This window comes from Pseudomonas sp. FG-3G, assembly GCF_901007645.1.
Classification (GTDB): domain Bacteria; phylum Pseudomonadota; class Gammaproteobacteria; order Pseudomonadales; family Pseudomonadaceae; genus Aquipseudomonas; species Aquipseudomonas rhizophila.
The window spans coordinates 391955-448874 of the sequence record NZ_CAAKGZ010000045.1 but is presented as its reverse complement, the minus strand read 5'-3'; the positions used below and the strand labels follow the sequence as shown (position 1 = coordinate 448874).

52 protein-coding genes (1 of these 52 only partly in view) are annotated in these 56920 nt (G+C 59.5%); 27 read left to right on the top strand and 25 right to left on the bottom strand.

The window, feature by feature from the left end; translation table 11 throughout:
- Window positions 1-365: 365 nt before the first annotated feature.
- Window positions 366-1565, bottom strand: coding sequence for a tyrosine--tRNA ligase (gene tyrS / locus PSEUDOMOFG3G_RS27930; RefSeq protein WP_139049039.1), 1200 nt, complete (start codon window positions 1563-1565; stop codon window positions 366-368).
- 210 nt (window positions 1566-1775) lie between these two features.
- Between tyrS and PSEUDOMOFG3G_RS27925 the strand changes: the two genes are divergently transcribed.
- Together PSEUDOMOFG3G_RS27925 and PSEUDOMOFG3G_RS27920 are read left to right on the top strand one after the other, a co-directional pair.
- On the top strand, window positions 1776-3188 hold the full coding sequence (locus PSEUDOMOFG3G_RS27925; protein WP_139049038.1) for a peptidoglycan DD-metalloendopeptidase family protein: 1413 nt from the start codon (window positions 1776-1778) through the stop codon (window positions 3186-3188).
- Window positions 3189-3191: 3 nt separating this feature from the next.
- Window positions 3192-4283: an anhydro-N-acetylmuramic acid kinase gene (locus PSEUDOMOFG3G_RS27920; RefSeq protein ID WP_047228041.1), complete on the top strand. Its 1092-nt coding sequence runs from the start codon at window positions 3192-3194 to the stop codon at window positions 4281-4283.
- A 68-nt stretch (window positions 4284-4351) separates the two neighbouring features.
- Here the strand turns inward: PSEUDOMOFG3G_RS27920 and erpA are convergent, their stop codons facing one another.
- On the bottom strand, window positions 4352-4702 hold the full coding sequence (erpA, locus tag PSEUDOMOFG3G_RS27915; RefSeq protein WP_003206114.1) for an iron-sulfur cluster insertion protein ErpA: 351 nt from the start codon (window positions 4700-4702) through the stop codon (window positions 4352-4354).
- A 155-nt stretch (window positions 4703-4857) separates the two neighbouring features.
- Window positions 4858-5892: an N-acetyl-gamma-glutamyl-phosphate reductase gene (argC, locus tag PSEUDOMOFG3G_RS27910; RefSeq protein WP_047228042.1), complete on the bottom strand. Its 1035-nt coding sequence runs from the start codon at window positions 5890-5892 to the stop codon at window positions 4858-4860.
- 134 nt (window positions 5893-6026) lie between these two features.
- Here argC and hemJ point away from each other — a divergent pair, with 134 nt between their 5' ends.
- The 6 genes from hemJ (at window position 6027) to coq7 (ending at window position 10466) form a co-directional block, all read left to right on the top strand.
- Entirely contained in the window at window positions 6027-6458 is a 432-nt protein-coding gene (hemJ, locus tag PSEUDOMOFG3G_RS27905; protein ID WP_047228043.1) for a protoporphyrinogen oxidase HemJ, read from the top strand.
- A 36-nt stretch (window positions 6459-6494) separates the two neighbouring features.
- Window positions 6495-7463 carry a nitronate monooxygenase family protein gene (locus PSEUDOMOFG3G_RS27900; protein ID WP_107322991.1) on the top strand — a complete coding sequence of 323 codons (969 nt, stop codon included), beginning with the start codon at window positions 6495-6497 and terminating at the stop codon, window positions 7461-7463.
- A 52-nt stretch (window positions 7464-7515) separates the two neighbouring features.
- Window positions 7516-8472 (top strand): DUF805 domain-containing protein, encoded by a 957-nt coding sequence (locus tag PSEUDOMOFG3G_RS27895; RefSeq protein ID WP_139049037.1) that lies wholly within the window; start codon window positions 7516-7518, stop codon window positions 8470-8472.
- 62 nt (window positions 8473-8534) lie between these two features.
- Window positions 8535-9323 carry an SDR family oxidoreductase gene (locus PSEUDOMOFG3G_RS27890; protein ID WP_047228046.1) on the top strand — a complete coding sequence of 263 codons (789 nt, stop codon included), beginning with the start codon at window positions 8535-8537 and terminating at the stop codon, window positions 9321-9323.
- A gap of 82 nt (window positions 9324-9405) precedes the next feature.
- Window positions 9406-9744 carry a histidine triad nucleotide-binding protein gene (locus tag PSEUDOMOFG3G_RS27885; protein ID WP_003316306.1) on the top strand — a complete coding sequence of 113 codons (339 nt, stop codon included), beginning with the start codon at window positions 9406-9408 and terminating at the stop codon, window positions 9742-9744.
- Between the two features lie 74 nt (window positions 9745-9818).
- The gene (coq7, locus tag PSEUDOMOFG3G_RS27880; RefSeq protein ID WP_047228047.1) at window positions 9819-10466 is read left to right on the top strand and encodes a 2-polyprenyl-3-methyl-6-methoxy-1,4-benzoquinone monooxygenase; all 648 of its coding nucleotides are present in this window, start codon (window positions 9819-9821) and stop codon (window positions 10464-10466) included.
- Between the two features lie 127 nt (window positions 10467-10593).
- On the opposite strand, the gene speD is transcribed toward coq7, so the two are convergent.
- Entirely contained in the window at window positions 10594-11388 is a 795-nt protein-coding gene (speD, locus tag PSEUDOMOFG3G_RS27875; protein WP_047228048.1) for an adenosylmethionine decarboxylase, read from the bottom strand.
- Window positions 11389-11627: 239 nt separating this feature from the next.
- The gene (locus PSEUDOMOFG3G_RS27870) at window positions 11628-12050 is read right to left on the bottom strand and encodes an OsmC family protein (RefSeq protein WP_003206127.1); all 423 of its coding nucleotides are present in this window, start codon (window positions 12048-12050) and stop codon (window positions 11628-11630) included.
- Between the two features lie 234 nt (window positions 12051-12284).
- Here PSEUDOMOFG3G_RS27870 and crp point away from each other — a divergent pair, with 234 nt between their 5' ends.
- A complete protein-coding gene (gene crp / locus PSEUDOMOFG3G_RS27865; protein ID WP_047228049.1) occupies window positions 12285-12929 on the top strand; it encodes a cAMP-activated global transcriptional regulator CRP in 645 nt (214 codons plus the stop codon).
- On the opposite strand, the gene PSEUDOMOFG3G_RS27860 is transcribed toward crp, so the two are convergent.
- From PSEUDOMOFG3G_RS27860 to PSEUDOMOFG3G_RS27845, 4 genes are read right to left on the bottom strand one after another with little or no spacing between them, the layout of a single operon-like run.
- On the bottom strand, window positions 12926-13624 hold the full coding sequence (locus PSEUDOMOFG3G_RS27860; RefSeq protein WP_139049036.1) for a lipoate--protein ligase family protein: 699 nt from the start codon (window positions 13622-13624) through the stop codon (window positions 12926-12928). The genes crp and PSEUDOMOFG3G_RS27860 overlap by 4 nt on opposite strands.
- A gap of 4 nt (window positions 13625-13628) precedes the next feature.
- Entirely contained in the window at window positions 13629-14465 is an 837-nt protein-coding gene (gene trpC, locus PSEUDOMOFG3G_RS27855; RefSeq protein WP_047228051.1) for an indole-3-glycerol phosphate synthase TrpC, read from the bottom strand.
- A complete protein-coding gene (trpD, locus tag PSEUDOMOFG3G_RS27850) occupies window positions 14462-15511 on the bottom strand; it encodes an anthranilate phosphoribosyltransferase (protein WP_092400967.1) in 1050 nt (349 codons plus the stop codon). Before trpD ends, trpC begins: the two co-directional genes overlap by 4 nt.
- A gap of 9 nt (window positions 15512-15520) precedes the next feature.
- Complete coding sequence (locus PSEUDOMOFG3G_RS27845; RefSeq protein ID WP_047228053.1) at window positions 15521-16114, bottom strand: aminodeoxychorismate/anthranilate synthase component II; 594 nt, start codon at window positions 16112-16114, stop codon at window positions 15521-15523.
- A gap of 410 nt (window positions 16115-16524) precedes the next feature.
- Between PSEUDOMOFG3G_RS27845 and estP the strand changes: the two genes are divergently transcribed.
- A complete protein-coding gene (gene estP / locus PSEUDOMOFG3G_RS27840) occupies window positions 16525-18432 on the top strand; it encodes an esterase EstP (RefSeq protein WP_139049035.1) in 1908 nt (635 codons plus the stop codon).
- 107 nt (window positions 18433-18539) lie between these two features.
- Here the strand turns inward: estP and trpE are convergent, their stop codons facing one another.
- From trpE to PSEUDOMOFG3G_RS27790, 10 genes are all read right to left on the bottom strand, one after another.
- Window positions 18540-20021, bottom strand: coding sequence for an anthranilate synthase component I (trpE, locus tag PSEUDOMOFG3G_RS27835; protein WP_047228055.1), 1482 nt, complete (start codon window positions 20019-20021; stop codon window positions 18540-18542).
- A gap of 70 nt (window positions 20022-20091) precedes the next feature.
- Window positions 20092-20910 carry a phosphoglycolate phosphatase gene (locus PSEUDOMOFG3G_RS27830; protein WP_047228056.1) on the bottom strand — a complete coding sequence of 273 codons (819 nt, stop codon included), beginning with the start codon at window positions 20908-20910 and terminating at the stop codon, window positions 20092-20094.
- On the bottom strand, window positions 20907-21581 hold the full coding sequence (rpe, locus tag PSEUDOMOFG3G_RS27825; protein ID WP_047228057.1) for a ribulose-phosphate 3-epimerase: 675 nt from the start codon (window positions 21579-21581) through the stop codon (window positions 20907-20909). Before rpe ends, PSEUDOMOFG3G_RS27830 begins: the two co-directional genes overlap by 4 nt.
- 78 nt (window positions 21582-21659) lie before the next feature.
- Window positions 21660-22808 (bottom strand): iron-containing alcohol dehydrogenase, encoded by a 1149-nt coding sequence (locus PSEUDOMOFG3G_RS27820; RefSeq protein WP_139049034.1) that lies wholly within the window; start codon window positions 22806-22808, stop codon window positions 21660-21662.
- 202 nt (window positions 22809-23010) lie between these two features.
- On the bottom strand, window positions 23011-23835 hold the full coding sequence (locus PSEUDOMOFG3G_RS27815) for an ABC transporter permease (RefSeq protein ID WP_047228059.1): 825 nt from the start codon (window positions 23833-23835) through the stop codon (window positions 23011-23013).
- 12 nt (window positions 23836-23847) lie between these two features.
- Window positions 23848-25095 carry an ABC transporter permease gene (locus tag PSEUDOMOFG3G_RS27810; protein WP_047228060.1) on the bottom strand — a complete coding sequence of 416 codons (1248 nt, stop codon included), beginning with the start codon at window positions 25093-25095 and terminating at the stop codon, window positions 23848-23850.
- Between the two features lie 194 nt (window positions 25096-25289).
- On the bottom strand, window positions 25290-26333 hold the full coding sequence (locus PSEUDOMOFG3G_RS27805) for an ABC transporter substrate-binding protein (RefSeq protein WP_047228061.1): 1044 nt from the start codon (window positions 26331-26333) through the stop codon (window positions 25290-25292).
- A 49-nt stretch (window positions 26334-26382) separates the two neighbouring features.
- A complete protein-coding gene (locus PSEUDOMOFG3G_RS27800) occupies window positions 26383-27507 on the bottom strand; it encodes an ABC transporter ATP-binding protein (RefSeq protein WP_139049033.1) in 1125 nt (374 codons plus the stop codon).
- A 345-nt stretch (window positions 27508-27852) separates the two neighbouring features.
- On the bottom strand, window positions 27853-28482 hold the full coding sequence (locus PSEUDOMOFG3G_RS27795; protein WP_076383435.1) for a response regulator transcription factor: 630 nt from the start codon (window positions 28480-28482) through the stop codon (window positions 27853-27855).
- A 132-nt stretch (window positions 28483-28614) separates the two neighbouring features.
- Complete coding sequence (locus tag PSEUDOMOFG3G_RS27790; RefSeq protein WP_139049032.1) at window positions 28615-31011, bottom strand: PAS domain S-box protein; 2397 nt, start codon at window positions 31009-31011, stop codon at window positions 28615-28617.
- A gap of 74 nt (window positions 31012-31085) precedes the next feature.
- Between PSEUDOMOFG3G_RS27790 and PSEUDOMOFG3G_RS27785 the strand changes: the two genes are divergently transcribed.
- On the top strand, window positions 31086-32081 hold the full coding sequence (locus PSEUDOMOFG3G_RS27785) for an alpha/beta hydrolase family protein (RefSeq protein WP_139049031.1): 996 nt from the start codon (window positions 31086-31088) through the stop codon (window positions 32079-32081).
- Between the two features lie 43 nt (window positions 32082-32124).
- On the opposite strand, the gene PSEUDOMOFG3G_RS27780 is transcribed toward PSEUDOMOFG3G_RS27785, so the two are convergent.
- Genes PSEUDOMOFG3G_RS27780 through PSEUDOMOFG3G_RS27770 form a run of 3 tightly spaced genes read right to left on the bottom strand, consistent with a single transcriptional unit; the run spans window position 32125 to window position 34587 of the window.
- Window positions 32125-32892, bottom strand: a complete 768-nt coding sequence (locus PSEUDOMOFG3G_RS27780; protein WP_047228066.1) for a TerB family tellurite resistance protein — start codon at window positions 32890-32892, stop codon at window positions 32125-32127.
- Window position 32893: 1 nt separating this feature from the next.
- Window positions 32894-33565: an N-acetylmuramate alpha-1-phosphate uridylyltransferase MurU gene (gene murU, locus PSEUDOMOFG3G_RS27775; RefSeq protein WP_047228067.1), complete on the bottom strand. Its 672-nt coding sequence runs from the start codon at window positions 33563-33565 to the stop codon at window positions 32894-32896.
- Window positions 33562-34587 (bottom strand): aminoglycoside phosphotransferase family protein, encoded by a 1026-nt coding sequence (locus PSEUDOMOFG3G_RS27770; protein WP_139049030.1) that lies wholly within the window; start codon window positions 34585-34587, stop codon window positions 33562-33564. The genes murU and PSEUDOMOFG3G_RS27770 overlap by 4 nt, the downstream gene beginning before the upstream one ends.
- Before the next feature lie 130 nt (window positions 34588-34717).
- Between PSEUDOMOFG3G_RS27770 and PSEUDOMOFG3G_RS27765 the strand changes: the two genes are divergently transcribed.
- From PSEUDOMOFG3G_RS27765 to PSEUDOMOFG3G_RS27715, 11 genes are all read left to right on the top strand, one after another.
- Window positions 34718-37486, top strand: coding sequence for an LPS-assembly protein LptD (locus PSEUDOMOFG3G_RS27765; protein ID WP_139049029.1), 2769 nt, complete (start codon window positions 34718-34720; stop codon window positions 37484-37486).
- Entirely contained in the window at window positions 37467-38783 is a 1317-nt protein-coding gene (gene surA, locus PSEUDOMOFG3G_RS27760; protein WP_139049028.1) for a peptidylprolyl isomerase SurA, read from the top strand. The genes PSEUDOMOFG3G_RS27765 and surA overlap by 20 nt, the downstream gene beginning before the upstream one ends.
- Entirely contained in the window at window positions 38780-39769 is a 990-nt protein-coding gene (gene pdxA / locus PSEUDOMOFG3G_RS27755) for a 4-hydroxythreonine-4-phosphate dehydrogenase PdxA (protein ID WP_139049027.1), read from the top strand. The genes surA and pdxA overlap by 4 nt, the downstream gene beginning before the upstream one ends.
- Window positions 39766-40584, top strand: a complete 819-nt coding sequence (gene rsmA, locus PSEUDOMOFG3G_RS27750) for a 16S rRNA (adenine(1518)-N(6)/adenine(1519)-N(6))-dimethyltransferase RsmA (RefSeq protein ID WP_139049026.1) — start codon at window positions 39766-39768, stop codon at window positions 40582-40584. Before pdxA ends, rsmA begins: the two co-directional genes overlap by 4 nt.
- A 108-nt stretch (window positions 40585-40692) precedes the next feature.
- The gene (gene apaG / locus PSEUDOMOFG3G_RS27745) at window positions 40693-41073 is read left to right on the top strand and encodes a Co2+/Mg2+ efflux protein ApaG (protein ID WP_047228072.1); all 381 of its coding nucleotides are present in this window, start codon (window positions 40693-40695) and stop codon (window positions 41071-41073) included.
- Complete coding sequence (locus PSEUDOMOFG3G_RS27740; RefSeq protein ID WP_047228073.1) at window positions 41073-41951, top strand: symmetrical bis(5'-nucleosyl)-tetraphosphatase; 879 nt, start codon at window positions 41073-41075, stop codon at window positions 41949-41951. Before apaG ends, PSEUDOMOFG3G_RS27740 begins: the two co-directional genes overlap by 1 nt.
- Before the next feature lie 33 nt (window positions 41952-41984).
- Window positions 41985-42314 (top strand): thiosulfate sulfurtransferase GlpE, encoded by a 330-nt coding sequence (gene glpE, locus PSEUDOMOFG3G_RS27735; RefSeq protein ID WP_047228074.1) that lies wholly within the window; start codon window positions 41985-41987, stop codon window positions 42312-42314.
- A 299-nt stretch (window positions 42315-42613) separates the two neighbouring features.
- On the top strand, window positions 42614-44536 hold the full coding sequence (locus PSEUDOMOFG3G_RS27730; RefSeq protein WP_047228075.1) for a PrkA family serine protein kinase: 1923 nt from the start codon (window positions 42614-42616) through the stop codon (window positions 44534-44536).
- A 113-nt stretch (window positions 44537-44649) separates the two neighbouring features.
- Window positions 44650-45921 carry a YeaH/YhbH family protein gene (locus tag PSEUDOMOFG3G_RS27725; RefSeq protein ID WP_047228076.1) on the top strand — a complete coding sequence of 424 codons (1272 nt, stop codon included), beginning with the start codon at window positions 44650-44652 and terminating at the stop codon, window positions 45919-45921.
- Window positions 45918-47483: a SpoVR family protein gene (locus PSEUDOMOFG3G_RS27720; protein ID WP_047228077.1), complete on the top strand. Its 1566-nt coding sequence runs from the start codon at window positions 45918-45920 to the stop codon at window positions 47481-47483. The genes PSEUDOMOFG3G_RS27725 and PSEUDOMOFG3G_RS27720 overlap by 4 nt, the downstream gene beginning before the upstream one ends.
- Before the next feature lie 63 nt (window positions 47484-47546).
- The gene (locus PSEUDOMOFG3G_RS27715; protein ID WP_047228078.1) at window positions 47547-48773 is read left to right on the top strand and encodes a multifunctional CCA addition/repair protein; all 1227 of its coding nucleotides are present in this window, start codon (window positions 47547-47549) and stop codon (window positions 48771-48773) included.
- A 107-nt stretch (window positions 48774-48880) separates the two neighbouring features.
- Here the strand turns inward: PSEUDOMOFG3G_RS27715 and folK are convergent, their stop codons facing one another.
- Window positions 48881-49408: a 2-amino-4-hydroxy-6-hydroxymethyldihydropteridine diphosphokinase gene (folK, locus tag PSEUDOMOFG3G_RS27710; RefSeq protein WP_139049025.1), complete on the bottom strand. Its 528-nt coding sequence runs from the start codon at window positions 49406-49408 to the stop codon at window positions 48881-48883.
- Window positions 49399-49752: a dihydroneopterin aldolase gene (gene folB, locus PSEUDOMOFG3G_RS27705; protein ID WP_018607238.1), complete on the bottom strand. Its 354-nt coding sequence runs from the start codon at window positions 49750-49752 to the stop codon at window positions 49399-49401. The genes folK and folB overlap by 10 nt, the downstream gene beginning before the upstream one ends.
- 74 nt (window positions 49753-49826) lie before the next feature.
- On the opposite strand from folB, the gene plsY reads away from it, so the two are divergent.
- Complete coding sequence (gene plsY, locus PSEUDOMOFG3G_RS27700; protein WP_139049024.1) at window positions 49827-50396, top strand: glycerol-3-phosphate 1-O-acyltransferase PlsY; 570 nt, start codon at window positions 49827-49829, stop codon at window positions 50394-50396.
- 10 nt (window positions 50397-50406) lie between these two features.
- Here plsY and tsaD read toward each other — a convergent pair whose 3' ends face one another.
- The gene (tsaD, locus tag PSEUDOMOFG3G_RS27695; RefSeq protein ID WP_047228081.1) at window positions 50407-51432 is read right to left on the bottom strand and encodes a tRNA (adenosine(37)-N6)-threonylcarbamoyltransferase complex transferase subunit TsaD; all 1026 of its coding nucleotides are present in this window, start codon (window positions 51430-51432) and stop codon (window positions 50407-50409) included.
- 199 nt (window positions 51433-51631) lie between these two features.
- Between tsaD and rpsU the strand changes: the two genes are divergently transcribed.
- From rpsU to PSEUDOMOFG3G_RS27675, 4 genes are all read left to right on the top strand, one after another.
- A complete protein-coding gene (gene rpsU / locus PSEUDOMOFG3G_RS27690) occupies window positions 51632-51847 on the top strand; it encodes a 30S ribosomal protein S21 (RefSeq protein WP_002551877.1) in 216 nt (71 codons plus the stop codon).
- A gap of 476 nt (window positions 51848-52323) precedes the next feature.
- Entirely contained in the window at window positions 52324-54282 is a 1959-nt protein-coding gene (gene dnaG, locus PSEUDOMOFG3G_RS27685; protein WP_047228082.1) for a DNA primase, read from the top strand.
- Between the two features lie 67 nt (window positions 54283-54349).
- Window positions 54350-56197 (top strand): RNA polymerase sigma factor RpoD, encoded by a 1848-nt coding sequence (rpoD, locus tag PSEUDOMOFG3G_RS27680; protein WP_047228083.1) that lies wholly within the window; start codon window positions 54350-54352, stop codon window positions 56195-56197.
- Window positions 56198-56323: 126 nt separating this feature from the next.
- A protein-coding gene (locus PSEUDOMOFG3G_RS27675) for a bifunctional diguanylate cyclase/phosphodiesterase (RefSeq protein ID WP_047228084.1) crosses the window boundary here: on the top strand, window positions 56324-56920 show its beginning. 3147 nt of this gene lie beyond the right edge of the window; the window shows 597 of its 3744 coding nt (coding positions 1-597); it begins with the start codon at window positions 56324-56326; its stop codon lies off the right edge, out of view.

Below are 56920 nucleotides of genomic sequence, written 5' to 3'. Positions count from 1 at the left end.
CAGGCGCGCATTCTACAGCGCCCGGTGTATCTGTCAAGCGGTTATTTTAAGAAGTTTTTAAAGTTTCCTCTGCAACTTCAACCACTTGCGCTTCCGATCTCTCGTTAGCGGGAGGCGAATTCTACAGCGTTACTCGCTGCTGTCAACACCTCTTTTTGACCGCTTTCGATCGAGAAGATCGAATCGTTAACGGAGCCAGAAAAACCGCCCCACCAACTGCTTCCCAAGCTTCGATGACCTGAAGCCCTGCGTTGCCGAAAATCGTTTAACTCGTTGAAAATCAAGGAGTTTTCCGTTTCGACTGCGCCGGAAGTGGGGCGAATTATAGACGTCCAGAATTTTCCGTCAAGCACTAATTTTGGCTTTTATTCCGGCTTCAGCACGATACGCGCAAAAGCCTTCTTGCCAGCCTGACAGACATGGGTAGCGCCCAGCTTATATATGTAGGCGCGATCCACCACTTCACCATCGATGCGCACGCCGCCCGAACCAAGAAGATCTCGCGCTGCCGCAGCATTCTTGACCAAGCCTGCTTTATTAAGGACAGCCGCAATCGGCATATCCTCGGCCGCAGTCAATTCGATCTCAGGCAGATCATCCGGCAATTCGCCATCCTTCATGCGATTGCCCGCCGCACGATGAGCATTAGCCGCCGCCTCCTCACCATGGAAACGGGCGACAATCTCCTCAGCCAGCTTGATCTTGATGTCCCGCGGATTTGCCCCAGCCTCAACATCCGCACGGAATGCGTTGATCTCATCCATGGAACGGAAGCTGAGCAATTCGAAGTAACGCCACATAAGCACGTCAGGAATGGAAACCAGCTTGCCGTACATAACACCCGGCGCTTCCTGGATACCCACATAGTTACCCAACGACTTGGACATCTTCTTCACACCATCCAACCCCTCCAGCAAAGGCATGGTCAGAATGCACTGGGCTTCCTGACCATAACCACGCTGAAGCTCGCGCCCCATCAGCAGGTTGAACTTTTGATCCGTACCGCCGAGCTCGACGTCAGCACGCAACGCCACCGAGTCATAGCCCTGAACAAGCGGATAGAGGAATTCATGAATGGCGATCGGCTGACTGGTTTTATAGCGCTTGTCAAAATCATCGCGCTCGAGCATACGAGCCACGGTGTATTGGGAGGTCAGGCGAATGAAATCCGCCGGCCCCATCTGATCCATCCAGGTGGAGTTGAAAGCGACTTCGGTCTTGACCGGATCAAGAATCTTGAAGACCTGAGTCTTGTAGGTCTCGGCATTATCAAGAACCTGCTCGCGCGTCAGCGGTGGGCGCGTTGCGCTCTTACCACTCGGATCGCCGATCATCCCAGTGAAGTCACCTATCAGGAAGATGACCTGATGCCCCAGGTCCTGGAACTGACGCAGCTTATTAATAAGCACGGTATGACCCAGGTGCAGATCGGGTGCCGTCGGGTCGAAACCAGCCTTGATACGCAGCGGCTGCCCACGCTTGAGCTTTTCAATCAGCTCGGACTCGACCAACAACTCTTCTGCACCACGCTTGATCAGCGCTAGCTGCTCTTCAACCGACTTCATAACAGACCCGCAAGGCTCAGATTCAAAGGGACCCAACCATACAAGATCGCGCACCAAATACAAGGTTTGCCGGGTGCGCGGACACCAATCCACGGGCAGAGTGTCCGCGGGCTTGCTTCGCAGGTGATTTGGTTATATTTTATACAGTTATTTCATCTTCATCATGTCATTCATCTTTTCCAATTCATCTCTTCAAAAGTCAAATTACCTATGACCACAGAACCATCCAAAGCGCCGCCGCTTTACCCCAAGACCCACCTGCTCGCTGCAAGTGGTATTGCCGCCCTTCTTAGCCTGGCGCTCCTGGTGTTTCCCTCCAGCGATGTTGAAGCCAAAAAGACGACGCTAAGTCTCGAACTGGAAAGTCCTGCTGAACAACTGACACAAGATCAAGACGCTGCCGAAGCCGTCCAAGCCACAAACGAGGCCGCAGCCTCCCCCTTCGCGCAGATCGAAAACAACGCTGAAGACACGCCCGCGTCCGCCCAAGCGGAGCCTGCGATCGAAGAAAAGAAAGACCCGGGCCACCATGAGGTCATAGTTGCCAAAGGCGACACGCTCTCCACTCTCTTCGAAAAGGTTGGGCTGCCGTCGACCCTGGTCCACGAGATCCTGGCCAGCGACAAGAAGGCCAAACAGTTCGCTCGGCTCCAGAGGGGTCAGAAACTCGAGTTCGAACTCAGCCCAGACGGACAACTGACCAGCCTGCATACCAAACTAAGTGACCTGGAAAGCATCACCCTGAGCAAAAACGACAAGGGTTATGCGTTCAACCGCGTCATCACCAAACCAACCGTGCGCTCAGCCTATGCTCATGGCGTCATTAACAGCTCATTGTCGCAATCGGCCGCACGCGCCGGCCTTTCCCATAGCCTGACAATGGATATGGCCAGCGTGTTTGGCTACGACATCGACTTCGCTCAGGATATTCGTCAGGGCGACGAGTTCGACGTCATTTACGAACAGAAAATGGTCAACGGAAAAAGCGTCGGCAACGGCCCTATTCTTTCCGCCCGCTTCACCAATCGCGGCAAGACCTACACGGCGGTGCGCTACACCAACAAACAAGGCAACAGCAGCTATTACACTGCCGACGGCAACAGCATGCGCAAGGCATTTATCCGTACGCCGGTTGATTTCGCCCGCATCAGCTCAAGATTCTCCGTAGGCCGCAAACATCCCATCCTGAACAAGATCCGCGCCCATAAAGGCGTCGACTACGCAGCTCCCCGCGGCACCCCAATCAAGGCCGCCGGAGACGGCAAAGTGCTGTTGGCCGGACGCCGGGGTGGCTATGGCAACACCGTGATCATCCAGCACGGCAACACTTACCGTACGCTGTATGGCCATATGCAGGGCTTCGCCAAAGGCGTGAAAACCGGCGGCAGCGTCAAGCAAGGCCAGGTGATTGGCTATATTGGCACTACCGGTCTGTCCACCGGGCCGCATTTGCATTATGAATTCCAGGTCAACGGCGTCCACGTTGATCCGCTGGGCCAGAAGCTCCCCATGGCCGATCCGATTGCCAAGTCCGAGCGTTCACGCTTCCTGGCTCAGAGCCAACCCTTGATGGCTCGCATGGACCAGGAAAAAGCCACCATTCTCGCCTCAAGCAAGCGCTAAACCATGGCGCACTATATCGGCGTGATGTCTGGCACCAGCCTGGATGGACTGGATATCGCGCTGATCGAACTGACTCCGGCGATCAAGTTGATCGCCACGCACTACATCCCCATGCCCGCCTCCCTGCGCACCGAAATGCTCGAGTTATGCAGCAGCGGGCCCGATGAGATCGCTCGCTCAGCCATTGCCCAACAAAACTGGGTAAGGCTGGCTGCGCAGGGCGTCCACACCCTGCTCGACGCACAGAAGCTCAAACCTGAAGGTATCCGGGCAATCGGTAGTCATGGTCAGACCATTCGACACGAGCCGGCCCGTGGCTTTACCGTGCAGATCGGCAACCCCGCATTGTTGAGCGAATTGACCGGTATTGCCGTCGTCAGCGATTTTCGCAGTCGCGATGTTGCTGCTGGCGGACAAGGCGCCCCGCTGGTTCCTGCGTTTCACGAAGCACTGTTTGAAGAACGGGCCGGCAATCGTGCCGTGCTGAATATCGGCGGCTTCAGCAATCTCAGCCTGATAGAACCCGAAAAGCCGGTAGCCGGTTTCGATTGCGGCCCTGGCAACGTATTGCTGGACGCCTGGATACATCAGCAACGGGGCGAGCACTTTGATCGCGATGGTCTGTGGGCTGCCAGCGGAAAAGTCGAACCGGCTCTGCTAAAGGCTCTGCTTGGCGACCCTTTCTTTGTCACTCAAGGCCCTAAAAGCACAGGGCGCGAAGTGTTCAACCTGTCCTGGCTGACCCAGCACCTGTCGCACCTACCGGTCTTCGCCCCTGAAGACGTGCAGGCAACGCTACTCGAACTGACGGCCCTGACCATCGTCCACTCACTGCAGAATGCCCAGACCAACACTCAAGAGCTGCTGGTTTGCGGCGGCGGCGCGCACAACCGCACACTCATGAAACGGCTGGCCGACTTACTGCCAAACACCCAAGTCAGCAGCACGGCCACTTACGGTGTAGACCCGGATTGGGTCGAAGCCATGGCCTTTGCCTGGCTGGCCCATTGCTGCCTTGAAGGCATTTCAGCGAATCGCCCAAGTGTCACCGGCGCACGAGGTTTGCGCATACTCGGCGCAATCTATCCCGCCTGAATCCATTTTTCGCCGCACAGCAAAACGCCGCAGAGCCGTAAGGCGCTGCGGCGTTCTTATTTAAAGCCTCAGATCGAAAACGAAGAACCGCATCCACAGGTTGTGGTGGCGTTAGGGTTCTTGATGACGAAGCGCGACCCTTCCAGCCCTTCCTGATAATCCACCTCAGCACCCGCCAGGTACTGGAAGCTCATCGGATCGACCACGAGGCTGACACCTTCGCGTTCGACGATGGTGTCGTCATCAGCCACTTCCTCATCGAAAGTGAAGCCGTATTGAAAACCCGAACAACCGCCGCCCGTCACAAAAACGCGCAGCTTTAAACGATCATTCCCCTCCTCATCGACCAGGCTCTTCACCTTGTGCGCGGCACCGTGGGTGAATTGCAAAGCCGTGGGGGTGAAGGTTTCGACGCTCATGCTGAATATCTCCCGGCGCTTACGCCGCCATAATGCGTGATGACGCGCATTATCCGCTTCTCCTAGAAAATCGGTCAACTATTTGAGAGGCAGGCGCAAACTACACGTTATGAGCTGCAAGCCTGGCGCTTCAAGCTTGCAGCCTCAGATTGGAGTTAAGGCAACATCCCAGCGTGGGACAGACCCAGACGCTCATCCAGCCCGAACAGGATGTTCAAGTTCTGCACAGCCTGGCCGGACGCGCCTTTGACCAGGTTATCGATGACCGACAACACCACTACCAGATCGCCATCCTGTGGGCGATGCACCGCGATCCGGCAAACGTTCGCGCCGCGTACGCTACGAGTTTCAGGGTGGCTGCCAGCCGGCATCACATCGACGAACGGTTCGTTGGCGTAACGCTTCTCGAACAACGCTTGCAGGTCTACGGAACGGTCGACGACGGTTGCGTACAGCGTGGAGTGAATGCCCCGAATCATCGGCGTCAGGTGCGGCACAAAAGTCAGGCCGACATCCTTGCCTGCCGCGCGACGCAGCCCCTGGCGGATTTCCGGCAGATGACGGTGGCCTTTGACGGCATACGCCTTCATGCTTTCCGACGTCTCGGAGTACAACGAGCCGACACTGGCACCACGGCCGGCACCGCTGACACCCGACTTGCAGTCGGCGATCAGACGCGACGCATCAGCAAGCCCCGCCTCGAGCAGCGGCAGGAAACCCAGTTGCGTTGCCGTTGGATAGCAGCCCGGGACAGCGATCAACCGTGCCTGCCTGATTTTCTCGCGATTGACTTCCGGCAGGCCGTAGACCGCCTCGTCCAGCAGATCTGGCGCACCGTGTGGCTGACCGTACCATTTGGCCCACTCTTCAGCGTCCTGCAGACGGAAATCTGCCGACAGGTCGATGACCTTGGTCCCGGCGGCCAGCAGTTCGCCTGCCAGGGCATGGGCAACACCGTGAGGCGTGGCGAAGAACACCACATCACAGGCCCCGAGGGTCTTGATGTCCGGAACGCTGAACGCCAGGCCGTCGTAATGGCCCCGCAGGTTCGGATACATGTCGGCGACGGCCAGTCCAGCCTCGGATCGGGAGGTAATGACCACCACCTCAGCCTGCGGATGCTGTGCCAACAGACGCAGCAGTTCGACACCGGTGTAACCCGTGCCGCCGACGATACCGACCTTGACCATATACCTGCCCTCAACGAACCCACTGGAAAGCTGTCGATGATAGGGGCCGCGCGGCCCGGCGACAACCGCCAAGGTGACGTGTGGCCGCTCTAGCCTCTACTATCGAGCTACCGTGAATCTGGGAATACAAAAAAATGCTCTATCTATGGCTCAAAGCACTTCATATCATCAGCATGGTCTGCTGGTTCGCCGGCCTGTTCTACCTGCCTCGCCTGTTCGTCTATCACGCCCAAAGCGAAGACAGCGTCAGCAAAGAACGCTTCATCGTCATGGAGCGCAAGCTGTATCGCGGCATCATGGGGCCGGCGATGATCGCCACCCTCGTATTCGGCATCTGGCTGCTGAGTCTCAACGCCAGTGCCTACTTCACTCAAGGCGGCTGGATGCACGCCAAGCTGACCCTGGTGGTATTGCTGATCGGCTATCACCATATGTGCGGCGCGCAATTGAAGCGCTTCGCCCGTGGCGAAAACACCCGCAGCCATGTCTTTTATCGCTGGTTCAATGAAGTGCCGGTTCTGATATTGCTGGCTATCGTAATTCTGGTCGTGGTTCGGCCGTTCTAACTTTCAATCAGCACCACCTTATCCGGGGTACTTCCGATGTCGCTGCCCGCTCTGCTTGAACAACGTTTGCGCCTGCCCGTCGTGGCAGCGCCGATGTTTCTGATTTCCAATCCACAGCTGGTACTGGCCTGCTGCCGCAACGGAATCGTCGGCAGCTTTCCGGCGCTGAACCAGCGCGAAAGCAGTGGTTTCAAGGCTTGGCTGGAAGAAATCGAAGCGGGCCTGGCAACAATGGAAAACCCGGCACCCTATGCCGTGAACCTGATCGTCCATCATAGCAACCCACGGCTTCAGGCCGACCTGGCCATCTGCATCGAACATCAGGTGCCGATTGTCATCACTAGCCTGGGCGCCGTGAAAGAACTGGTGGATGCGGTTCACAGCTATGGTGGGCTGGTATTCCACGATGTCACCACGCGCCGTCATGCCGAGAAAGCTGCCCAAGCCGGTGTCGACGGTTTGATAGCGGTCGCCGCCGGCGCAGGTGGCCACGCCGGGACCTGGAGCCCTTTCTCACTGGTCGCCGAAATCCGCCAGTTCTTCGACAAAACCCTGCTGCTTGCGGGATGTCTGAACCACGGCCATCAGATTCTGGCCGCCCAACTGCTTGGCGCGGATTTGGCCTACTTCGGCACACGCTTTATCGGCACGACCGAAAGCCATGCGCCTGACGCTTATAAAGAGATGTTGCTCACATCCAGAGCCGCAGACATCGTGCATACTCCTGCGGTGTCTGGAGTGCCGGCCAGCTTCATGCGCCAAAGCCTGGAAAACGCCGGTTTCGACCTGGCCGCCCTGCAGGGCAAGGGCGAGGTGGATTTCGGTTCCAAACTCAAGCCACTGAACGACGAAGCCAAGGCCTGGAAAACCGTATGGTCCGCAGGCCAGGGCGTGGGTGAAATCCATGACCTGCCCAGCGTCGATCAGCTAGTGGCACGCCTGGATGAAGAATACCGGCAGGCGCTGGCCCGCGCGACACAACTCGGCGGCCAGTGGCCCCGCTGAAATCAACCGGATCAAAACCATTGCTTAACCTTATGAGACAAGGATGCCTGGCATGAGCGAAACCCGTTTCAATATCGTATTTGATGGAGCCCTGCTGCCGGGTGTCGAAACCACCACAGCCAAGCTCAACCTGGCTGAACTGTTCAAAAGCGATGTCAGTGCCATTGAGCGGTTGTTCAGCGGGCGCAAGGTGGCGCTTAAAAGCAACCTGTCCCAGGCCGAAGCGCAGAAGTACCTGGAGGCTCTCAACAAGAGCGGGATCGATGCGCGAATCGAAGCCGAACCTTCCCTCGAACTGAACCTGGACGAGGTACAGCATTCGCCGCCGTCGAACGGACGCCACCCGGACTCAATCATCGACTCGGTATCGCCCTACGCGCCACCCCGAGCCGAGGTGGGTGAAGCAATGGCCGAGTACAGCACGCTCAAGCCCTTCAGCTTCGATGGGCGCATCGGACGGCTGCGCTTCCTGGGCTGGACCATGGCCTTGACGCTGGTCATGCTGTTTGTGGTGGGCACAGCCTTTTCATTGGGCGTGACCTGGTTCCTCGCCTCCAGCTCCACAGCGGCAATGATCGTCGGCGGCCTGCTGGGACTGATCATCGCACTGGGCTTTGCTTATGTAAGCATCCAGTTCAGCGTCCAGCGCCTGCACGACCTGGGTTGGTCCGGGTGGTTGTGGCTGCTCAACCTGGTGCCGTTCGTGGGCAGTGTCTTCCCCTTCGTACTCATGGCCTTGCCCGGCAACACCGGCGCCAATCGCTATGGCCCCCCGCCGCCGCCCAACAGCACTGCGGTCAAGGTACTTTCGTCACTGTGGATTGTCATGATCGTGGTGGCTTTCCTTGCCGCAATGGCCGGTGCATTCAGCGGCATCACAGAGGAATACGACAGCAGTTCCTTGAGCAGCTATGAGAGCAGCGAGCTCATTGATGAAGACACTGCAGAACCAGCCGTCGAAGCAGCCGAGCCTGCTGCGCCTTCTGTAGACTATGAAGAGGAACAATAAGCGCGCTTCGTGCCGGTGACAGCTCAGTACACTGGTGACGGGCCGTTGCGATGGAGAACTGCATGACCCGTTACGCTCTGATCACTGGCGCCTCCAGTGGCATTGGCCTGGCAATGGCCGAAGCACTCGCCCGCCGCGGTCGCGACCTGATATTGGTGGCTCGACAGCGTGATCGGCTGGAAAGTATTGCAATCGAACTGACTCAGCGTTTTGGCGTGGAGGTGTTGTTCCGGGCCTGTGACCTGGGAGAACCGCTGAGGCTTTCAGGCTTTCTGCTCGAGCTGGAAGAAGGCGAGCGACAGATCGACCTGCTGGTCAATTGTGCCGGTATCGGCACCAGCGGGCCGTTCCTGGGCCAGGACTGGATGACCGAGCAGGACCTGATCGAAGTCAATATCCTCGCCTTGACGCGGCTCTGTCACTCGGTGGGCAACAGCATGGCGCTGCAGGGCGGTGGCCAGATCCTGAACGTTGCATCGATCGCCGCGTTCCAGCCTGGCCCCTGGATGAGCACCTATCACGCCAGCAAGGCTTACGTGCTGCATTTCTCCGAAGCCCTGCGGGTCGAGCTGAAAAAAAGCGCAATAAAGGTATCGGTGCTTTGCCCTGGCCCGACACGAACCGGCTTTTTCGCCCGGGCGCAGCTCAATGAACAGAAATTCAACGACAGTCAAACCCTGATGAGCCCGGAGGAAGTCGCGCTGTATGCCGTGCGCGCACTGGAAAAAAACCGGGCGATCATCATTCCTGGGCGCCGCAATCGCTGGCTGGCAGCGTTGCCGCGGCTGGGCCCGCGATGGCTGGTTCGCACGATTGCCGGCATGACCAACAAGGCCTGCTGCCCCCGCTGAATGCCTTTTCCCGTGAAAAACCGGGCTCGCCAATCGCGCCTTAAGTACACTCAAGCTCGACTAACCCAATGGAGAAACAGCTGTGGATACTCTGTTTACCAAGATCATCAACCGGGAGATTCCGGCCAAGATCATTTACGAAGATGATCAAGTTCTGGCGTTCCACGACATCGCCCCTCAAGCACCTGTGCATTTCCTGGTCATCCCAAAGAAACCGATCCGCACGCTCAATGATCTGACCGAAGAAGACAAAGGCTTGGCCGGGCATATCCTGTTCACTGCCCAGCGCCTGGCGCTTGAACTGGGCTGCGAAGAAGGTTTTCGTGTGGTGATGAACTGCAATGAACTTGGGGGACAGACCGTCTATCACATTCATATGCATGTGCTTGGGCAGCGCCAGATGAACTGGCCGCCGGGTTGATACCCTGACCCAACGCAAATCCTGAGCGGCCGATTGAGTTAAACTGGCCGCCGAGATTTTTCCCGGAGGTAAGCATGACTACCCAACGTCACTACTCACCGATTGACCGTCTACTGCTGCAAGCTGATACCGCGATGCGTACGCTGCTGCCCTTCAGTGGTCAGCCCTACCGTCCATCGCCGGCTATCGTGCAGCCAGACGTGCAAATGAGTGACGAGCAAACCCGCCATGTCGCTGGGCTGATGCGCATCAACCACACCGGTGAAGTCTGCGCCCAGGCGCTGTATCAGGGCCAGGCGCTGACGGCGAAGCTGCCCCAGGTACGTGAGGCGATGGAGCATGCCGCCGAGGAAGAAATCGACCATCTGGTCTGGTGCGAACAACGCATTCACCAACTGGGCAGCCATACCAGCGTCCTGAACCCGTTGTTTTATGGGATGTCATTTGGAATCGGCGCAGTGGCCGGGCTGATCAGCGACAAAGTCAGCCTCGGCTTTGTGGCGGCCACTGAACATCAGGTGTGCAAACACCTGAATGAGCACTTGGAGCAATTGCCGGCCGAGGACGAAAAGTCCCGGGCGATTCTCAAGCAGATGCGCGAGGATGAAGAGCAGCACGCCGAAAGTGCGCTTGAGGCCGGAGGGTTTCGTTTTCCAGCGCCGGTGAAGTTCGGCATGAGCCTGCTGGCCAAGGTCATGACCAAGAGCACCTATCGAATCTGATCGTGCAAGGGTGGCGAAGGGGTTATGCCCACGCCACAGCGTTGCAGGTCTGTGCGTTCATCCACGTTCTACAGAAACTAAAAAAGGCGACTCCCATGGGGAGCCGCCTTTTTTGTAGCTGAAACCTTCAGCGTGGCATGTTGCGCGCGTAGAAAATTTCCAGCATCTCGTGTTTCACACGGTCTTCCACCTGATCCCGCTGTTCAGCAGAAAGGTTGCTGGTAGCGTCCCCGAACAGGTAGTTATCAAGCTCGAAGTTCTTGAGCAGCATTTTGGTGTGGAACAGGTTTTCCTGATACACGTTCACGTCGGTCATCTGATACGCGTCGCGAGTGTCTTCGGAGAGATAGTTCTGAATCGAGTTGATCTCGTGATCAATAAAGTGCTTGTGGCCTTCAACGTCGCGGGTAAAGCCACGCACGCGATAATCCACCGTCACGATGTCCGAGTCGAACTGGTGAATCAGGAAATTGAGTGCCTTGAGCGGTGAAATGACGCCACAGGTCGACACGTCAATGTCCACACGGAACGTCGCAATGCCATCCACCGGGTGGATTTCCGGGTAGGTATGTACCGTAATGTGGCTCTTGTCGAGGTGGGCCAGGATGATTTCCGGCAATGGGCCCGGGGACTCTTCGATCTGGCTGTCGGTCGGTGTCACCGGTTCTTCCGAGATCAGAATGGTCACGCTGGCGCCTTGGGGTTCATAGTCCTGACTGGCGATGTTCAGGATGTTGGCACCAATGATATCGACAACTTCCGTGAGGATCTGCGTGAGGCGCTTGGCGTTGTACTCTTTATTGATGTACTCGACGTAGGCCTGCTGGTCCTGCGGGGTTTCCGCATAGCAGATGTCATAGATGTTGAAGCTCAAGGTCTTTGTCAGGTTATTGAACCCATGGAGCTTGAGTTTGCTTTTCACCGTTTGAAAACTCTCTATGTATTGCGGCCTGGCCGCGTGATCAAGCATGCCCGTCAGATGCGAACGACGCACCTGCGTAGGACGGTTAACACCTCTTCGCGATGGCGATTTTGGTTGTCTGTCCAGACAAGGGACCGGCCGGAGGACCGATCACTGCCCTGAAAAAAGTGGCGCATTATGCAGAGGTCGGCTTCTGATCGCCAGAGCTTGCACTGCTTTTATGATGGTTGGATGTCGATTCAACCCAATTCGATGATTTCATAATCGTGAGTGATTTCAACACCGGCGGCGCCGAGCATGATGGATGCCGAGCAATATTTCTCGGCTGACAGCTCAATGGCGCGCTTGACCTGGGCTTCCTTCAAGGCACGCCCCTTCACCACGAAATGCATGTGAATCTTGGTGAACACTTTCGGGTCTTCGGTGGCGCGCTCCGCTTCCAGGAAGGCTTCGCAACTTTCGACGGCCTGGCGCGATTTTTTAAGGATGCTGACCACGTCGAAGTTACTGCAGCCGCCCACGCCCAGCAGGAGCATTTCCATCGGCCTTACACCCAGGTTCCGACCTCCGGCTTCTGGCGGGCCATCCATGACGACCACATGACCGCTACCTGACTCACCGAGGAACATGGCTTCGCCAGCCCATTGGATGCGTGCCTTCATCGCCAAGACTCCACTGTCTGAAAAAAGGGTCGCCAGCTTAGCACAGCCCCCCGCCACGGCGGCTTCTGCCTTAGGACGCATGACAAATACGTGTAGGTAAATTCTCAAATCAATTAGGGACGCCTCTGTTAAGCTGGCGCCAATTAGCTGGCGTATGGCCAGCTATAGCGATTGCCAGTCGCGCCCCACAAAAAATCCAAATCAATACACCGCGCAGTCTTTCGGGATACAACCATGGTTGCCATTACTCCCACACCCAAGATCAAGAATCTCGACAAACTCTTGATGCATTGTCAGCGTCGCCGCTACCCGGCCAAGCACAACATCATCTGCGCGGGCGATCGCTCCGACACCCTGTCGTTCATCATCAAAGGGTCGGTCACGATCCTGATCGAGGATGATGACGGTCGCGAAATGATCATCGCCTATCTCAACGCCGGGGATTTCTTCGGCGAACTTGGATTGTTTGAACAGGCAGGCAAAGAACAGGAACGTAGCGCCTGGGTACGGGCCAAGGTCGAATGCGAGGTCGCGGAGATCAGCTATAGCAAGTTCCGGGAACTGTCGGTGCAGGATCCCGACATTCTTTACGTCCTCAGCGGACAAATCGCACAGCGCCTGCGCAACACTACCCGCAAGGTGGGCGACCTCGCCTTCTTCGACGTGACCGGTCGCGTCGCCCGCTGCTTGCTGGAACTGTGCAAGCAACCCGATGCCATGACCCACCCGGACGGCATGCAGATCAAGGTGACGCGCCAGGAAATCGGCCGGATTGTGGGTTGCTCGCGGGAGATGGTCGGTCGTGTGCTCAAGGATCTGGAAGAGCGCAACCTGGTCAGCGTCAAAGGCAAGACCATGGTGGTCTTTGGGACGCGCTAGGCGAGCAGCCTGGTCAGCAGTTCCCGGTACAGCGCCTCAAGCCGCTGCAACGCGTGAGGCGCCGGAAATTTTTCATGCAAGGCAATATGACTCTCGGCGCGCACTCCCTGCGCCAGGCCACAGGCTTCATTGAAACGATTGACCGCGGCAACCATCGATTCGCGTTCGTTCTCCAGCAACAGGGCTCCATGCACCAGACCCACCGGGCGTTGGCCGCCCTTGCTCTGACGCCAGCGCTGAGCAGTGCCGACCATTTTCCGGCCGTCGAGATTGACGTTGAATCGACCGTCGCAGAACGCACCCTCGACTTCACCCAACGAAGCCACCCCACCCAGCTCATCCAATAACTGGCAGATCGGATCACACAACCGGCGATAACCGGTTTCGATGCGGCCATGGTCGCCTTCACTACGCGGCGGAGCGTAAACCAGGGCGATATTGACGGTGGCGGCAGACTGCGGCACCGGCTCACCGCCGGTTTCGCGCAGCAGCACTGGCCAGTCGTGGGCCGCCGAGATTTGGCAGGCGTGTTCGAACCCCGGTAAACGACTCAAACGACGAGGCATGACCAGCGCGCGATCATTGGGCTGCCAGAACAACAAGCCGAACTCAGCGTCGCCTGCACAGATGCTGGCCAGCAAATCCTGTTCGGCTTGCAGTCCGGCTTCGACGGTCAGGGAAATCACCGGCGACATTGAATCAATCCAGCGTCGAACCGCTTATCGGAACGCCGCGTTCAGGGAAGAACAGACGTTGCAACTCGGTACCCGGATTTTCCGCGCGCATGAACGCTTCGCCCACCAGGAACGAATACACATCGCTGACTTCCATCAGCTCGACATCGGCTCGGTTCAGGATCCCGCTCTCGGTGATCACCAAGCGATCACGCGGAATACGCGGCAACAAATCCAGAGTCGTTTCCAGGCTGACTTCGAAAGTATGCAGGTTGCGGTTGTTCACCCCGACCAGCGGAGTATCGAGGGTCTTCAAGGCCCGCTCCAGCTCCTCGCCATCGTGGACCTCTACCAGGACATCCAGGCCCACGCCTTTGGCGACCGCCGCCAGCTCGGCCATTTTTACATCGTCCAGGGCGGACACAATCAACAGCACGCAATCTGCGCCCAGGGCTCGGGCTTCAACGATCTGGTAAGGATCGATCATGAAATCCTTGCGAATCACCGGCAGCTTGCACGCCTCCCGCGCCTGTTTGAGGTATTCATCGGCGCCCTGGAAAAAATCAATATCGGTCAGCACCGAAAGGCAAGTCGCACCGCCCTTCTCATAGCTCTTGGCGATGTCGGCGGGGACGAAGTGTTCACGAATCACGCCTTTGCTGGGGGAAGCCTTTTTAATTTCGGCAATCACCGCTGGCTGCTTTCTCTTGGCCTGATCGATCAGCGCCTTGGCAAAGCCACGCGGCGCATCCGCTGCCCGCGCCAAGGTTTCCAGCTCTGCCAGACTGACCCGAGCACTGCGTTCGGCAACCTCTTGAGCCTTGCGAGCCAGAATGTTTTCCAGAACCGTTGGCACACTCATCCTTCGTTCTCCACTTTGAATACGGCGGTAAATGCACCCAACTCTTCGAGTTTTTCCCTGGCAAGGCCGGTGTGCAACGCATCATGGGCCAGTTCCACGCCCTGCTTGAGGCTGCTGGCGTGATCCGCCGCATACAACGCGGCGCCCGCATTGAGCACGATCATCTCGGCGGCCTTCTGGCCATTTTCAGTCTTGCGGCGCCCCAAGGCATCGCGAATCAGCTCCAGCGACTGGGCCGGCCCATCCACCGCCAGCCCATGCAGGCTCTGGCTCTTCATGCCCAGGTCTTCAGGTTCGACCCAATACTCGCTGATCTGATCATTTTTTAATTCAGCCACGTACGTGGGTGCAGCCAGGCTGAATTCGTCCAGGCCATCCTTCGAATGGACCACCAGCACGTGCTTGCTGCCCAGACGTTGCAAGACCTCGGCCAGGGGCCGGCACAATGCCTGGCTGAACACACCGACCACTTGATGCTTCACACCGGCCGGATTCGTAAGCGGGCCGAGCATGTTGAACATCGTCCGCAGGCCCAGATCACGACGCGGCGCGGCGGCGTACTTCATGGCGCGGTGGTGGGTCTGGGCGAACATGAAACCGATGCCCACGTTATCGATGCAACGCGCCACCTGTACTGGCGTCAGGTTCAGGTAGATCCCGGCCGCCTCCAGCAGGTCGGCGCTGCCACTCTTGCCGGAGACCGCACGATTGCCATGCTTGGCAACGGTGCAACCGGCCGCGGCGACGACGAAGGCCGAGGCAGTGGAGACGTTGAAGATATTGGCGCCGTCACCGCCGGTGCCCACCACATCCACCACGCCATCCAGGGTCTTGAGTTCGACCTGGTCCGCCAGCTCGCGCATGACCGAAACCGCGCCGACGATCTCATCGATGCTCTCGCTCTTCATGCGCATGGCCATCATGAACGCGCCGATCTGCGCATCTGAGCATTGGCCGGTCATGATTTCGCGCATCACATCGCGCATTTCGTCGGTGCTCAGGTCGAGATGGCCGACGATACGGCTCAGGGCTGTCTTGATATCCATGAAAAGTCCTTAGCGCGTGCCGCCGGTTTGTTTGAGGAAGTTGGCGAACAGCTCGTGACCCTGTTCGGTGAGAATAGACTCGGGGTGAAATTGCACGCCTTCGATATTCAACGTTTTGTGACGAAGCCCCATGATTTCATCCACAGAGCCGTCCTCGAGCTGAGTCCAGGCGGTCAGTTCCAGACAATCTGGCAGGGTTTGGCGCTTGACGATCAGGGAGTGGTAGCGGGTGACGGTCAGCGGAAGATTCAGACCTTCGAACACGCCCTTGTTCTCGTGAAATACCGGGCTAGTCTTACCGTGCATGACTTGCCGGGCGCGCACCACGTCGCCGCCAAAGGCTTGGCCGATCGACTGGTGCCCCAGGCAGACACCCAGGATCGGCAGCTTGCCGGCGAAATACTTGATGGCTTCGATGGAAATGCCCGCTTCGGTCGGCGTGCAAGGACCGGGAGAGACCACGATGCGCTCGGGCTTGAGGGCTTCGATTTCGGCGATGGTCAGTTCGTCGTTGCGCACGACCTTGACCTCGGAGCCCAGCTCGCCCAGGTACTGCACAACGTTGTAGGTAAAAGAGTCGTAGTTATCGATCATCAGCAACATGGCGTAAGCAACCTATTGAATTCACTGACTTGAAATACAGCCTTCGGAGAGTGACCCGCGCGGTGTTGCGCTTGGCGAGGCGTGTGATGAGCCAGCGAAGCGACTTTCAAGCGGGTAAAGAAGGCAAATCGGTACAGGTCCGGCCAGGCCGGCAGAGAACGTTCAGGCGCGCCAACGCCAACGGGCGTGTGCCTTGATCAATTGATCCAGAAGTTTGCTGACAATCGACACAGGGGAAGTCTCGTTCATACGTTCCGGCACAGTAGCTTAGCTGGACGGTGCACGCAATATGACGACCCCCGAAGGGCTTTGAAACAATCGCGACGAGCCTGATGGATGGCAAAACGCCGGAAGTTTTTGGTACTGTCGTTTCGTTTTCTAACAACAATAAGATAAAAACGGACTTTCTCATGCTAAGAAAAACGTTGTTCGTACCAATGGCCGGCTGTCTGCTGGCAATGGCCTGCGCCCAGGCGAGCGCCGCGCCCAATCCCTACTCCAGCTTCATCGTGTTTGGCGACAGCCTCAACGATGCCGGCCAGTTTGCCGACCCGAACGGTCCGTCCGGGGCCACGCAACGCTTTACCAACCGCACCGGCCCGCTCTATCTCGACGGAAGCGGCGAATCCTATTCCCTCAATTCCACCCAACTGCTGGGCGGACGGTTGGGCTTTTCCGATGATGAAACCGCGGCATCCACCTCGGCGGTTCGTGCCAGCGAAGGCCAGGCCGATGGCAACAACTGGGCCGTGGGCGGGTATCGCACCGACCAGATCCTCGAGTCGATTACCGGCGTTTCCGACACTGGCGAACGCAGCCGTGACGGATACCTGCTGTCCAACGGCCTGCGTGCCGACCCGAACGCGCTGTACTACCTTTCCGGGGGCGGTAACGACTTCCTCCAGGGCCTGGTACTGACCCCCGCCCAGGCGAACGCCGCCGCGGACCGCCTGGCCGACAGTGTCCAGGTGCTGCAAACCGCCGGAGCCCGTTATGTGATGGTCTGGCTGCTGCCCGACCTGGGCCTGACCCCTGCGCTCAATGGCACGCCTTTGCAAGACGCCGTTTCGCAGCTCAGCAACCAGTTCAACCAGCAACTGGTCACGCGGCTGCAAGGCATTGATGCCGAAATCATTCCACTGAACGTTCCGCTACTGCTGCAGGAAAGTTTCGCCGATCCAGCACGATTCGGCCTCGCCACCGGCGAGAACCTCACCGCCACCTGCTTCAGCGGCAACGGCTGCACGGAAAACCCCACCTATGGCATCAACAGCGCGACGCCAGACCCCACCAAGCTGATCTATAACGACTCGGTCCACCCCACCGAGACCGGACAGCAACTGATCGCCGATTACGCCTTTTCCCTGCTCGCGGCGCCATGGGAGCTGACACTGCTGCCGGAAATGGCCCACTCGACCCTGCGCGCCCACCAGGATGAATTACGCAGCCAGTGGCAATCGGACTGGGAGAACTGGCAAGCCGTCGGCCAATGGCGGGCGATCGTCGCAGGCGGCGGCCAGCACCTGGACATCGACAGCCAAAACAGTGGCGCCAGCGCCGACGGCAGCGGCTACAGCCTGAACGTCGGTGGCAGCTATCGTCTCAACGAGGCTTGGCGCGTGGGTGTAGCCGCCGGTTTCTACCGCCAGGACATGGAGGCAGGCAGCGCCGATTCGGACTACAAACTCAACAGCTACCTGGCCACCGCTTTCGCCCAGTTCCAGCAGAACCGCTGGTGGGCCGATGCCGCGTTGACCGGCGGCAAGCTCGACTACGACAACCTGGAGCGCAAGTTCGACCTGGGCGTCAACCAGGCGCAAGAGAAAGGTGACACCGACGGTCACCTGTGGGCATTCAGCACGCGCCTGGGCTACGACATTGCCCAGCCGGGCAGTCAGTGGCACCTGTCACCGTTTATCAGCGCCGATTATGCGAAGGTGGAAGTCGACGGGTATTCAGAAAAGAGCAGCCGCTCCACCGCCCTGACTTTCGATGACCAGACCCGCGACTCGAAACGCTTGGGCATTGGCTTGCAAGGCAAATACAACTTCACCCGTCAGACCCAGGTGTATGGCGAATATGCCCACGAACGCGAGTACGAAGACGACACCCAAAAAGTGAACATCGCCCTCAACAGTCTGCCGGCCAATGATTTCACGCTTGAAGGCTATACGCCGCAGAGTCATTTGAATCGCCTGAGCCTGGGGGTCAGCCACAAGTTGACCAACGATCTGGCCCTGCGGGGCGGTTATACGCTGCGCAAGGACGATGACTTTACCCAGCAGGGCGTGAGTGTCGGGGTCAGTCTGGATTTCTGATCGAGATAACCCTGTGTGGGAGCGAGCCTGCTCGCGATGAGGCCGTCATGTTCGACACATGCATCGCCTCGCGAGCAGGCTCGCTCCCACAGTTGATCAGCTTCCATTCAGTCGCTTGGGGTCTGCTCGGCCAGCGCCACGGCACGGAACATTGCCCGGCGCTTGTTCAGGGTTTCTTCCCACTCCAGCACCGGCACCGAGTCGGCCACGATCCCGCCGCCGGCCTGCACGTGCAGCTCACCGTCCTTGATGACGGCGGTGCGGATGGCAATGGCAGTGTCCATGTTGCCGTTCCAGGCAAAATAGCCCACGGCCCCGCCGTACACCCCACGCTTGACCGGTTCCAGCTCGTCGATGATTTCCATGGCGCGGATTTTCGGGGCGCCAGACAACGTTCCCGCCGGCAGGATGGCCCGCAGGGCGTCCATCGCCGTCAGCCCGGCCTTCAACTGGCCCGTGACGTTGGAGACGATGTGCATCACGTTGGAATAACGCTCGATGACCATCTTTTCGGTGAGCTTCACCGAACCGACTTCCGAGACGCGCCCGGTGTCATTGCGGCCCAGGTCGATCAGCATCAGGTGCTCGGCGATTTCCTTGTCATCCGACAGCAGGTCCTCTTCCAGCGCCCGGTCGGCTTCCTCCGTGGCCCCACGAGGGCGGGTGCCAGCGATAGGCCGCACAGTGATCAGGTTGTCTTCGACCCGCACCAGCACTTCGGGTGAACTGCCCACAACATGGAAGTCACCGAAATTGAAGAAGTACATGTAAGGCGTCGGATTGAAACAGCGCAGCGCCCGGTACAGGTCGATGGGCGCAGCCTTGAAGTCGATGGACATCCGTTGCGACGGCACCACTTGCATGCAGTCGCCGGCCAGGATGTATTCCTTGATGGTATCGACGGCCCTTTCGTAATCGTTCTGAGTGAAACTGGAACGGAACACCGGGTCGGCCGCCGACTGTTTGCTGAAATCCAGGCCAGGACGCGGCGTGATCGGCTGCCGGAGTTTTTCCAGCAGCGCCTGAAGACTTTTCTGACCTTGCTCGTAGGCGTCTTCCCGGGACGGATCAGCCAGGACAATCGCGTGCATCTTGCCGGCGAGGTTATCGAAGACGACCACTGCGTCAGAGACCATCAGCAAAATGTCCGGCACGCCCAGCGGGTCCGGGTTCGGGCAGGTGCCCAGACGCTTTTCCACATAGCGTACGCAGTCGTAGCCGAAATAACCCACCAGGCCACCGTTGAACCGCGGCAGGCCGGGGATGGTAGGCACGTTGTAGCGAGCCTTGAAGGTTTCGACGAAGGCCAGCGGATCTTCGACCTCCAGGCTTTCGATCTCGACGCCGTCATGGGTCACGCTGACACGATGGTCATGGACCCGCAGCACCGTGCGGCACGGCAGGCCGATGATGGAATAACGGCCCCATTTCTCACCGCCCTGCACCGATTCGAGCAGGTATGAGTTGGGCTCATCGGCCAGTTTGAGGTAGATCGACAGCGGTGTGTCGAAGTCGGCCAGGGTTTCGCAGGCAAGCGGGATACGGTTGTAGCCGGCAGCGGCTAGACGCAGGAATTCTTCGCGGATCATGGTGTGCCTCGTGGCAGGAGGAGCTGACAGTCAGGTATGCAAACGCGCCGGATAACCGGCCAGGATCAGGTCAGGCGCGCCAACGCCAGCGGGCCAGGGCCTTCATGACTTTCATCCAGAGTTTGCGAGTGACCACCACGATGGCGTTTCCAGAAGAGGATTGAACAGCGTCGGGCAACGTTATCTCAGCGGCCGGGTCCAGGCAACCGGGAATTAACAGGCGCAAATCGTCGATCACCAGCGCGGGAAACTCTTCGGCGATCGGCCGGCCATGGTTGTAGCCGTAGCTCAGCGCCACACATTTGACCCCGGCGGCTTTCGCCGCCAACACATCGCTGCGCGAGTCGCCGACGAACAGCGATTGAGAGGCCGGGATGTTGGCCATTTTCATCACGAAAAACAGCGCGGCCGGGTCAGGTTTTTTCTGTGGCAGGGTATCGCCACCGATGATCCAGCGAAAATAACGACCGATTTTCATCTGATCCAGCAGCGGCGCGACAAAGCGCTCCGGCTTGTTGGTGATCAGGGCCATTTCAACGCCTTGCTTGTGCAGCCACTTGAGGGTGGAACGCACACCGGGGTAGACGACCGTCAGTTCGTGATTGCCTTCATAGGCTTCGTTGAACAACTCCAGCGCCCGCTCGGCCTCGGCGTCATCGACGCCCTGGGCATCGATATGGTTGGCCAGGGCCCGCCGCACCAGCATGGGCGCGCCGTTGCCGACCCAGTGGCGCACGGCGTCAATTCCGGCGGCCGGGCGACCGAGCTTGAGCAGCATGTTGTCCACGGCCGCCGCCAGGTCCGGCACCGAGTCGACCAGCGTGCCGTCGAGGTCGAACATCACCAGACGCGGCAGGCTGCCGGGGAACAGCTGCTCAAAGCCGCTCATAGACGGGCCAGGGCCAGTTCGGCACGCATCTTTTCAATGACCTCTTTGTAGTCCGGCGCATTGAAAATGGCCGAGCCTGCGACAAAGGTGTCGGCACCGGCCTCTGCGATTTCGCGGATGTTATTGACGTTCACGCCACCGTCGATCTCCAGGCGGATATCACGGCCCGATGCCTTGATCAGCGCGCGGGCTTCACGCAGCTTGTCGAGTGTGCCAGGAATGAACTTCTGCCCGCCGAAGCCGGGGTTGACGCTCATCAGCAGGATCATGTCGACCTTGTCCATCACGTACTTGAGCACGTCCAGGGGCGTGGCCGGGTTGAACACCAGGCCGGCCTTGCATCCGCCTTCGCGAATCAACTGCAGGGAGCGGTCGATGTGCTGGGTGGCTTCGGGGTGGAAGGTGATGTAGGTGGCACCGGCCTCGATGAAGTCGCCGACGATGCGATCCACCGGGCTGACCATCAGGTGCGCGTCGATCGGCGCCGTGACGCCGTACTTGCGCAGCGCTGCGCAGACCATCGGGCCGATGGTCAGGTTGGGTACGTAATGGTTGTCCATGACATCGAAGTGCACGATGTCGGCGCCGGCGGCCAGAACGTTGTCCACTTCCTCGCCCAGGCGGGCGAAGTCGGCGGAGAGAATCGACGGAGCAATAGCGAAGGGCTGCATGACGCACCTGTTTTGAGCGAAATCACGATGGCGCGCATTGTATACCTCAAGATTTGGCGCGCCCACCGTGGCAGACGATCAATACGCCGCGCGGTAGATCTTCTCGATATCGCTGGCGCTCAGTTTGCGTGGGTTATTGCGCATCAGCCGCTCGATCCCGGCCGCTTCCACCGCCATGGACGGGATCACCTCGTCCGTCACCCCAAGGCTGCTCAGGCCCTGGGGGATTTCCACGGCAGCACACAGCGCAACCATGGCCTCCACGGCTTCATCAGCGGCTTCAAGGTCACTCAGGTGCGCGGTCTTTATGCCCATGGCTTCGGCAATGTCGCGCATGCGCTCGACGCAAGCCATCTTGTTCCACGCCATGACATACGGCAGCAACAAGGCGTTTGCCACACCATGGGACACGTGAAAGCGCCCCCCCAGCGGATACGCCAGCGCATGCACCGCCCCGACCCCAGCATTGCCGAACGCCATGCCGGCCATCAGGCTTGCAGTGGCCATGTCTTCGCGAGCTTGCAAATGAGCGGGGTTGGCGTAGGCCTTGGGCAAGGCGCGGGTGATCAGTTTTATTGCGCCGATAGCCAAGGCATCGGTGATCGGCGAGGCATTGAGCGACAGGTAGGACTCGATGGCATGCACCAGTGCATCGACGCCACTGGCGGCGGTCACGCTCCGGGGGCAGGTAAGGGTCATCTGCGGGCTGACCAGCGCCACGTCCGGCAGCAGATAATCGCTGACGATACCTTTCTTGAGTTGCGCGACCTTGTCGGAGAGGATGGCCACGTTGGTGACTTCAGAGCCGGTCCCGGCCGTGGTGGGGATGGCGATCATGGGCGCGCCTTTGCGCGGGACCTGATCGACCCCGAACATATCCTGCAGCTCACCGTGGTAACCGGCGTAGACCCCCACGCATTTGGCGATGTCGATGGCGCTGCCGCCGCCCAGGCCGATCAAGCCATCATGGCCGCCGTCACGGTAGGCCTGCATGCAGTCTTCAACGATGGCGATTTCCGGGTCCGGCATGACCCGGTCGAAAATTTCATAGTCGCGCCCGCCCAGATGCTGCAACGCCAGCTCCACGGTGCCGGACTTGACCAGCGCAGCGTCGGTGACGATCAGCGGGTTATCGACATCCAGCCGCGTCAGCTCAGCCGCCAGTTGCTCGATGGCAGCGGCACCGGTGATCAGTTTGTGGGCGATCTTGAATGAGGAAAGACTCATGTGCGCGGCCTCTTATTCGCGTATGGGCTGGCACAAGGATAGCTCGGTATTTAAGGTTGTCTTCCATTCAGCCCATGAATACACCGCAAATCCCCTGTGGGAGCGAGCCTGCTCGCGATGGCGGTAGAACATTCGACATTTTTATCGACTGACACTCCGCTATCGCGAGCAGACTCGCTCCCACAGGGTACAACACTGACCGTCAGACCTGCGCAGTACGCAGTTTCTCGCTACGCCCACGCAACCACTCCAGAGTCAGCAACAGGATCACCGAAAAGGCGATCAGCAGCGTCGCGGCGGCGGCGATGGTGGGGCTGAGGTTCTCGCGGATACCGCTGAACATCTGCCTTGGCAGAGTTGCCTGCTCGGGACCGGCCAGGAACAGCGTCACCACCACTTCATCGAACGAGGTCGCGAAGGCGAACAGTGCGCCGGAGATCACGCCCGGGGCGATCAACGGCAAGGTCACTCGACGAAACGCCGTCAACGGCGAAGCCCCAAGGCTGGCAGCGGCCCGAACCAGGTTGTAGTTAAAGCCCTGCAAGGTCGCCGACACCGTGATGATGACGAACGGCACGCCCAGCACGGCATGGACCACGATCAGCGAGAAGAAACTGTTGCCCATTCCCAGCGGCGCGAAGAACAGGTAACTGGCCACCCCGATGATCACCACCGGCACCACCATCGGCGAGATCACCAGGGCCATCACCAGCGCCTTGCCTGGGAAATCACCACGGGTCAGGCCAATCGCCGCCAGGGTGCCGAAGACCATCGCCAGTACCGTTGCCGCCGGGGCGACGATGACGCTGTTCCTCAGCGCCCGCATCCACTCCGCCGAAGCGAAGAAATCGTGGTACCACTGCAACGAAAAGCCTTGCAACGGGTACACCAGGAAGCTGCCGGAGTTGAACGACAATGGAATGATCACCAGCACCGGCAGGATCAGGAACAACAGGATCAGCCCGCAGAATATGCGCAAGCTGTAGAACCACACCCGCTCGACGGGGGACATGTAAGGACTCAGCATTTCAATCTCCCCTCAGCTCAGGCGCAGGCGACTGGCGCCCACCAGCCAGTTGTAAATCAGATACAGCACGACGGTTGCCAGCAACAACAACCCGCCGAGCGCCGTGGCCATACCCCAGTTGATGCTGGTGTTGGTGTAGAACGCGACAAAATAGCTGACCATCTGATCGCTCGGGCTGCCCAGCAGCGCCGGAGTGATGTAGTAGCCGATGGCGAGAATGAACACCAACAGGCAACCGGCGCCGACACCGGCATAGGTCTGCGGGAAATACACGCGCCAGAAGCTGGCGAACGGATGGCAGCCCAGGGAAATCGCCGCACGCATGTAAGTCGGAGAGATGCCTTTCATCACGCTGTAAATCGGCAGGATCATGAACGGCAGCAGGATATGGACCATGGAGATGTAGACACCGGCGCGGTTGAACACCAACTCCAGAGGCTTATCGATAATGCCCATGGCCATCAGGCCACTGTTGATCAGCCCGCCCGATTGCAGCAGCACGATCCACGCCGCCACCCGCACCAGGATCGACGTCCAGAACGGCAACAGCACCAAAATCATCAGCAGGTTGCTTTGGCGCGACGGCAGGTTCGCCAGCAGGTAGGCCAACGGATAGGCCAGCACCAGGCAGATCGCGGTAATCACCAGGCCCATCCAGAACGTACGGGCAAAAATATCCAGGTAGATCGCCTGGTCGGGGGTAGCCGGGGCCAGTTCGCCAAGATCATCGATGCGATGATCGACGGCCGCCAGCAGGTAATACGGGGTGACATCACTGGTGTTGCGGCGGATCACCTGCCAATACGCCGGATCACCCCAGCGTTCGTCGAGGCTCTCCATCGCTTCTTTATAGGAAACCGGCTCTGTGGCGAACGGCAGCGCACGGGCGGTCTTGGTCAGCAGGCTGCGATAGCCGGCCAGTTCCATGTTCAGGCGCTTGGACAAATCGCCCAAGGTCTGATTCTTGCGCGCTTCGGCCAGGTCTTCGCTGGCGGCTTTGTATACCGGCTCGCCTGGCAACCCACGTCCGTCCCAGGCAGCGACCGCGGCGACGGTGCGCGGCATGCCGTTGACCACTTCCGGGTTGCTGACGCTTTTGAACAGCAGCGCCACGATAGGCACCAGGAACACCAGCAACAGAAACAACACCAGCGGCGCGATCAAGGCCTGGGCCTTCCAGCGGTTGACCCGCTCGGCGCGCTTGAGCCGCTGCTTCAGGGTGGGGCTGGTGCCCGCGTTCAGTGGAACGGCGATGGCCATGGCGAACTCCGCAAATCTTTTTGATCGTTACAGAAGCGGCGTGCCGCTTCTGTTCTTTTGAAACGTTGGCCTCTGAGCCGATCGTTCCCACGCTCCGCGTGGGAATGCATCCAATGACGCTCTGCGTCACAAAGGACGCGAAGCGTCCTGGGCGGCATTCCCACGCGGAGCGTGGGAACGATCTCTGTCAGCGGTTACTTCGCCGCCCAGGAGTTGAAGCGCTGCTCCAGTTGCTCACCGTTATCAGCCCAGAAGCTGACGTCGATCTGTACCTGGTTGGCGATGTTTTCCGGGGTGGTCGGCATGTCTTTCAAGACATCCTTGGACAACAGCGGTACAGCCTGGGTATTGGCCGGGCCGTAGGCGATGTTTTCCGAGTAGATCTTTTGCTGCTGCGGTGCCACCGAGAAAGCGATGAATTTCTTCGCAGCTTCGGCGCGGGTCTTGTCCAGACCGCGTGGAATTGCCCATGCGTCGAAGTCGTAGATGCCGCCGTTCCACACCACTTTCAGGTTGCTTTCCTTCTGCACCGCGGCGATCCGACCGTTGTAGGCCGAGCTCATGACCACGTCACCGGAAGCCAGGTACTGCGGCGGCTGGGCGCCGGCCTCCCACCACTGGATGTTCGGCTTGAGTTCGTCGAGCTTCTTGAAGGCACGATCCTGGCCATCTTTGCCGGCCAGCACTTTGTACACGTCTTTCGGCGCGACGCCGTCGGCCATCAAGGCAAATTCCAGGGTGTACTTGGCGCCTTTACGCAGGCCACGCTTGCCTGGGAATTGCTTGGTGTCCCAGAAATCCGCCCAACTGGTCGGTGCGGTTTTCAGTTTGTCGGCGTTGTAGGCCAGCACGGTGGACCACACGAAGAAGCCCACGCCGCAAGGCTGGATGGCGCCCTTGACGTAGTCTTCGGCCTTGCCGAACAGAGCCGGGTCCAGTTGCTCGAACATGTCTTCGTCACAACCACGGGACAGCTCCGGGGACTCGACTTCCACCAAGTCCCACGAAACGCTCTTGGTGTCGACCATGGCCTTGACCTTGGCCATTTCACCGTTGTATTCGCCAGCGATGATCTTGCCGTTGCCGGCGGCTTCCCACGGCGCGTAGAAGGCTTTGGCCTGAGCCGCCTTGTTCGCCCCACCGAAAGACACCACAGTCAGGTCCGGGCCCGCCGCCATCGCGCTTGCCGCACCCATCATGCCCAGGGTCAGGGCTGTGAACTTCAGGGATCTCAACATTTATTGTTCTCTCCACGTGCAGGGTTGGTGTTGGTACAGCAGGGGGCGATCAATTCGCCTCTAGAAGGGGATCGAGCGCACGCACATGCTCGACTTGCCAGCCAAGCGGAACCACGTCCCCAACAGCGAGCCCGGGATCGAGTTCGGCAATCGGTTGTTTCACGAAGAAGTCATTCTTGCCACAGACCTCCAGGCGAACCCGGACGTGGTCGCCCAGATAGATGAATTCCGCCACCCTCCCTGAGAAGCGGTTGACACATTGTTCGCTTGCGCCGTTGAGGCTCACCCGTTCCGGGCGGATCGACAGGGTCACCGGCTCGCCGGGTTTGCCGACGTTCACCGCCAGGGCCTCGACCTTTTCACCACGCCCCAGCTCCACCAGGCAACGATCGCCGGTCTGGCTGTGCAGGCGGCCGTTGAGACGGTTGTTCTCGCCGATGAAATTGGCGACGAAGGTGTTCTTTGGCTCTTCGTAGAGGGTGCGTGGCGGGGCAATCTGCTGGATTTCGCCTTGATGGAACACCGCTACCCGGTCGGACATGGTCAAGGCTTCGCCCTGGTCGTGAGTCACATAGACCACTGTCACACCGAGGCGCTGATGCAGATGCTTGATCTCCATCTGCATGTGTTCACGCAGTTGTTTGTCCAAGGCGCCAAGGGGTTCGTCCATCAGCACCAGTTGCGGTTCGAACACCAGCGCCCGGGCCAGGGCCACGCGCTGTTGCTGGCCGCCGGACAACTGCGCCGGGTAGCGTTGGGCAAACGTGTCCAGCTGGACCATGCTCAAGACGCGCTTGACCCGATCACTCACGTCGCTTTTGTTCAAGCCGCGCACGGTCAGCGGGAAGGCCAGGTTCTCGGCAACGGTCATGTGCGGGAACAAAGCGTAGTTCTGGAACACCATGCCGATGTCACGCTTGTGGGGCGGCACGTTGTTGATGGAGCGTCCGGCCAGCTGGATCTCACCGGCAGTGGGTGTTTCAAACCCGGCGAGCATCATCAGGCTGGTGGTTTTGCCGGAACCGGACGGCCCGAGCAGAGTCAGGAATTCGCCTTTGCGAATGTCCAGGTTGAGGTCCTTGACGATCAGGTTCTCGCCGTCGTAGCTCTTTTGCACACCACGAAAGCTGACCAGCACATCACTGGCCCCCGCGCTTGAATCGACCTGGCTCATACCCGCACCTTTTGTATTGATGACTGCTTGTGAATCAAGCCTAGTGGAGCCTGGGGCCTGCGCAAATCGGGGCGCAGGAGAGAATCGCCTCAGCCGGATGGAAGAGTCGGTGTAGGGATTTCCCTACAAGGATGGCGGGATTGGATAAGGACAGTCGTGAGTTATGAGCTGCAAGCTGCAAGCAGGGACAAAAGCGGTGTTGGGGCGTGTCGCAAATGGATATGCCGACACACTGCCCCTGTGGGAGCGAGCCTGCTCGCGATGGCGGTGTGTCAGTCAACTAAGATGCTGAATGGTCCAATGCTATCGCGAGCAGGCTCGCTCCCACAGGGGATTGTGGTGGGCTTAGAGCAACTTATGCTCCATCGCATACTTCACCAGTTCCGCCAAGGAAGTGATGTTGAGTTTCTGCATCAGCCGCGCTTTGTGAGTGCTGATGGTTTTGCTGCTCAGGGCCAATTGTTGGGCGATGTCATTGACGTTGGCCCCTTGGGCCAGGCGCTCGAAGACCGAGAATTCGCGCTCGGACAGCAGCGAGTGCAGCGGTCGGCTGTCGGTCAGGCCCACTTCGAAAACCATGCGGTCGGCCAGTTCCGGGTCGATGTAACGTCCGCCGGCCGCGACCTTGCGAATCGCCATGAGCAGCAAGGCCGGGTCGCTGTCCTTGGTCGCGTAGCCGGCGGCACCGACCTTCAGCGCGCGCGCCGCCATTTGCGCCTCGTCGTGCATCGACAACACCAGGATGGCCGGCGGATTGTTCAACGCACGGATCCGCGGGATCGCCTCCAGACCATTGACGCCAGGCATGGAGATATCCAACAGCACCACTTCGCAGGGCACATGCCGCAGGGTCTCCAGCAATTGTTCGCCATTGCTCGCCTCCCCCACGACCACCAGGTCCTTCGCCAGGCCGATCAACTGCTTGATGCCTTCGCGCACGATGGTGTGGTCTTCGGCTACCAGTACACGGATCACGTTTTTCTCCAGATTCAGAATCTCATCGCGAGCAGGCTCGCTCCCACAGGGTTGTGCGTGTGTGCATCTCAATCAATGTGGGAGCGAGCCTGCTCGCGATAGCGTCAGCCAAGCCAAGCCAAACAAAAATCATCAGGCCTCATTCACCGGTACCCGCACCGCCAGGGTCGTCCCCTCCCCTGGCTCACTTTCCAACGATAACTGCCCGCCCATGATCAACACCCGTTCCCGCATGCCGACCAGACCGAAGGAGGTCGGCCGCCCCGTGGCGGGAACGAATCCTACACCGTCGTCGCTCACCGTCAGACAAAGCTGGTCGTCTTCCTGCACCAGCGTCAGTTCTACAGTATGCGCCTGAGCATGGCGCATCACATTGGTCAGCGCTTCCTGGAGAATTCGAAACAGACCGATGGCCTTGGCGTCGCTCAAGGGCGGAAGATTGTCCGGCACCTGTACCAGGCATGGGATCTGCGTGCGCGCCTCGAAACGCCGCGCCTGCCATTCGATGGCCGAGGCGATGCCCGCATCAAGGATCGGAGGTCGCAATGCCGTCGCCACGTCCCGCACCAACTGGAACAATTGGGCAATCAGGCGCTTCATGCTGTTGAGCCGCTCTTGCAGGCCCGGGTCGAGCTGCGCATAGGCCAGTTCGCACATGGACGTTTCCAGCTTCAAGACGGTCAACATTTGCCCCAACTCGTCGTGGACTTCCCGAGCTATGCGCGCCTTTTCCTCTTCCCGCACGCTCTCCAGGTGCGCCGACAATTCGCGCAGCTGCTCCCTGGAGCTGGCCAGCTCCAGTTCGATGCGCTTGCTTTCGGTGATGTCCCAGACGATACCGTCCCACACGTAAGCGCCGTCTTCGAGACGACGGGTAATGGCCTTGATCTCGGCCCAGCGCTCCCGGCCTTCGCGGGTCAGGATGCGCCCCTGCCACGACCAGTCGCTGTCGCTGTCCAGCGCCTGATCCTGAGTGCGGTGATAACTGGCCTTGTCCTGGGGGTGTACGAGGCTGCGCAGGCCGGTGTCGCTACGGGCCAGGGTCGCGGGCGAATACCCCACGAGGCTTTCGCTACCCTCACTGATGTAGGCAAAGTCGATCTGCCCGGTTACCGGCGCCCGCTCCAGGCGAAAGACCAGGCCCGGGACGTTGGCAGCGATCCCCTGCAAGCGCGCCTCGCTCTCGCGCAGCGCCGCCAGCGCGCGACGGCGCTCGGTGACGTCGTTTATGTAGACCACCAGGTATTCGGCATCGCGAAAACGCAGGAAGCTCAAGGAAACATCGGCCGGGAGGATACTTCCATCGGCCCGCACGCATTCGGTTTCGAAACTCTGTGGCCCCTCCTCGCTGGCCCGGGCGCGTTTCCACAGGTTCAGCCAGCGATCCATGTGCAGGCCCGGTTCGAAGTCGATCAAGGGGCGTTCAATGATCGCGCCCGGCGCATAGCCCAGCATGATTTCGGCGGCGCGGTTGGCATACCGTACATGGCTATCCCAATTGACCCAGAGAATGCCGACAGTGCTTTGGTCGATGGAAAATTGCGTCAGGCGCAGGGCTTCCTCGCTGGCGGCCCGCTGGGCGATATCATTTCGCGCATTGCGCAGGCGCCGCTCCAGCGCCCTTTGCTCGCGGCGCTGCCAAAACACGATCGCCACGCAGCTCAAGAGCAGGGCCAGCAGCAATAGGGTCAGGTTTTGCCAGAAACCTGGGGTGTCGGTCAGCCGCGGATATTTGGGCTTGAGCCAGCGACTGTGCAGTTGCTCAAGTTCCTTGGCCGGGATCGCCTGCAAACCGCTCTCGATGATGTCGGCCAACTCAGGCCAATCCCGGCGAGTGGCGACGCGCAACAGTTGCGGCAGGCCGATATCGCCTACGACCACCAGCCCGGAGAACTCAGGCTCGACCATCAGTCGCCCCAACTGCGCCTCATCGACCACCGCGTAACCGGCCTGCTGGCTCAACAACAGTTGCAGCGCCTGACGCTCCAACGGTACGCCTTGAAGATTCAACGTCGGGTAGTTGCTACGCAAATAATCGGCCGTGGTACTGGGCATGCGCACCGCCACCCGCACTTGAGCATCGAGCTTTTCCAGCTCGACCCCTTCGGCGCCCTTCTTCTGGCCCACGATCAATTGCGGCACGCGCATGTAGGGGTCGGAAAACCGCCAGAGTCGCAGCCCGGCCGGGGTCTGGGTCAGCCCTGGGGCAATATCCACCTCACCGGAGCGCAACGCGGCTTCCAACTGCGCCACGTCCTGGAAATTGCGCCAGGTCAGTTCGACATTCAACGCCTTGCCCAACCACTGCATCAGCTCGACATTGGTGCCGGACAGACGCTGCAAGCGCCGGTCATATTGCGCATAGGGCGCCTGCAACACGAGGCCGACGCGCAGTTGCGGATGCTGGAGCAGCCATTGTCGCTGGCCCGCGTCTAGTTGCACCCCAGTCAACGACGGTGCGGGCGCGGCCCACGCCATCAAGGGAAGCCATAAACAGCCGATAACCCACAGGCAGCAAAAACGCATCATCGAAGTCTCATGCACTGACAAATACTGACCAACCCATTAGGCTGCCGGAAATACTTCTGGTCATGGAATATCCGATGCCCTTTGTTTATCGCCTGGCATTGCCAGCATTGTGCCTGTCGCTGATCCTGCCGAGTGCCTTTTCTGTACAGGCTGAAGAACCGGCCCCCGCGGCGGCGGATCAAGCCACCGAGGAAAAACCGGTCGAACGTCCGCCTTTGCTCGAGCGCAGCGAAGAAGAAGCGACAGCACTTGAACGGGAGATCCCGGTCCAGGAGCAACAACAGCTACAAACCGGCAGCGACACCTTCCTGGCTCTCTGGAAACCAGCCAACACCAGCGAACCCAAGGGTGCGGTCATCATAGTCCCCGGCGCCGGCGAAACCGCTGACTGGCCTCAAGTGATCGGCCCGATGCGCAAAAAGTTACCGGATATCGAGTGGAGCAGCCTGAGTATCACCCTGCCGGACCTGCAAAGCGACGTCATCGCACCGCGCGTGGTGGAAACACCGCCCGAGACCAAACCGGCCGACGTGGCTGGCGCGGCACCGGACGCCACGACCGCAGCACCGATTGAACAAGTGGCGGGCGGCGAGGCTGACGCTGTGGATCCGGTCGTTGCCCAAACCAGCGAGGAACACCTCCTGGCCGATGCCGAACGTATCTATGCCCGCATCGATGCGGCACTGGCCTACGCCGAACAGCAGGGCGCCCGCAGTATTGTTCTGCTGGGCCACGGCACCGGCGCCTATTGGGCGGCACGTTACCTGAATGAAAAACAGCCCTCGCAGATCGAGCGTTTCGTGATGGTCGCCGCCCAGACCCCGCTCGCAGTCAAGCCCGCCCTGGCCGAACTGACCCCCACCTTGAAGCTGGCCACCGCCGATATGTTCTACATGGACAAACCGCAGGATCGCAATGCAGCGCTGGAGCGTTTACAGGCCAGTAAGCGTCTTAAAGGGTCGAGCTTCAGTCAGGTGTCACTCAAAGCGGTGCCCAACTCATCGGCGCAGCAAGAACAGCTGTTTCGTCGGGTACGGGGTTGGTTGAACCCGCAGAAGCCGGGGGAGTGAGGCTTAGACAAGCCCCCAAGCCAGCCACCGTGGTGATCCCCTTCTAGCGAAAGTCCCGGCGCTCGCGGATCAACCGATAGGCGTTGTGCAACTCCCGGGTCTTGTCGGTGGCGTCACGCACTTGCAACGGCGTCGCCCCACTGCCGGCAATCTTGTCCGGGTGGTGACGACTGAGCAGACGGCGATAAGCCCGCTTGATCTGCGACGGCTCGCTGGTGGCCGAAACTCCCAGCAAGCGTAACGCCTCCTGATAGGTCGCGCCGCTGTTGGGCAACGACTGTTTGTGTGGTTCGTAATCCGCCGCCAGTGCCTGGACCTGTTGCGGCGTCCACCCCAGCCATTTGCCCCACTGAGCAAGCAACTCACGCTCGGCTATGCCCGCGCGACCGTCGGCCCAGACCATCCGCCAGCAGGCGCGCAGCACACCCTCAGCCGCATGGGGCTGGGTCGCAAGGCGACGCAAATAACCGCGCAAATGGTCGTTTCCGGTTTTGCCCCGGTTGAATGCGGCGACGGCCCGGCGTTGCGCTGGCTCGCTCAGGTCCAGCGCGCGCATCTCCTGACGCGCCTGCTGGATGTGCCCATCCACCACTCGTCCATCGCTCTTGGCCAGCCGGCCCAGCAATACAAACAGCAACTCATCGTTGCGCAATGCCGGACGGCCACCCAAACGCTCGCGCAGCTGCGCCCAGCCTTGCAGATTAAGTCGCCGATCCAGCGCCTGTCCTAATAACGCTCCCAGCATGGCCCCCGGAATGCTGGCTATGGCAAAGCCCGCCCCGGCTCCAATCAGAGTCCCTGGCCACCACATATCAACGGCTCGCTTCTATCAAGGTTTCAACCTGCGCCAAACGTTCATGAGTCCCCACATCCACCCAGTGTCCCTTCAGATGCTCGCCGCTGACCTGGCCCTCGGCCATGGCCTTGCGTAGCAGCGGTGCGAGTTTGAACGCGCCGTCCAGGCAACCCTCGAACAACCGCGGATGCAAGACGGCAATGCCGCTGTAGGTCAGTTTGTCGGCAGCCGCCCCGCCATCATGAATCTGTCCGTCGGCCAGGAGGAAATCGCCGCCCGGATGGTGTTCGGGATTATCCACCAGTACCAGGTGCGCCAAGCCGTCCAGAGGTCGGCGCAAGGCGCTGAAATCGTAATCGGTCCAGATGTCGCCGTTGACCACCAGGAACGCCTCGTCGCCCAACAACGGCAGGGCGCGGAAAATGCCACCGCCGGTTTCCAGCGGCTCACCTTCGGGCGAGAAATGAATGCTCACGCCAAAGCGTGAACCGTCCCCCAGATAATCTTCGATTTGCTGACCGAGCCAGGCGTGATTGATCACGATGTCCTTGAACCCGGCCCGAACCAAGGCACGCAGATGGTATTCGATCAAGGGAACGCCGCCGGCACGAACCAGCGGCTTGGGCGTGGTGAGGGTCAAGGGCCGCATCCGCTCCCCTTTACCCGCCGCCAGGATCATCGCTTTCATGCCGTCGCTCCGGCCGACTGACGCAGGCTGGAGAGCAACTGATCCAGTTCCGCCAGTTCAGGGCGACGGGCAATGACCGCTTCTATATAGGCAAAGAAGCGCGGCACATCGCCCAGATAGCGCGGCTTGCCGTCGCGGTGGCAAATACGCGCGAAAATCCCGATGACCTTGAGATGGCGCTGCACGCCCATCAGGTCGCTGGCCCGCAGGAAATCCTCGAAGTCCGGCTGGACCGGGATGCCAAGCGCACCGGCCTGCTGCCAGTAATCCTCGAGCCAGCCACGCACGCGCTCCTCGGGCCAACTGAGAAAGGCATCCTTGAACAGACACGTGACGTCATAGGTCACCGGGCCGTAGACCGCATCCTGAAAGTCCAGTACGCCGGGGTTCGGTTCGCTGAGCATCAGGTTGCGCGGCATGTAGTCGCGATGAACCAGCACTTTGGGCTGAGCCAGCGCGCTGTTGATCAGCAGGTCGCTGGCCTGCTGCCAGAGCGCTTGTTGAGCAGCATCGAATTCGATACCCAGCTCATGCTTGACGTACCACTCAGGAAACAGCTCCAGCTCCCGGCGCAGCAAAGCGACGTCGTAGCTGGGCAGTGGCGCGACCATCGGCAGTTGCTGGAAAGCCAGCAGGGCCTGGAGGGCGTCACGGAATAATGGGTCGGCATTGTCGCCGTTGATCACATCCAGATACGTCTGATTGCCCAGGTCATTGAGCAAAAGAAAACCGCGTTCAAGGTCTTCGGCATAAATTTTTGGCACGTTGATGCCGGATTTAGCCAGCAAAAAAGCAATGTCCACGAAGGGTTTGCAGTTTTCCTGGGGCGGTGGCGCATCCATCACGATCAAACTGCGGCCCTCGCCTTCCCAGCGGAAATAACGGCGGAAACTCGCGTCGCTGCTGGCCGTAGTCAACGTGGCCGGGGGTACGGCGCCCCAGCCCTGCTGAACAAAAAGGATCGGCAGCTGCTCATCGAGCCAAACTTTCAGGTGTTGCAGGCGTACATCTTGGTCAGGCATTGCAAGGGTCTCCGACGGCGCTAGCCGTCAAGCGGGTCATGCTTTATTATCCAGCATCTTTTTCAGACCATCGAGAGGCGTGCGGCCCACACCGCGGGCAGATGGCACGCAGGAAGCCCGGACTAATAAGATGGCATTGAAATCCCCCGCGTTTCGTAAAAAATTTCCGTTGCTGGTCACCGGCAGTCTGCTGGCCCTGCAACCCTTGGCCTCTTCATTCGTCGTCGCGGCGCAGCAGTATGACTGCTCCGTCTCCGCTTCGGGTGCCTGGGACTGTTCGCCCAAGACGCCGGCTGCTGCATTGCCGCCACGTCCGGTGCATGACGGCAGTGCGGTTTCCGCCAGCGGCGAGGCCCCGGCCGACAGCGGCTCGGGCGAAGAAGCCGGCGACAAGCCCGTGCTCGTCACCGAAGCCAAAGGCCGCGGCCTGAAGTCTCGCAGTGCGGACTACAGTCACCTGGACTGGGTTCCACGGGAGAACCTCACCCCTGCCCAATTGGCCGAAACCGGTCCTTATTGCGCCGGCGCCTATATCGAGCCCGTTCGTCCTGGCATGAATGACAAGACGGACAAAAGCGACGCTCCGACCTTCCTTGGCGCCAAAGCATCGCGCTACCAGCAGGAAGAGCAGGTGGCAACGCTGGCCGGCGACGTGGTCATGCGTCAAGGCAGCATGCAGGTCGAGGCCGACGAGGCCAACCTGTACCAGGCTGAAAACCGCGGCGAGCTGAGCGGCAACGTGCGCGTTCGCGATAACGGTGCGCTCATCGTCGGCGACCACGCCGATGTGCAGTTGGACACTGGCGAAGCCAAAGTCGACAACGCCGAATACGTGATGCACAAGTCGCGCATCCGCGGTAACGCGCTGTACGCCAAGCGTGCCGAAAACGCGATCATCCGCCTCAAGGACGGTACGTACACCACGTGCGAGCCGGGCAGCAACGCCTGGACGCTCAAGGGCAACAACATCACCCTGAACCCGGCTACCGGCTTCGGCACCGCCACCAACGTGACGCTGCGGGTCAAGGACTTCCCGGTCCTGTATACGCCGTACATCTATTTCCCGATCGATGACCGTCGCCAGTCCGGCTTCCTGCCGCCGACCATCGGCACTGGCAGCGATACCGGCTTTTTGCTGGTCACCCCGTATTACTTCAACCTGGCACCCAACTACGATGCCACGTTGTACCCACGTTACATGAGCAAGCGCGGCCTGTTGATGGAAGGCGAATTCCGCTACCTGACCAAGTCCAGCGAAGGTCAGTTCGGTGCGGCGTACCTCAACGATGAAGACGATGAACGCAGCGGCCAGTCCGACTACGACAAGACCCGCTACATGTACAACTGGCAGCACAAGGGCGGGCTCGATTCGCGTGTGCTGACGGAAGTCGACTACACCAAGATCAGCGATCCTTATTACTTCCAGGATCTGCAGTCCGACCAGATTGGTGTCGAGTCTCGGGAGTTTGTTAATCAACAGGGGGTGGTCAGCTATCGAGGTGACAACTACGTTGCGCGGCTGAATGCCCAGGCTTACCAGATGGCGACGATTTCGAAGATCACGCCGTATAACCGCCTGCCGCAGATCACCTTCGATGGTGCGCTGCCGCAGCACCCGTATGGTCTGGATTTCGCTTACAAGACGGAATTGGTGCGGTTTGATCGGGATTTGCGGACCGGCAATTACACCGATGAGGACGGCAACGCCGAGCCATGGCTGGATACTCGTGTTAGGGGTTTGGCACGAGCAAATGGCAACCGCCTGAATCTGGCACCGGCCGTAAGCCTGCCTATGGAAGCAAGCTATGGCTATATCAAGCCGAGCCTCAAATACCAATATACACAGTACGACTTGGATCTAGACAGTACCGGCAAGGGCGCTGTTGGAAGCGGATATAACAGTTCTCCAGACCGCGGCGTTCCAATTACTAGTATCGACAGCGGTCTTTACTTCGATCGTAATACTCAGTGGTTCGGCACCAATTATCGCCAAACCCTGGAACCCCGCCTGTTTTACCTCTATGTGCCCAAAGAGGATCAGGACGACATTCCAGTTTTCGATACCAGCGAGTCGACCTTCAGCTACTCCTCACTGTTCAGAGATAACCGCTTTACCGGGTCAGACCGTGTCGGTGATGAGAACAAACTGTCTCTGGGCGTAACCAGTCGCTGGATCGAGGAAAACGGTTTCGAGCGTCAGCGTATTAGCGTTGGCCAAGCGTTTTTCTTCAAGGACCGTGAAGTTCAATTGCCAGGTATTGTCTTTGAGGATCGTGAAGACGCCAAGTCAGACGTATCCCCATATGCGCTGGAATACGAATACCGCTGGAACCGCGATTGGCGAACCACGGCTACCTACAACTGGGACCCGGACACCCGCAGCCCTCGCTCGGGCAGCGCGATGTTCCACTACCAGCCTGAAGACAACCCGAACAAGGTCATCAACGCCGGTTACCGCTACCGCAACGACCAAGTCCGTTACGACCAGACTACTGGTCAATGGCAAGTGGGCGGCGGCGACTATGGCACTCCGGGCACTCCGGGCTACGTGAAGGACTACTACAAGATCCAGCAGCACGACTTCTCGGTCATCTGGCCGGTCGTGCCGCAGTGGAATCTCATCAGCCGCTGGCAGTATGACTACAACCGCAACCGTACCCTGGAAGCCTTCGGTGGTTTCGAATACGACAACTGCTGCTGGAAACTGCGCCTGATCAACCGTTACTGGGTCGACTATGAAGAGTTCAGTCAAGCCGCCCCGGAAAACGAGAAGGGCGACCACGGCATCTTCCTCCAAATTGTCCTGAAGGGACTCGGCGGCCTCACCGGCGCCAAGGTAGAGAGCTTCCTCGACAAAGGCATCCAAGGTTATCGTGAACGTGAAGACCAAGCTTTCTGATTGTCTGCGCCCGCTGATGCTGGGCGCGCTGTTCCTGGGTACTGCGGCCAACGCCGCGGTACAGCCCATCGACAAAGTGGTGGCTATCGTCGACAACGACGTGGTCATGCAAAGCCAGCTGGACCAGCGCGTCCATGAAGTGCAGCAGACCATCGCCAAGCGCGGTGGTGGCCTGCCGCCTCCGGGCGTACTGGATCAACAGGTGCTCGAACGCCTGATCGTCGAAAACCTGCAATTGCAGATTGGCGAACGCTCGGGCATTCGCATCACTGATGAAGAATTGAACCAGGCCGTCGGCACCATTGCCCAGCGTAACAACATGAGCGTCGACCAGTTCCGCGCCGCCCTGGCTCGCGACGGCCTCTCTTACGAGGACGCTCGCGATCAGATCCGCCGCGAGATGATCATCAGCCGTGTGCGCCAGCGTCGTGTAGCCGAACGCATCCAGGTGTCCGAGCAGGAAGTGAAAAACTTCCTCGCCTCCGATCTGGGCAAGATGCAGCTTTCCGAGGAACTGCACCTGGCGAACATCCTGGTTCCTACCCCGGAAAGCGCCAACTCCGAAGCCATCCAGAATGCTTACCGTCAGGCGATGGACATCTACCAGCAGCTCAAGCAAGGCGCCGACTTCGGTCAGATGGCCATTGCCAGGTCTGGCAGTGACAACGCCCTGGAAGGTGGTGATATGGGCTGGCGCAAAGCCGCCCAATTGCCCCCTCCGTTCGATCGCGAACTGAGCAGCATGGCCGTGGGCGACATCACTCAACCAGCCCGCACGCCCGGCGGCTTCATTATCCTCAAGCTGTTGGAAAAGCGCGGTGGCGGTGCTCAGGTGCGTGACGAAGTGCATGTTCGTCATATCCTGATCAAGCCAAGCGAGATCCGCAGCGAAGCCGAGACCCAGCGTCTGGCGGAAAAGCTTTATGAGCGCATCGAAGCGGGTGAAGATTTCGCCGAGCTGGCCAAGAGCTTCTCGGAAGACCCGGGTTCAGCCCTCAACGGCGGCGACCTGAACTGGGTTGACCCGAACGCACTGGTGCCCGAGTTCCGCCAGGTGATGGCCGAGACACCACAAGGCCAGTTGTCCAAGCCGTTCAAGAGCCCTTATGGCTGGCACGTACTGGAAGTCCTTGGCCGCCGCGCCACCGACAGCACCACCCAGGCTCGTGAACAACAGGCGATGACCGTGCTGCGCAACCGCAAATACGACGAAGAGCTGCAAACCTGGCTGCGTCAGATTCGCGATGAAGCCTACGTCGAAATCAAACTCCCTGGTGCAGACCAGGCAGCGCAGTGAAACCCAAGCGTTTCGCGCTGACACCCGGCGAGCCTGCCGGCATCGGTCCCGACCTGTGCCTGCTGCTCGCCTCGCAACCCCAGCCACATCCCCTGATAGCCATCACCAGCCGCGACCTGCTCCTCGAGCGGGCTGCGCAGCTGGGGGTGGTCGTCGACCTGCTGCCGGTGACACCGGGAGCCTGGCCGGATGTTCCGGCACCCGCCAACAGCCTGTATGTCTGGGATACGCCACTGGGCGCCCCGGTGGTTACCGGGCAACTGGACAAGACCAACGCGGCATTCGTCCTGCAAACCCTGACCCGCGCTGGCCAGGGCTGCCTGGACGGAAGTTTCGCCGGCATGATCACCGCTCCGGTGCACAAGGGCGTGATCAACGAATCCGGGATTGCCTTTTCCGGGCATACCGAGTTCCTGGCGGACCTGACCCACACCACGCAGGTGGTAATGATGCTCGCCACCCGCGGCCTGCGCGTGGCACTGGTGACCACGCACCTGCCCTTGCGGGACGTCGCCGAGGCCATCACCCCGCAACGCCTGGAGCGGGTCACGCGGATATTGCACGCCGACCTGCAGGAAAAGTTCGGCATCGCCCGGCCCCGTATCCTGGTGTGCGGGCTCAACCCCCATGCCGGTGAAGGCGGACATCTGGGCCATGAAGAAATCGACACCATAGAACCCACCTTGGAGCGCTTGCGCAGCGAGGGCATGGACCTGCGTGGCCCGCTGCCTGCCGACACTCTGTTCACCCCCAAATATCTGGAGCACTGCGACGCGGTGCTGGCGATGTACCACGATCAGGGCCTGCCCGTACTGAAGTACAAAGGCTTCGGCGCGGCAGTCAACGTAACCCTGGGCCTGCCGATCATCCGCACATCGGTGGACCATGGCACCGCCCTGGACCTGGCCGGCAGTGGCAGGATCGATACCGGCAGCCTGCAGGTCGCCTTGGAAACCGCCTACCAGATGGCCGAGACCCATTTATGACCGAGCAATACCAACACCGCGCGCGTAAGCGCTTCGGCCAGAACTTCCTGCATGACGCTGGCGTAATCGATCGCATCCTGCGCTCCATCAATGCCAAACCCGACGATCGCCTGCTGGAGATTGGCCCGGGCCAGGGCGCGCTGACCGAAGGCCTGCTCGGCAGCGGTGCGCAACTGGATGTGGTGGAACTGGACAAGGACCTGATCCCGATCCTCAACCAGCAGTTCGCTGGCATGAGCAATTTCAACCTGCACCAGGGCGACGCGCTGAAGTTCGACTTCAATAGCCTGGAGGCTGCGCCCAATACCCTGCGGGTGGTGGGGAATCTGCCGTACAACATCTCCACGCCGCTGATCTTTCATTTGCTGAGCAACGCTGGCCTGATCCGCGACATGCACTTCATGCTGCAAAAAGAGGTGGTCGAACGGCTCGCTGCAGGCCCTGGCGGCGGTGACTGGGGTCGCCTGTCGATCATGGTTCAGTACCATTGCCGGGTCGAACATCTGTTCAACGTAGGCCCTGGGGCATTCAACCCGCCCCCCAAAGTCGACTCGGCCATCGTCCGCCTGGTACCCCATGCCGTCCTGCCGCACCCGGCCAAGGATCATCGCCTGCTGGAGCGCGTCGTACGCGAAGCTTTCAATCAGCGTCGCAAAACCCTGCGCAACACCCTGAAGCTATTGCTCAGCAGCGCCGAAATCGAAGCCGCCGGCGTTGACGGCAGCCTGCGTCCCGAGCAATTGGACCTGGCGGCGTTCGTGCGCCTGGCCGACAAACTCAGCGAACAGGTAACGCCCAAAGCCGACGCCATCTGACAAGCTCATCGCTATCGGGAGGGACGTCTGGTCTACTACCCGATACATGGCCTAGACTGATCTTCTCAGCTACGCCCGCGTCCCGCTTCGCTTTTAAGGCCTTTTTGCATGTCCGATCTTCGTTATCAGGTCGACGTCAGCGTCGCCACCCGCTTTCTGGCAGAACAGTCGCAACCTGAGCACAACCGTTTCGCCTTCGCCTATACCATTACCGTGAGCAATAACGGCTCATTGCCAGCCCGCCTGCTATCACGCCACTGGGTCATCACCGACGGCGATGGTCATGTTGAGCACGTGCGGGGCGAGGGTGTGGTCGGTCAGCAACCGCTGATCGACGCTGGAAAAAGCCACAGCTACAGCAGCGGGACGGTCATGACGACCAAGGTCGGCACCATGCAGGGCACGTACCAGATGCTGGCGGAGGACGGCACGCGTTTCGACGCGATCATCAAGCCGTTTCGCCTGGCGGTGCCCGGAGCCTTGCACTGATGGCCACGTATGCGGTCGGCGATCTGCAAGGTTGCCTGGACCCGCTCAAATGCCTGCTGGAACGGGTCACCTTCGACCCACAGAAAGACACGCTGTGGCTGGTGGGCGATCTGGTCAATCGCGGCCCGCAATCGCTTGAGACCTTGCGCTTTCTCTACAACATCCGCGATTCGCTGGTCTGCGTGCTCGGTAATCACGACCTGCACCTGCTGGCCGCCTGGCAGAACATCGAACGCCTGAAAAAATCCGATACCTTGAGCGAGATCCTCGATGCCCCCGATTGCGTCGAGCTGCTGGAATGGCTGCGCCTGCAAAAGCTCATGCACTACGACGAGCAACGCAACCTGGCGCTGGTGCACGCCGGCATCCCACCCCAGTGGTCCTTGCGCAAGGCGCTCAAGTACGCCGGCGAAGTCGAACACGCGCTACGCGACGACAACCTGTTCGGCCCCTACCTGGATGGCATGTACGGCAATGAACCGGTCAAATGGGACAACGATCTCACCGGCACCGCCCGTCTGCGAGTCATCACCAATTATTTCACCCGCATGCGCTTCTGCACCCGCGACGGTAAGCTGGACCTCAAGGGCAAGGAAGGCATCGAGACCGCGCCACCTGGCTACGCCCCTTGGTTCAAACACAAAGAGCGCAAGACCCGTAATCTGAAGATCATTTTCGGGCACTGGGCGGCACTGGAAGGCCAATCCGACGAACCTGGGGTTTTCGCCCTCGACACCGGATGTGTATGGGGTAGCGCGATGACGCTGATGAACGTCGACTCTGGCGAGCAACTGCGTTGCGAGTGTGACGAACAGGGTCACGCCAAATCCCTTCATCATCCGACCATTGCATCAGTAACGGCCGCTACCATCGTTTGATCGATGCCGCGCGTCAGGCTACAGGAGTCCCAAATGACCGCTTTTAAACGCATCCCCCCAGAGCAGGCCCAGGCCCTGCGTGAAACAGGCGCGGTTGTCGTCGACGTTCGAGATCCGGCCACCTTCGCCGCCCTGCACATCAGCGGCTCGACCCATCTGGATAACCACTCCCTCTCCGATTTCATCCGCAATGCGGACCTCGATGCCCCCGTGGTGGTGGTCTGTTATCACGGCAACTCCAGCCAGAGCGCAGCCGCTTACCTGGTCAGCCAAGGCTTCTCCGATGTCTATAGCCTGGACGGCGGTTTTGAGCTGTGGCGCACGACTTATCCTGCAGAAACAGCCCCAGGTAACCCGGAATAATTTTTATGACGCCCAAGCCCACGTGAACCGCGGGTTTGGGTGATGGCGGACGAACGGTCTGCCACAACTAATTACGCATTCAACCTTTACCTCTCCGATTCCGAACTATCCTTAGCCTCAGGCCATCCAAAACAGGGGAGAGCCGGTACACCGGCGCGCGGGTTCATCGGGAGACAGCTTTCAGGAGACGGCATTTCTGAAAGCATTCTGGGGGGTAAACGGCAGCTGGGTTCCCAGCGGCCGACCAGCATCGACTGATTGATCCGACACCGGCTCCACGTATCGAGCGAGGTGACGTCATGAGTATTTTTAGCCACTTCCAGCAACGTTTCGAGTCCACGCGGCAGGAGGAATACTCGCTGCAGGAATACCTCGATCTCTGCAAGCAGGACCGCAGCGCCTACGCATCGGCTGCGGAACGCCTGTTGCTGGCAATCGGAGAACCGGAACTGCTGGATACCTCGGCCAATTCGAGGCTTTCGCGGATCTTTTCCAACAAGGTGATTCGCCGCTATCCGACCTTCCAGGACTTCCATGGCATGGAAGAGTGCATCGACCAGATCGTGTCCTATTTCCGCCACGCAGCTCAGGGTCTGGAAGAAAAGAAACAGATCCTGTACCTGCTTGGTCCCGTCGGCGGCGGTAAATCGTCCCTGGCCGAGAAGCTCAAGGAGCTGATCGAAAAGGTGCCCTTCTACGCCATCAAGGGTTCTCCAGTGTTCGAATCCCCCCTGGGGCTGTTCAACGCTACCGAAGATGGCGCGATTCTGGAGGAAGACTTCGGTATTCCGCGCCGCTACCTCAATACCATCATGTCGCCATGGGCCACCAAGCGCCTGGCCGAGTTCGGCGGTGACATCAGCCAGTTCCGGGTGGTCAAGCTCTACCCTTCGATCCTCAACCAGATCGCGGTGGCCAAGACCGAACCGGGGGATGAAAACAACCAGGACATTTCGGCCCTCGTGGGCAAGGTCGATATCCGCAAGCTGGAAGAGTTTCCTCAAAACGACGCCGACGCCTACAGCTATTCGGGTGCGCTGTGCCGGGCCAACCAAGGCCTGATGGAATTCGTCGAAATGTTCAAGGCGCCCATCAAAGTGCTGCACCCCCTGCTGACCGCAACCCAGGAAGGCAACTACAACAGCACTGAAGGCCTCGGGGCGATTCCGTTCAGCGGCATCCTGCTGGCGCACTCCAACGAATCGGAATGGCACACCTTCCGCAACAACAAGAACAACGAAGCCTTCATCGACCGGATCTACATCGTCAAGGTGCCCTACTGCCTGCGAGTCACCGATGAGGTCAAGATCTACGACAAGCTGCTGTTCAACAGCTCGTTGTCCAAGGCCCACTGCGCCCCCGATACACTGAAGATGCTTGCCCAGTTCACGGTGCTGTCGCGCCTGAAGGAGCCGGAAAACTCCAACATCTATTCGAAGATGCGCGTCTATGATGGTGAGAACCTCAAGGACACTGATCCGAAGGCCAAGTCGATCCAGGAATACCGCGACAACGCGGGGGTCGACGAAGGGATGAATGGTCTGTCCACACGGTTTGCCTTCAAGATCCTGTCCAAGGTCTTCAACTTCGATCCACACGAGATCGCAGCCAACCCGGTTCACCTGCTGTATGTGCTGGAACAGCAGATCGAGCAGGAACAATTCCAGGCGGAAACCCGCGAGCGTTACCTGCGTTTCCTGAAGGAGTATCTGGCTCCGCGTTATATCGAGTTCATCGGCAAGGAAATCCAGACCGCGTACCTGGAGTCCTACAGCGAATATGGGCAGAACATCTTCGATCGCTACGTGCTTTACGCGGACTTCTGGATCCAGGATCAGGAATACCGCGATCCGGAAACCGGCGAAATCCTCAACCGCGTGGCGCTGAACGAGGAACTGGAAAAAATCGAGAAACCGGCCGGGATCAGCAACCCCAAGGATTTCCGCAACGAAATCGTCAACTTCGTCTTGCGGGCCCGGGCCAACAACAACGGCAAGAACCCGACCTGGCTCAGCTACGAGAAGCTGCGGGTGGTCATCGAGAAGAAAATGTTCTCCAACACCGAAGACCTGCTGCCAGTCATCAGCTTCAACGCCAAGGCCAGCAAGGAGGACCAGCAAAAACACAACGACTTCGTCACACGCATGGTCGAACGTGGCTACACCGACAAACAGGTACGACTGCTCTCCGAGTGGTACCTGCGGGTCCGGAAATCGCAGTGAGGCAGTGAAGCAGCGGCAAGCTTCAAGCCATGAGCTGCAGGGGCGCTCACCGTCCCTGCGCTTGCGGCTTGCAGCTTGAAGCTGAGAACTTGAAGCTGCCCAGAGGGCCACCTATGAGCTATGTGATCGACCGACGCCTTAATGGCAAGAACAAAAGCACGGTGAACCGCCAGCGGTTTCTGCGGCGTTACCGCGACCATATCAAGAAGGCCGTCGAAGAGGCGGTCAGTCGCCGTTCCATTACCGACATGGAACATGGCGAGCAGATCAGCATCCCCGGACGCGACATCGACGAGCCGGTGCTTCACCACGGGCGTGGCGGCAAACAGACTGTCGTGCACCCCGGCAACAAGGAATTCACCAGCGGCGAACACATTCCGCGTCCGCAAGGCGGAGGTGGCGGGAGAGGTCCGGGCAAGGCCGGCAACTCCGGCGAGGGCATGGATGAATTCGTGTTCCAGATTACCCAGGAGGAATTCCTGGAGTTCATGTTCGAGGACCTTGAGCTGCCGAATCTGGTCAAGCGCAATCTGACCGGCACCGATACGTTCAAGACGGTGCGCGCCGGCATCAGCAATGAAGGCAATCCTTCGCGTATCAACATTATCCGTACGCTTCGCTCGGCCCATGCCCGGCGCATCGCGCTGTCTGGCAGCAGCCGGGCAAAGTTGCGCGAGACAAAGGAGGAGCTCGCCCGCCTGAAGCGCGAAGAACCCGACAATTTTGGCGATATTCAGGAGCTGGAAGCGGAGATCGAAAAACTTAGCGCGCGGATTCACCGTGTGCCATTTCTCGATACCTTCGACCTCAAGTACAACCTGCTGGTGAAACAACCCAACCCCAGCTCCAAGGCCGTGATGTTCTGCCTGATGGACGTGTCGGGGTCCATGACCCAGGCCACCAAGGATATTGCCAAGCGGTTCTTTATCCTGTTGTACCTGTTCCTCAAACGGAACTACGACAAGATCGATGTGGTGTTCATCCGCCACCACACCAGCGCCAGGGAAGTGGACGAAGAGGAGTTCTTCTATTCCCGGGAAACCGGCGGCACGATCGTTTCCAGTGCCCTGAAGCTGATGCAGGAAATCATGGCCGAACGCTATCCGGCCAATGAATGGAACATCTATGCAGCCCAAGCGTCCGACGGCGACAACTGGAACGATGATTCACCCATTTGCCGCGACATCCTGATCAACCAGATCATGCCGTTCGTCCAGTACTACACCTATGTGGAAATTACTCCACGGGAACATCAGGCCTTGTGGTACGAATATGAACGTATTGCCGAAGCGTTTTCCGACACATTTGCCCAGCAGCAACTGGTCTCGGCCGGGGACATCTACCCGGTCTTCCGTGAACTCTTCCAGCGCAGGTTAGTGACATGACCGCCAAAAAAGAGCAGAAGCGTCAACCCATCTCCACCGGCTCCGAATGGACGTTCGAGCTGATCCAGGCCTACGACCGGGAAATCAGCCGTATCGCGGACCGTTATGCCCTGGACACTTACCCGAACCAGATCGAGGTGATCACCGCCGAGCAGATGATGGACGCCTACGCGTCGGTCGGCATGCCTTTGGGCTATCACCACTGGTCCTACGGCAAGCACTTCCTCAGTACCGAGAAGTCCTACAGCCGCGGCCAGATGGGGTTGGCCTATGAGATCGTGATCAACTCCGACCCTTGCATCGCCTACCTGATGGAAGAAAACACCATCTGCATGCAGGCCTTGGTGGTCGCCCATGCGTGCTACGGCCACAACAGCTTCTTCAAGGGTAATTACCTGTTTCGCACCTGGACCGATGCCAGCTCGATCATCGATTACCTGGTATTTGCCAAGCAATACATCATGCAATGCGAGGAGCGTCACGGCATCGATGCCGTGGAAGACCTGCTGGACTCCTGCCACGCGCTGATGAACTACGGCGTGGACCGCTACAAACGACCGTATCCGATTTCCGCCGAAGAAGAACGCCGGCGTCAAAAGGATCGCGAAGAACATCTGCAAAAGCAGATCAACGATCTGTGGCGCACCATTCCCAAAGGGGCGGACAAGTACAGCGAGAAAGACAACGCGCGCTTCCCTGCCGAGCCTCAGGAAAACATCCTCTATTTCATTGAAAAACACGCGCCGCTGCTGGAGCCGTGGCAGCGGGAGATCGTGCGCATCGTGCGCAAGATCGCTCAATATTTTTATCCGCAACGCCAGACCCAGGTCATGAACGAAGGCTGGGCCACGTTCTGGCATTACACGCTCATGAACGACCTGTACGACGAAGGCCTGGTCACCGACGGTTTTATGATGGAGTTCCTCACGTCCCACACCAGCGTGGTGTTCCAGCCCGGTTTCGACAGCCCGTATTACAGCGGCATCAACCCTTATGCACTGGGCTTTGCCATGTACCGCGATATCCGGCGCATGTGTGAAAACCCCACAGAGGAGGATCGGCGCTGGTTCCCGGACATCGCCGGCTCGGACTGGTTGTCCGCTATCAAATTCGCCATGAGCAGCTTCAAGGACGAGAGCTTCATCCTCCAGTACCTCTCGCCCAAGGTCATCCGCGACCTGAAACTGTTCAGCATCCTCGATGATGACCAGAAAGATGACCTGCTGGTGCCTGCCATCCACGATGAAAGCGGTTATCGCGTCATCCGCGAGACACTGGCGGCGCAATACAACCTGGGCAACCGCGAACCCAACGTTCAGATCTACAGCATCGATCGCCGGGGCGATCGCTCGCTGACGCTGCGCCATCAGGCGCATGATCGCAAACCGTTGGGCGATTCAACCGATGAAGTCCTCAAGCACCTGCACCGCCTCTGGGGGTTCGACATCCATCTCGAAACCCTGCAAGGCGAGCAGGTGATGAAAACCCATCACGTGCCCCCCAGAACCGAGCAAACCGAAGGAGATTATGGCCGGTTGGACCTGGCTGTCATTCATCTTTGAACCCGTTTTCACCTCCGAAGGCCTGGCGCAAAGGTTATCCTGTCAGACCAACGGAGGTTTTTTATGCAAATCTATAAAGTCGGCGGCGCCGTTCGCGATCGCCTGCTGGGCATTCCTGTCACCGACATTGATCGGGTCGTGGTGGGGGCTACGGCCGAGGATATGCTCGCCAAGGGCTTTCGCCCGGTGGGAGCTGACTTTCCGGTATTCCTTGATCCCAAGACCGGGGAGGAATACGCCCTCGCCCGCACCGAACGCAAAAGTGGCCGCGGTTATGGCGGCTTCGTGTTCCACGCCAGCCCTGAAGTGACCCTCGAAGAAGACCTGATCCGCAGGGACCTGACGATCAACGCCATGGCCGAAGATGACCATGGCAATCTTACCGACCCGTATCACGGCCAACGCGATCTCAAAGCCCGCCTGCTACGCCATGTTTCCCCCGCGTTCGCCGAAGATCCCCTCAGGGTCCTGCGGGTTGCCCGCTTTGCCGCGCGCTATGCTCCGCTGGGTTTCAAAGTGGCGGACGAAACCCTGGAACTAATGCGCCAGCTCAGCGACTCGGGCGAACTGCAAGCCTTGACCGCCGAGCGCAGCTGGAAAGAAATTTCCCGCGCTCTCATGGAAAAACAACCGCAGGTGTTTATCCAGGTCCTGCGCGATTGCACAGCCCTCAAAGTCTTGATGCCCGAGGTGGATGCACTGTTCGGCGTGCCGCAACCCGAGGCCCATCACCCTGAAATCGACACCGGCGTCCATACCCTGAGCGTGCTGGAGCAGGCCGCGCTGCATGAACAGCCCCTGACAGTTCGTTGGGCGTGCCTGCTGCATGACTTGGGCAAAGGCCTGACACCCGCGCACGAATGGCCCCGGCATATCGCCCATGAACACACGGGCCTGAAGCTGATCAAGGCGGTCAATGAACGTTTCAAGGCTCCACGCGACTGTCAGGAGTTGGCTTTATTGGTCGGTCAATACCATACCCACGGCCATCGTGCGCTTGAGCTGAAGGCATCCACTTTGCTTGAGCTGTTGCAGAGTTTTGACGTGTATCGCCGCCCTCAGCGCTTCGAGGAGTTCATCGCCGCGTGCGAGATGGATGCGCGCGGCCGCAAGGGCCTGGAGAGTCGAAGTTATCCACAGGCGGATTACCTGCGTGGAGCGGCAGCGGCCGCACGCGGAGTAGCGGTGCAGCCCTTGCTGGAAAAAGGCTTCAAGGGACCTGAACTGGGCGAGGCGATCAAGCGCGAGCGTCTTCGGGCATTGAAAGCGTATAAAGACGCGGCGAGCTGAGAAAGCTTTGTGTCGGCTTGCATCTCGGCCATCGCGAGCAGGCTCGCTCCCACAGGCATCGCGGGCCGCTCAGGCGCAATGTCGGAGCGAGGCTGCTCGCGATGACGTCAGCGACCTGACAGCAGCTCCAAAGGCGTGAGCGGTACACCCCGCCATTCAAAAGCCACCGGAACCAACACCTGGTCAATCTGCGACTCATCCCACAAAGTCGCGAAGCTTTTGCCTACGCCAGGATGTATCCGATCGGGTGCAATCAACGACAATGGCCACAGGACAAAGGCGTTCTTGAGAATTTCGGCGCGGGGCAGGATCAAGCCGTCGAAATTGCCGACCTGCTCGCCATACAACAACACGTCGATATCCAGCGGCAGCCCTTTACGGTCCGGCGCATAACGCCCATTGTCTGCCTCGATGAACTTGAGGCGACGATCCAGCTCCATCAGCGGCAGATCCGTGTAGGCAGCTACGACGAAATTGAAAAAAGGCCCGCTCTTGATCCCCACCGGCTGGCTCTCGAACACCGCCGAACAGCGTATATCCACCAGGAAACCGGCAAGGGCTTCGAGACCTGCGCACAAGCGGGCTTCGCGCTCGATATTGCTGCCGAGCCCGAGAAAAACCTGAGTCAGCGACATCCGCGCTCGATCTCCACGCCCACGCCACTGGCGGCCGGCACAGCACCGGGCTTGGTCACTTTCAGGCGCAGCCAGGTAATCTTGAACTCGTCCATCAGCGCCTGGGCCAATCGTTCGGCAAAGGTCTCGACCAATTGGAACTGGGCTTGCTCGGCAAATGCCTGGATGCGCGACGATACGCTGGCGTAATCGAGCGCCAGGGTCAGGTCATCGCCGGCGGCGGCCGGACGGTTATCCCAGGCGAAACTCAGATCCAGCCGCAGACACTGGCGGATGCCGCGCTCCCAGTCGTAGGCACCAATGACCGTGTCGACTTCCAGGCCTTCGATAAACACTCTGTCCAAGCACTCTTCTCCGCAGCACGACAAGGGCGCAATGCGCCGTTAGAATCAGGGCGTCCTCGCCCGGAATAGTTAGCATGTTTTGGTTACTGGCGACTTTCGCCTACCTGCTCGGCTCGCTGTCCTTCGCCATTTTGCTCAGCCGCCTGACCGGTCGCCCGGATCCGCGAATGAGTGGCTCGGGCAATGCCGGCGCCACCAACATGCTGCGCCTGGCCGGACGCAAACTTGCCATCCTGACCTTGCTTGGCGACCTCTGCAAAGGCCTTGTCCCGGTTCTGCTCGCCAATCTTGCAGGACTTTCGTTGCAGCAACAGGCCTGGATCGGTGTCTGCGCGGTCATGGGTCACTTGTTCCCGCTGTACTTTCGCTTTCGCGGCGGCAAGGGCGTCGCCACCGCCGCCGGCATGCTGCTGGGTCTGTATCCCCCCGCCGCCCTGCTGGCCGTCGCTGCCTGGCTGCTGACGTTCTACCTGACCCGCACCAGCTCCCTGGCCGCCCTGATCGCCACACCGCTGATCCTGCCATTGCTGGCCTGGCAGGAGCCGGCGGCCTTGCTGCCGGTAACCGCACTCGTTGCACTGATCGTCTGGCGCCACCGGGGCAATCTACGCGACCTGTTTGCCGGGCGCGAACGGCATTTTTAATCCATACGCCCTACAGCGGTGACAACTGCTCCATGGGCCAGCGCGCCTGCACGCTGATTGCCAGGCTTTCGTGCTGGCCGGCTTGCAAACGCTGGCAGCCGGCGAAGGCAATCATCGCCCCGTTATCTGTGCAGAACTCCGGCCTGGCGTAGTAAACGTCGCCGTTCATGCTGCCAAGCATGTTCTCTAGTGACACGCGCAAAGCCTTGTTCGCACTGACTCCGCCAGCGATCACCAGACGCTTGAGTCCGGCCTGTTTCAGGGCGCGCTTGCACTTGATGGTCAAAGTCTCCACCACCGCCTGCTGGAACGCCAGCGAGATGTCGCAACGGGCTTGCTCGCCGTCGTCTCCGGCGCTGACGCATTGCTGCCAGGTGTTCAGGGCGAAGGTTTTCAGGCCGCTGAAGCTGAAATCCAAGCCGGGGCGGTCACACATCGGCCGCGGGAAGACGAAACGCCCTTCCACTCCGTGGGCCGCCAACCGTGCGATTTCCGGTCCGCCCGGGTAATTGAGGCCCATCATCTTCGCAGTCTTGTCGAAGGCTTCACCGGCAGCGTCGTCCAGGGTTTCCCCCAACAGTTCGTATTGGCCGATGCCATCGACCCGGACCAACTGTGTATGACCGCCAGAGACCAACAAAGCGACGAACGGAAACTCAGGCGGTTGCGGCTCCAGCATCGGCGCCAGCAAATGACCTTCCATGTGATGCACACCCAAGGCCGGGATACCCCAGGCGAAGGCGAGCGCCTGAGCACAGGAAGCACCCACCAGCAGCGCGCCCACCAGGCCCGGCCCGGCGGTGTAGGCAATGGCGTCGATCTCGGTCGGCACACAGCCGGCCTCGGCCAGGACCTGGCGAATCAAGGGCAGCATGCGCTTGACGTGATCGCGGGACGCAAGCTCGGGCACCACGCCGCCATAGGCGCGGTGCAGGTCGATCTGGCTGAACAGTGCATCGGCCAACAGGCCGCGTTCACTGTCGTATAATGCGACACCGGTTTCGTCGCAGGAGGTTTCTAATCCCAGTACTAGCATGGGTTTGCGCCTTGTAGAGGCTGAATTCGAAGGCGCGCATAATAGTCGTCGCGTTGTGCCCCGACCAGCGGTTTTCGATCAGAGGCTTTGCATTCCGAGCGATGAGGGGTTAACATCCGCAACCCTTAAAAACCGACGTCTTCAAGTGCTCTTTTGCCGCGAGGATGTTGACCCCGGTAATGAATGAAGGTAGCTCTGGATGCCAGCCGTCAAAGTAAAAGAGAACGAACCCTTCGACGTAGCTCTGCGTCGTTTCAAGCGCTCCTGCGAAAAAGCCGGTGTTCTGGCTGAAGTTCGTAGCCGCGAATTCTACGAGAAGCCGACTTCCGAGCGTAAGCGCAAAGCAGCAGCCGCTGTTAAGCGTCACGCCAAGAAAGTTCAGCGCGAACAGCGCCGCGCCGTACGTCTGTACTAATACACAGACGTCCGTAGCAAGCTTCTGCCAAGCCCGGCCCTCAAGCCGGGCTTATGGCATTTGCGGAAAACGCTTGATGCTTCACTGTCAAAGTCGCACATGCGACCGAGACAACCTGCTTTACCACGTCAGACCTGGCTCTTTTGCCAGCGGTGCACGTCTCTTCTGACGAGCCTTTCAAGGCTACTGACGAGCACACCCTGATTCCTCTAACGACGATCAGCCCAAGGCACCTGCTTGCGTGCCCGCCTGATGATCCGAGGCCTGAACGGCCGTTACCGGACTCAGCGCAACATATTCAAACAGTCGAATACTGATTAGTGATTAACGTCAGTGGACTATCGGCAGATACACTTCCCGACAGCGATGATGCAGACGACCCGGTCGAGCCACCGTTTTACCGTGCCTCAAGACCAAGAGTCGGTTACGCCTGCTGATTTCGGGTCCATATTTCGCGCAGTGATGATGAGAACGCCATGGCCGGGCTGATTCCCCAGAGCTTTATTGACGACCTCCTGAACCGCACCGACATCGTCGATGTGGTCAGCTCTCGCCTGCAAATGAAAAAAGCCGGCAAGAATTACACGGCCTGCTGCCCGTTCCACAAGGAAAAGACCCCGTCCTTCAGCGTCAGCCCCGACAAACAGTTTTACTACTGTTTCGGCTGTGGCGCTGGCGGCAATGCCCTCGGCTTCATCATGGACCACGACAACCTGGACTTCCCCCAGGCTGTCGAAGAACTGGCCAAAGCCGCCGGCATGGAAATTCCCCGCGAGGAAAGTGGCCGAGCGCACAAACCGCGCCAACCCACCGACTCGCCGCTCTACCCATTGCTGACAGCGGCGGCCGATTTTTATCGCCAGGCCCTCAAAAGCCATCCTGCCCGCAAGGCAGCCGTGGATTATCTCAAGGGCCGCGGCCTGACCGGGGAAATCGCCCGGGATTTCGGCCTCGGCTTTGCCCCGCCCGGCTGGGACAATCTGTACAAGCACTTAAGCAGCGACACCTTGCAGCAGCGCGCGATGATCGACGCCGGCCTGCTGATCGAGAATGCCGAAACCGGCAAGCGCTATGATCGCTTCCGCGACCGGGTAATGTTCCCGATCCGTGACACGCGCGGACGGATCATCGCGTTTGGCGGCAGGGTCCTGGGCGACGACAAACCCAAGTATCTGAACTCCCCGGAGACCCCGGTATTCCATAAAGGACAGGAACTCTACGGGCTGTACGAAGCGCGCAAGAACAACCGCAACCTCGACGAAATCATCGTCGTCGAAGGTTACATGGACGTGATCGCCCTGGCCCAGCAAGGTTTGCGCAATGCCGTTGCTACCCTGGGCACCGCCACCAGCGAAGAGCACATGAAGCGCCTGTTTCGCGTCGTGCCCAGCGTGCTGTTCTGCTTCGACGGCGATCAGGCCGGCCGCAATGCCGCCTGGCGAGCACTGGAAGCGACATTGCCATGCCTGCAGGATGGGCGGCGAGCGCGCTTTCTGTTTTTACCCGAGGGCGAGGACCCGGATACCCTGGTGCGCTCCGAAGGCACCGATGCTTTCCGTGCGCGGATCAACCAGCACGCGCAACCGCTGGCCGATTATTTTTTCCAGCAGTTGACCGAAGAAGCCGATCCACGCTCCCTCGAAGGCAAGGCTCATATGGCCACCCTCGCGGCACCGCTGATCGACAAGGTACCCGGCGCCAACTTGCGCACACTGATGCGCCAGCGTCTGACCGAAATCACCGGCCTGAACAGCGAAGCGGTCAATCAACTGGTCCACAGCGCCCCCCAGGAAGCACCGCCGGCTTACGACCCAGGCATTGATTACGACGCGATGCCGGATTTCGCCGACTATCATCAACCTCAGCAGGACTACGCGCCTGCGCAGGAATGGACACCCAAGAAACCGGGCAGCGGCGGCAAGAAATGGGACAAAAAACCCTGGGACAAGAACGGTAAGCGCGGCGATCGCGACCAGCCACGTGCCCCGCGCGTGCCGGCCGCCGTCGAACCACCAACACTGGCCGCCCTGCGGACTTTGCTGCACCACCCGCAACTGGCTGAAAAGGTCGAGGACGCCGGGCACTTCGCCGCCGAGGACCACAGCAATACGCAATTGCTGATCGCACTCCTTGAAGCCGTGCAGAAGAACCCCAAACTTAACTCTTTCCAGTTGATCGCCCGATGGCACGGCACCGAACAAGGGCGCCTGTTGAAGGCCCTGGCCGAGAAGGAATGGTTGATTGATGGAGACAACCTTGAACAACAGTTTTTCGACACCATTACTAGCTTGTCCGCCCGCCAACGCGAGCGAAATCTGGAACAACTTCTGCGAAAAGCTCGCCAGAGCGAGTTGACCAGCGAAGAGAAAAACCAATTGCGCGACTTACTCAGCCGCAATGTTTGCGCATCAAACCCGACCTCAACTGGCGCGTGAGGTCACAGCTCAGGTATAATCCTCGGCTTGTTTTTTGCCCGCCAAGACCTTCAGTGGATAGGGTGTTATGTCCGGAAAAGCGCAACAGCAGTCTCGTATCAAAGAGTTGATCCTATTGGGTCGTGAGCAGGGCTACCTGACTTACGCGGAGGTCAACGACCACCTGCCGGAGGATATTTCAGATCCGGAACAGGTGGAAGACATCATCCGCATGATCAACGACATGGGGATCAACGTATTCGAGGTTGCTCCAGATAAGGATGCCCTTATGCTGGCCGACGCCGATACCGACGAGGCGGCCGCTGAAGAAGCGGCCGCAGCGTTGGCAGCGGTCGAGACCGACATTGGTCGCACCACCGACCCCGTGCGCATGTACATGCGTGAAATGGGTACGGTAGAGCTCCTCACGCGTGAAGGCGAAATCGAAATCGCCAAGCGCATTGAAGAAGGCATCCGCGAAGTGATGGGCGCAATCGCGCACTTCCCTGGCACGGTTGACCATATTCTCTCCGAGTACACCCGCGTCACCACCGAAGGTGGCCGCCTGTCCGACGTCCTGAGCGGTTACATTGACCCGGACGACGGTATCGCGCCGCCTGCAGCCGAAGTGCCGCCGCCGATCGACGCGAAAGCCGCCAAGGCCGACGACGACACCGATGACGACGACGCCGAAGCCAGTGACGACGAAGAAGAAGCCGAAAGCGGTCCGGACCCGGTCATCGCAGCCCAGCGTTTCGGCGCTGTGGCCGACCAGATGGAAATCACCCGCAAGGCGCTGAAGAAGCATGGCCGCAACAACAAGCAGGCAATTGCCGAGCTGTTGGCACTGGCCGAGCTGTTCATGCCGATCAAACTGGTGCCAAAGCAGTTCGAAGGCCTGGTCGAGCGTGTCCGCGGCGCCCTGGATCGTCTGCGTCAGCAAGAGCGCGCGATCATGCAACTGTGCGTGCGTGATGCCCGCATGCCACGTGCTGATTTCCTGCGTCAGTTCCCTGGCCACGAAGTCGACGAAAGCTGGACCGATGCACTGGCCAAAGGCAAAAGCAAATACGCTGAAGCCATTGCCCGCCTGCAACCGGACATCATTCGTTGCCAGCAGAAGCTGACCGCGCTGGAGGCCGAAACCGGCCTGACCGTCGCCGAGATCAAGGACATCAACCGTCGCATGTCGATCGGTGAGGCCAAGGCCCGCCGCGCGAAGAAAGAGATGGTCGAAGCGAACTTGCGTCTGGTGATCTCCATCGCCAAGAAGTACACCAACCGCGGCCTGCAATTCCTCGATCTGATCCAGGAAGGCAACATCGGTCTGATGAAAGCGGTGGACAAGTTCGAATACCGTCGCGGCTACAAGTTCTCGACTTATGCCACCTGGTGGATCCGTCAGGCGATCACTCGCTCGATCGCCGACCAGGCCCGCACCATCCGTATTCCGGTGCACATGATCGAGACCATCAACAAGCTCAACCGCATTTCCCGGCAGATGTTGCAGGAGATGGGTCGTGAACCGACTCCGGAAGAGCTGGGCGAACGCATGGAAATGCCTGAGGACAAAATCCGCAAGGTATTGAAGATCGCCAAAGAGCCGATCTCCATGGAAACCCCGATCGGTGATGACGAAGACTCCCATCTGGGTGACTTCATCGAAGACTCCACCATGCAGTCGCCGATCGATGTCGCCACCGTTGAGAGTCTCAAGGAAGCGACTCGCGAAGTGCTCTCCGGCCTCACTGCCCGTGAAGCCAAGGTACTGCGCATGCGTTTCGGCATCGACATGAATACCGACCACACCCTTGAGGAAGTCGGTAAGCAGTTTGACGTAACCCGCGAGCGGATTCGTCAGATCGAGGCCAAGGCCTTGCGCAAATTGCGCCACCCGACGCGAAGCGAGCACCTGCGCTCCTTCCTCGACGAGTGATGTTAAAAACCCCCGGCCCTGCCGGGGGTTTTGTTATGTGCAGATAAAATCCCCCCGCTACGCCCCCCCCCGCCCTATTGCCCGTCTACACTCGAAACATCCTCCCCAAGCCATGACGAGACCGTGATGCCCAGACTGACGGCCGTGATTTTGCTGTCATTGATGAGCTGGACCGCAACGGCTGGCGCGCTGACGCTCACCGACGAAGAGCGCCGCTGGCTCAAGGACCACCCCGACCTGCGCCTGGGTGTCGACGCCTCCTGGCCACCGTTCGAATTTCGCGACGATCAGGGGCGGTATCAGGGCCTGGCCGCCGACTACGTGGATGTTATCCGCGAGCGGCTGGCTGTCACGCTCACGCCTATCGAGCCCGTCAGTTGGACGATGGTGCTGGAGCAGGTCGCACAGGGCAAAATCGATCTTTTACCCGGCATCATGTCCACGCCCGAACGTCAGAACTACCTGGCTTTCACCCGCCCATATCTGGACTTTCCCATCGTCATCCTGGCCCATCATGGCGGCGCAGAACCTCATAACCTTGAGGATTTGTACGGGCTGAAAATCGCCGTGGTGGAAAATTATGCGCCCCACGAACTGTTGCGCAACCACCATCCAGACCTGAATCTGGTGGCGCTGCCCAATGTCAGCTCAGCCTTGCAAGCCTTGGCCACAGATAAAGTGGATGCGGTGGTGGGCGACCTGGCTTCCAGTGTCTGGAGCCTG

Excerpts from the sequence above, each read along its gene's own strand:
- PSEUDOMOFG3G_RS27725 (WP_047228076.1), top strand. The coding sequence starts at position 44,650 with ATGAGCTATGTGATCGACCGACGCCTTAATGGCAAGAACAAAAGCACG.
- PSEUDOMOFG3G_RS27765 (WP_139049029.1), top strand. The coding sequence starts at position 34,718 with ATGGCATTGAAATCCCCCGCGTTTCGTAAAAAATTTCCGTTGCTGGTC.
- PSEUDOMOFG3G_RS27925 (WP_139049038.1), top strand. The coding sequence starts at position 1,776 with ATGACCACAGAACCATCCAAAGCGCCGCCGCTTTACCCCAAGACCCAC.
- crp (WP_047228049.1), top strand. The coding sequence starts at position 12,285 with ATGGTTGCCATTACTCCCACACCCAAGATCAAGAATCTCGACAAACTC.
- trpD (WP_092400967.1), bottom strand. The coding sequence starts at position 15,511 with ATGGATATCAAGACAGCCCTGAGCCGTATCGTCGGCCATCTCGACCTG.
- PSEUDOMOFG3G_RS27860 (WP_139049036.1), bottom strand. The coding sequence starts at position 13,624 with ATGTCGCCGGTGATTTCCCTGACCGTCGAAGCCGGACTGCAAGCCGAA.
- PSEUDOMOFG3G_RS27820 (WP_139049034.1), bottom strand. The coding sequence starts at position 22,808 with ATGAGTCTTTCCTCATTCAAGATCGCCCACAAACTGATCACCGGTGCC.
- PSEUDOMOFG3G_RS27730 (WP_047228075.1), top strand. The coding sequence starts at position 42,614 with ATGAGTATTTTTAGCCACTTCCAGCAACGTTTCGAGTCCACGCGGCAG.
- PSEUDOMOFG3G_RS27770 (WP_139049030.1), bottom strand. The coding sequence starts at position 34,587 with ATGCCTGACCAAGATGTACGCCTGCAACACCTGAAAGTTTGGCTCGAT.
- PSEUDOMOFG3G_RS27785 (WP_139049031.1), top strand. The coding sequence starts at position 31,086 with ATGCCCTTTGTTTATCGCCTGGCATTGCCAGCATTGTGCCTGTCGCTG.
- PSEUDOMOFG3G_RS27715 (WP_047228078.1), top strand. The coding sequence starts at position 47,547 with ATGCAAATCTATAAAGTCGGCGGCGCCGTTCGCGATCGCCTGCTGGGC.
- PSEUDOMOFG3G_RS27830 (WP_047228056.1), bottom strand. The coding sequence starts at position 20,910 with ATGAGCGGCTTTGAGCAGCTGTTCCCCGGCAGCCTGCCGCGTCTGGTG.
- PSEUDOMOFG3G_RS27845 (WP_047228053.1), bottom strand. The coding sequence starts at position 16,114 with ATGTTGCTGATGATCGATAACTACGACTCTTTTACCTACAACGTTGTG.
- argC (WP_047228042.1), bottom strand. The coding sequence starts at position 5,892 with ATGGTCAAGGTCGGTATCGTCGGCGGCACGGGTTACACCGGTGTCGAA.
- PSEUDOMOFG3G_RS27790 (WP_139049032.1), bottom strand. The coding sequence starts at position 31,011 with ATGATGCGTTTTTGCTGCCTGTGGGTTATCGGCTGTTTATGGCTTCCC.
- PSEUDOMOFG3G_RS27890 (WP_047228046.1), top strand. The coding sequence starts at position 8,535 with ATGACCCGTTACGCTCTGATCACTGGCGCCTCCAGTGGCATTGGCCTG.
- PSEUDOMOFG3G_RS27870 (WP_003206127.1), bottom strand. The coding sequence starts at position 12,050 with ATGAAGGCACGCATCCAATGGGCTGGCGAAGCCATGTTCCTCGGTGAG.
- plsY (WP_139049024.1), top strand. The coding sequence starts at position 49,827 with ATGTTTTGGTTACTGGCGACTTTCGCCTACCTGCTCGGCTCGCTGTCC.
- apaG (WP_047228072.1), top strand. The coding sequence starts at position 40,693 with ATGTCCGATCTTCGTTATCAGGTCGACGTCAGCGTCGCCACCCGCTTT.
- murU (WP_047228067.1), bottom strand. The coding sequence starts at position 33,565 with ATGAAAGCGATGATCCTGGCGGCGGGTAAAGGGGAGCGGATGCGGCCC.
- PSEUDOMOFG3G_RS27895 (WP_139049037.1), top strand. The coding sequence starts at position 7,516 with ATGAGCGAAACCCGTTTCAATATCGTATTTGATGGAGCCCTGCTGCCG.
- rpe (WP_047228057.1), bottom strand. The coding sequence starts at position 21,581 with ATGCAGCCCTTCGCTATTGCTCCGTCGATTCTCTCCGCCGACTTCGCC.
- PSEUDOMOFG3G_RS27920 (WP_047228041.1), top strand. The coding sequence starts at position 3,192 with ATGGCGCACTATATCGGCGTGATGTCTGGCACCAGCCTGGATGGACTG.
- PSEUDOMOFG3G_RS27815 (WP_047228059.1), bottom strand. The coding sequence starts at position 23,835 with ATGCTGAGTCCTTACATGTCCCCCGTCGAGCGGGTGTGGTTCTACAGC.
- PSEUDOMOFG3G_RS27780 (WP_047228066.1), bottom strand. The coding sequence starts at position 32,892 with ATGTGGTGGCCAGGGACTCTGATTGGAGCCGGGGCGGGCTTTGCCATA.
- erpA (WP_003206114.1), bottom strand. The coding sequence starts at position 4,702 with ATGAGCGTCGAAACCTTCACCCCCACGGCTTTGCAATTCACCCACGGT.
- trpC (WP_047228051.1), bottom strand. The coding sequence starts at position 14,465 with ATGAGTGTGCCAACGGTTCTGGAAAACATTCTGGCTCGCAAGGCTCAA.
- rsmA (WP_139049026.1), top strand. The coding sequence starts at position 39,766 with ATGACCGAGCAATACCAACACCGCGCGCGTAAGCGCTTCGGCCAGAAC.
- glpE (WP_047228074.1), top strand. The coding sequence starts at position 41,985 with ATGACCGCTTTTAAACGCATCCCCCCAGAGCAGGCCCAGGCCCTGCGT.
- tyrS (WP_139049039.1), bottom strand. The coding sequence starts at position 1,565 with ATGAAGTCGGTTGAAGAGCAGCTAGCGCTGATCAAGCGTGGTGCAGAA.
- dnaG (WP_047228082.1), top strand. The coding sequence starts at position 52,324 with ATGGCCGGGCTGATTCCCCAGAGCTTTATTGACGACCTCCTGAACCGC.
- tsaD (WP_047228081.1), bottom strand. The coding sequence starts at position 51,432 with ATGCTAGTACTGGGATTAGAAACCTCCTGCGACGAAACCGGTGTCGCA.
- folK (WP_139049025.1), bottom strand. The coding sequence starts at position 49,408 with ATGTCGCTGACTCAGGTTTTTCTCGGGCTCGGCAGCAATATCGAGCGC.
- coq7 (WP_047228047.1), top strand. The coding sequence starts at position 9,819 with ATGACTACCCAACGTCACTACTCACCGATTGACCGTCTACTGCTGCAA.
- hemJ (WP_047228043.1), top strand. The coding sequence starts at position 6,027 with ATGCTCTATCTATGGCTCAAAGCACTTCATATCATCAGCATGGTCTGC.
- estP (WP_139049035.1), top strand. The coding sequence starts at position 16,525 with ATGCTAAGAAAAACGTTGTTCGTACCAATGGCCGGCTGTCTGCTGGCA.
- PSEUDOMOFG3G_RS27740 (WP_047228073.1), top strand. The coding sequence starts at position 41,073 with ATGGCCACGTATGCGGTCGGCGATCTGCAAGGTTGCCTGGACCCGCTC.
- PSEUDOMOFG3G_RS27805 (WP_047228061.1), bottom strand. The coding sequence starts at position 26,333 with ATGTTGAGATCCCTGAAGTTCACAGCCCTGACCCTGGGCATGATGGGT.
- PSEUDOMOFG3G_RS27720 (WP_047228077.1), top strand. The coding sequence starts at position 45,918 with ATGACCGCCAAAAAAGAGCAGAAGCGTCAACCCATCTCCACCGGCTCC.
- PSEUDOMOFG3G_RS27900 (WP_107322991.1), top strand. The coding sequence starts at position 6,495 with ATGTCGCTGCCCGCTCTGCTTGAACAACGTTTGCGCCTGCCCGTCGTG.
- rpsU (WP_002551877.1), top strand. The coding sequence starts at position 51,632 with ATGCCAGCCGTCAAAGTAAAAGAGAACGAACCCTTCGACGTAGCTCTG.
- rpoD (WP_047228083.1), top strand. The coding sequence starts at position 54,350 with ATGTCCGGAAAAGCGCAACAGCAGTCTCGTATCAAAGAGTTGATCCTA.
- PSEUDOMOFG3G_RS27810 (WP_047228060.1), bottom strand. The coding sequence starts at position 25,095 with ATGGCCATCGCCGTTCCACTGAACGCGGGCACCAGCCCCACCCTGAAG.
- trpE (WP_047228055.1), bottom strand. The coding sequence starts at position 20,021 with ATGATCCGCGAAGAATTCCTGCGTCTAGCCGCTGCCGGCTACAACCGT.
- PSEUDOMOFG3G_RS27800 (WP_139049033.1), bottom strand. The coding sequence starts at position 27,507 with ATGAGCCAGGTCGATTCAAGCGCGGGGGCCAGTGATGTGCTGGTCAGC.